Origin of the sequence: Streptomyces sp. NPDC003247 (assembly GCF_042888135.1) — a bacterium.
Classification (GTDB): Bacteria; Actinomycetota; Actinomycetes; order Streptomycetales; family Streptomycetaceae; genus Streptomyces.
In genome coordinates, this window is the sequence record NZ_JBIAPF010000010.1 from 170,436 (window position 1) to 227,958 (window position 57,523).

Annotated in this window: 46 protein-coding genes and 5 pseudogenes (2 of these 51 only partly in view); 19 read left to right on the top strand and 32 right to left on the bottom strand. The window is 69.4% G+C overall.

Features of this window, described 5'->3' with window-relative positions; genetic code table 11:
• Window positions 1-554 carry the 5' portion of a ketopantoate reductase family protein gene (locus tag ACFYWQ_RS30560; RefSeq protein WP_389520790.1) on the bottom strand. Its footprint begins 319 nt before the window's first position, so only the first 554 of its 873 coding nucleotides appear in the window; its start codon is at window positions 552-554; its stop codon lies off the left edge, out of view.
• Window positions 555-624: 70 nt separating this feature from the next.
• Here ACFYWQ_RS30560 and ACFYWQ_RS30565 point away from each other — a divergent pair, with 70 nt between their 5' ends.
• Entirely contained in the window at window positions 625-1,254 is a 630-nt protein-coding gene (locus ACFYWQ_RS30565; protein WP_389520791.1) for a TetR/AcrR family transcriptional regulator, read from the top strand.
• A gap of 134 nt (window positions 1,255-1,388) precedes the next feature.
• Here the strand turns inward: ACFYWQ_RS30565 and ACFYWQ_RS30570 are convergent.
• A pseudogene (locus ACFYWQ_RS30570) lies at window positions 1,389-1,721 on the bottom strand (site-specific integrase); the annotation flags it as partial.
• A 442-nt stretch (window positions 1,722-2,163) separates the two neighbouring features.
• Window positions 2,164-3,038, bottom strand: a protein-coding gene (locus ACFYWQ_RS30575; RefSeq protein WP_389520792.1) for an IS5 family transposase whose coding sequence is annotated in 2 segments (ribosomal slippage) — window positions 2,164-2,648 and window positions 2,648-3,038 — 876 coding nt in all. Because the reading frame shifts where the segments join, the coding sequence is not laid out codon by codon here.
• A gap of 65 nt (window positions 3,039-3,103) precedes the next feature.
• On the opposite strand from ACFYWQ_RS30575, the gene ACFYWQ_RS30580 reads away from it, so the two are divergent.
• Complete coding sequence (locus ACFYWQ_RS30580) at window positions 3,104-3,418, top strand: DUF6980 family protein (RefSeq protein ID WP_389520794.1); 315 nt, start codon at window positions 3,104-3,106, stop codon at window positions 3,416-3,418.
• 316 nt (window positions 3,419-3,734) lie between these two features.
• Here the strand turns inward: ACFYWQ_RS30580 and ACFYWQ_RS30585 are convergent, their stop codons facing one another.
• Window positions 3,735-3,992, bottom strand: a complete 258-nt coding sequence (locus tag ACFYWQ_RS30585) for a replication initiation protein, RepL2 (RefSeq protein WP_389521088.1) — start codon at window positions 3,990-3,992, stop codon at window positions 3,735-3,737.
• 53 nt (window positions 3,993-4,045) lie between these two features.
• Window positions 4,046-4,498, bottom strand: a complete 453-nt coding sequence (locus ACFYWQ_RS30590; protein ID WP_389520796.1) for a MarR family transcriptional regulator — start codon at window positions 4,496-4,498, stop codon at window positions 4,046-4,048.
• A 1,086-nt stretch (window positions 4,499-5,584) separates the two neighbouring features.
• Here ACFYWQ_RS30590 and ACFYWQ_RS30595 point away from each other — a divergent pair.
• Entirely contained in the window at window positions 5,585-6,046 is a 462-nt protein-coding gene (locus tag ACFYWQ_RS30595; protein WP_389520798.1) for a hypothetical protein, read from the top strand.
• Window positions 6,047-6,370: 324 nt separating this feature from the next.
• On the opposite strand, the gene ACFYWQ_RS30600 is transcribed toward ACFYWQ_RS30595, so the two are convergent.
• Complete coding sequence (locus ACFYWQ_RS30600; protein ID WP_389520799.1) at window positions 6,371-6,634, bottom strand: hypothetical protein; 264 nt, start codon at window positions 6,632-6,634, stop codon at window positions 6,371-6,373.
• 139 nt (window positions 6,635-6,773) lie between these two features.
• On the opposite strand from ACFYWQ_RS30600, the pseudogene ACFYWQ_RS30605 reads away from it, so the two are divergent.
• Window positions 6,774-7,591: pseudogene (locus ACFYWQ_RS30605) on the top strand (IS5 family transposase).
• Between the two features lie 259 nt (window positions 7,592-7,850).
• On the opposite strand, the pseudogene ACFYWQ_RS30610 reads toward ACFYWQ_RS30605, so the two are convergent.
• The 4 genes and pseudogenes from ACFYWQ_RS30610 to ACFYWQ_RS30625 all read right to left on the bottom strand — a co-directional run bounded on the left by ACFYWQ_RS30610 (window position 7,851) and on the right by ACFYWQ_RS30625 (window position 14,626).
• Window positions 7,851-8,310, bottom strand: a pseudogene (locus ACFYWQ_RS30610) (DUF2199 domain-containing protein).
• A gap of 195 nt (window positions 8,311-8,505) precedes the next feature.
• Entirely contained in the window at window positions 8,506-11,190 is a 2,685-nt protein-coding gene (locus ACFYWQ_RS30615) for a DUF4832 domain-containing protein (RefSeq protein WP_389520801.1), read from the bottom strand.
• 1,284 nt (window positions 11,191-12,474) lie between these two features.
• Window positions 12,475-13,521, bottom strand: coding sequence for an amidohydrolase family protein (locus ACFYWQ_RS30620; protein ID WP_389520802.1), 1,047 nt, complete (start codon window positions 13,519-13,521; stop codon window positions 12,475-12,477).
• A gap of 70 nt (window positions 13,522-13,591) precedes the next feature.
• Window positions 13,592-14,626, bottom strand: coding sequence for a LacI family DNA-binding transcriptional regulator (locus ACFYWQ_RS30625; protein ID WP_389520804.1), 1,035 nt, complete (start codon window positions 14,624-14,626; stop codon window positions 13,592-13,594).
• Between the two features lie 287 nt (window positions 14,627-14,913).
• Between ACFYWQ_RS30625 and ACFYWQ_RS30630 the strand changes: the two genes are divergently transcribed.
• Window positions 14,914-16,290, top strand: a complete 1,377-nt coding sequence (locus ACFYWQ_RS30630; RefSeq protein WP_389520806.1) for an MFS transporter — start codon at window positions 14,914-14,916, stop codon at window positions 16,288-16,290.
• A 420-nt stretch (window positions 16,291-16,710) separates the two neighbouring features.
• Here ACFYWQ_RS30630 and ACFYWQ_RS30635 read toward each other — a convergent pair whose 3' ends face one another.
• Window positions 16,711-17,730 (bottom strand): LacI family DNA-binding transcriptional regulator, encoded by a 1,020-nt coding sequence (locus tag ACFYWQ_RS30635; RefSeq protein WP_389520807.1) that lies wholly within the window; start codon window positions 17,728-17,730, stop codon window positions 16,711-16,713.
• Window positions 17,731-18,295: 565 nt separating this feature from the next.
• On the opposite strand from ACFYWQ_RS30635, the gene ACFYWQ_RS30640 reads away from it, so the two are divergent.
• From ACFYWQ_RS30640 to ACFYWQ_RS30665, 6 genes and pseudogenes are all read left to right on the top strand, one after another.
• On the top strand, window positions 18,296-21,205 hold the full coding sequence (locus ACFYWQ_RS30640) for a family 78 glycoside hydrolase catalytic domain (RefSeq protein WP_389520809.1): 2,910 nt from the start codon (window positions 18,296-18,298) through the stop codon (window positions 21,203-21,205).
• Complete coding sequence (locus ACFYWQ_RS30645; protein WP_389520810.1) at window positions 21,202-22,518, top strand: ABC transporter substrate-binding protein; 1,317 nt, start codon at window positions 21,202-21,204, stop codon at window positions 22,516-22,518. The genes ACFYWQ_RS30640 and ACFYWQ_RS30645 overlap by 4 nt, the downstream gene beginning before the upstream one ends.
• A gap of 61 nt (window positions 22,519-22,579) precedes the next feature.
• Entirely contained in the window at window positions 22,580-23,506 is a 927-nt protein-coding gene (locus tag ACFYWQ_RS30650; RefSeq protein WP_389520811.1) for a carbohydrate ABC transporter permease, read from the top strand.
• A complete protein-coding gene (locus ACFYWQ_RS30655; RefSeq protein WP_389520812.1) occupies window positions 23,503-24,330 on the top strand; it encodes a carbohydrate ABC transporter permease in 828 nt (275 codons plus the stop codon). The genes ACFYWQ_RS30650 and ACFYWQ_RS30655 overlap by 4 nt, the downstream gene beginning before the upstream one ends.
• A gap of 309 nt (window positions 24,331-24,639) precedes the next feature.
• A complete protein-coding gene (locus ACFYWQ_RS30660; protein WP_389520814.1) occupies window positions 24,640-27,048 on the top strand; it encodes a glycoside hydrolase family 28 protein in 2,409 nt (802 codons plus the stop codon).
• Between the two features lie 1,135 nt (window positions 27,049-28,183).
• A pseudogene (locus ACFYWQ_RS30665) lies at window positions 28,184-28,683 on the top strand (DUF5926 family protein); the annotation flags it as partial.
• Window positions 28,684-28,710: 27 nt separating this feature from the next.
• Here ACFYWQ_RS30665 and ACFYWQ_RS30670 read toward each other — a convergent pair.
• From ACFYWQ_RS30670 to ACFYWQ_RS30680, 3 genes are read right to left on the bottom strand one after another with little or no spacing between them, the layout of a single operon-like run.
• The gene (locus tag ACFYWQ_RS30670) at window positions 28,711-29,133 is read right to left on the bottom strand and encodes a DUF6924 domain-containing protein (protein ID WP_389520816.1); all 423 of its coding nucleotides are present in this window, start codon (window positions 29,131-29,133) and stop codon (window positions 28,711-28,713) included.
• Window positions 29,134-29,167: 34 nt separating this feature from the next.
• Entirely contained in the window at window positions 29,168-29,422 is a 255-nt protein-coding gene (locus ACFYWQ_RS30675) for a DUF6193 family natural product biosynthesis protein (protein ID WP_389521090.1), read from the bottom strand.
• Between the two features lie 29 nt (window positions 29,423-29,451).
• Entirely contained in the window at window positions 29,452-29,784 is a 333-nt protein-coding gene (locus tag ACFYWQ_RS30680; protein ID WP_389520818.1) for a hypothetical protein, read from the bottom strand.
• Between the two features lie 344 nt (window positions 29,785-30,128).
• Here ACFYWQ_RS30680 and ACFYWQ_RS30685 point away from each other — a divergent pair, with 344 nt between their 5' ends.
• Window positions 30,129-30,407, top strand: a complete 279-nt coding sequence (locus tag ACFYWQ_RS30685; protein WP_389520819.1) for a hypothetical protein — start codon at window positions 30,129-30,131, stop codon at window positions 30,405-30,407.
• 306 nt (window positions 30,408-30,713) lie between these two features.
• Here the strand turns inward: ACFYWQ_RS30685 and ACFYWQ_RS30690 are convergent, their stop codons facing one another.
• From ACFYWQ_RS30690 to ACFYWQ_RS30700, 3 genes are all read right to left on the bottom strand, one after another.
• Window positions 30,714-31,487: a polysaccharide deacetylase family protein gene (locus ACFYWQ_RS30690; RefSeq protein ID WP_389520821.1), complete on the bottom strand. Its 774-nt coding sequence runs from the start codon at window positions 31,485-31,487 to the stop codon at window positions 30,714-30,716.
• A 333-nt stretch (window positions 31,488-31,820) separates the two neighbouring features.
• Entirely contained in the window at window positions 31,821-32,063 is a 243-nt protein-coding gene (locus ACFYWQ_RS30695; protein WP_389520823.1) for a hypothetical protein, read from the bottom strand.
• Window positions 32,064-32,127: 64 nt separating this feature from the next.
• Window positions 32,128-32,463: a hypothetical protein gene (locus ACFYWQ_RS30700; RefSeq protein ID WP_389520825.1), complete on the bottom strand. Its 336-nt coding sequence runs from the start codon at window positions 32,461-32,463 to the stop codon at window positions 32,128-32,130.
• A gap of 273 nt (window positions 32,464-32,736) precedes the next feature.
• On the opposite strand from ACFYWQ_RS30700, the gene ACFYWQ_RS30705 reads away from it, so the two are divergent.
• Window positions 32,737-33,039: an NIPSNAP family protein gene (locus ACFYWQ_RS30705; RefSeq protein WP_389520826.1), complete on the top strand. Its 303-nt coding sequence runs from the start codon at window positions 32,737-32,739 to the stop codon at window positions 33,037-33,039.
• 115 nt (window positions 33,040-33,154) lie between these two features.
• On the opposite strand, the gene ACFYWQ_RS30710 is transcribed toward ACFYWQ_RS30705, so the two are convergent.
• From ACFYWQ_RS30710 to ACFYWQ_RS30730, 5 genes and pseudogenes are all read right to left on the bottom strand, one after another.
• Window positions 33,155-33,544, bottom strand: coding sequence for a hypothetical protein (locus tag ACFYWQ_RS30710; protein ID WP_389520827.1), 390 nt, complete (start codon window positions 33,542-33,544; stop codon window positions 33,155-33,157).
• Between the two features lie 1,148 nt (window positions 33,545-34,692).
• A complete protein-coding gene (locus tag ACFYWQ_RS30715) occupies window positions 34,693-35,067 on the bottom strand; it encodes a hypothetical protein (RefSeq protein WP_389520828.1) in 375 nt (124 codons plus the stop codon).
• A 773-nt stretch (window positions 35,068-35,840) separates the two neighbouring features.
• Window positions 35,841-36,740 carry a dihydrodipicolinate synthase family protein gene (locus ACFYWQ_RS30720; protein WP_389520829.1) on the bottom strand — a complete coding sequence of 300 codons (900 nt, stop codon included), beginning with the start codon at window positions 36,738-36,740 and terminating at the stop codon, window positions 35,841-35,843.
• A 103-nt stretch (window positions 36,741-36,843) separates the two neighbouring features.
• A complete protein-coding gene (locus ACFYWQ_RS30725) occupies window positions 36,844-37,551 on the bottom strand; it encodes a B3/4 domain-containing protein (RefSeq protein WP_389520831.1) in 708 nt (235 codons plus the stop codon).
• A gap of 12 nt (window positions 37,552-37,563) precedes the next feature.
• Window positions 37,564-38,189: pseudogene (locus ACFYWQ_RS30730) on the bottom strand (EamA family transporter).
• Between the two features lie 119 nt (window positions 38,190-38,308).
• Here ACFYWQ_RS30730 and ACFYWQ_RS30735 point away from each other — a divergent pair.
• Complete coding sequence (locus tag ACFYWQ_RS30735) at window positions 38,309-38,908, top strand: helix-turn-helix domain-containing protein (RefSeq protein ID WP_389520832.1); 600 nt, start codon at window positions 38,309-38,311, stop codon at window positions 38,906-38,908.
• A gap of 838 nt (window positions 38,909-39,746) precedes the next feature.
• Here ACFYWQ_RS30735 and ACFYWQ_RS30740 read toward each other — a convergent pair.
• Window positions 39,747-40,826: a protein phosphatase 2C domain-containing protein gene (locus tag ACFYWQ_RS30740; protein ID WP_389520834.1), complete on the bottom strand. Its 1,080-nt coding sequence runs from the start codon at window positions 40,824-40,826 to the stop codon at window positions 39,747-39,749.
• A 282-nt stretch (window positions 40,827-41,108) separates the two neighbouring features.
• On the opposite strand from ACFYWQ_RS30740, the gene tap reads away from it, so the two are divergent.
• A complete protein-coding gene (gene tap / locus ACFYWQ_RS30745; RefSeq protein ID WP_389520836.1) occupies window positions 41,109-43,214 on the top strand; it encodes a telomere-associated protein Tap in 2,106 nt (701 codons plus the stop codon).
• Window positions 43,215-43,217: 3 nt separating this feature from the next.
• Entirely contained in the window at window positions 43,218-43,775 is a 558-nt protein-coding gene (gene tpg, locus ACFYWQ_RS30750; protein WP_389520838.1) for a telomere-protecting terminal protein Tpg, read from the top strand.
• A gap of 194 nt (window positions 43,776-43,969) precedes the next feature.
• Here the strand turns inward: tpg and ACFYWQ_RS30755 are convergent, their stop codons facing one another.
• On the bottom strand, window positions 43,970-45,067 hold the full coding sequence (locus ACFYWQ_RS30755; protein ID WP_389520840.1) for a HEAT repeat domain-containing protein: 1,098 nt from the start codon (window positions 45,065-45,067) through the stop codon (window positions 43,970-43,972).
• A 404-nt stretch (window positions 45,068-45,471) separates the two neighbouring features.
• Between ACFYWQ_RS30755 and ACFYWQ_RS30760 the strand changes: the two genes are divergently transcribed.
• Complete coding sequence (locus tag ACFYWQ_RS30760; RefSeq protein WP_389520842.1) at window positions 45,472-45,975, top strand: NUDIX hydrolase; 504 nt, start codon at window positions 45,472-45,474, stop codon at window positions 45,973-45,975.
• Between the two features lie 21 nt (window positions 45,976-45,996).
• Here ACFYWQ_RS30760 and ACFYWQ_RS30765 read toward each other — a convergent pair whose 3' ends face one another.
• Both ACFYWQ_RS30765 and ACFYWQ_RS30770 read right to left on the bottom strand, forming a co-directional pair.
• A complete protein-coding gene (locus tag ACFYWQ_RS30765; protein ID WP_389520844.1) occupies window positions 45,997-46,785 on the bottom strand; it encodes a hypothetical protein in 789 nt (262 codons plus the stop codon).
• Window positions 46,786-46,929: 144 nt separating this feature from the next.
• Entirely contained in the window at window positions 46,930-47,856 is a 927-nt protein-coding gene (locus tag ACFYWQ_RS30770) for a LysR family transcriptional regulator (protein WP_389520846.1), read from the bottom strand.
• Window positions 47,857-48,012: 156 nt separating this feature from the next.
• Here ACFYWQ_RS30770 and ACFYWQ_RS30775 point away from each other — a divergent pair, with 156 nt between their 5' ends.
• Together ACFYWQ_RS30775 and ACFYWQ_RS30780 are read left to right on the top strand one after the other, a co-directional pair.
• Window positions 48,013-48,756, top strand: coding sequence for an SDR family oxidoreductase (locus tag ACFYWQ_RS30775; protein WP_389520847.1), 744 nt, complete (start codon window positions 48,013-48,015; stop codon window positions 48,754-48,756).
• A 30-nt stretch (window positions 48,757-48,786) separates the two neighbouring features.
• Window positions 48,787-49,740: an SDR family oxidoreductase gene (locus ACFYWQ_RS30780; RefSeq protein ID WP_389520849.1), complete on the top strand. Its 954-nt coding sequence runs from the start codon at window positions 48,787-48,789 to the stop codon at window positions 49,738-49,740.
• Between the two features lie 245 nt (window positions 49,741-49,985).
• On the opposite strand, the gene ACFYWQ_RS30785 is transcribed toward ACFYWQ_RS30780, so the two are convergent.
• The 6 genes from ACFYWQ_RS30785 to ACFYWQ_RS30810 all read right to left on the bottom strand — a co-directional run.
• Window positions 49,986-51,965 (bottom strand): DUF2264 domain-containing protein, encoded by a 1,980-nt coding sequence (locus ACFYWQ_RS30785; RefSeq protein WP_389520850.1) that lies wholly within the window; start codon window positions 51,963-51,965, stop codon window positions 49,986-49,988.
• A 71-nt stretch (window positions 51,966-52,036) separates the two neighbouring features.
• Window positions 52,037-53,746, bottom strand: coding sequence for a heparinase II/III family protein (locus ACFYWQ_RS30790; protein ID WP_389520852.1), 1,710 nt, complete (start codon window positions 53,744-53,746; stop codon window positions 52,037-52,039).
• Between the two features lie 156 nt (window positions 53,747-53,902).
• Window positions 53,903-55,018 carry a substrate-binding domain-containing protein gene (locus tag ACFYWQ_RS30795; RefSeq protein WP_389520853.1) on the bottom strand — a complete coding sequence of 372 codons (1,116 nt, stop codon included), beginning with the start codon at window positions 55,016-55,018 and terminating at the stop codon, window positions 53,903-53,905.
• A 199-nt stretch (window positions 55,019-55,217) separates the two neighbouring features.
• Window positions 55,218-55,916 carry a hypothetical protein gene (locus ACFYWQ_RS30800; protein WP_389520855.1) on the bottom strand — a complete coding sequence of 233 codons (699 nt, stop codon included), beginning with the start codon at window positions 55,914-55,916 and terminating at the stop codon, window positions 55,218-55,220.
• Between the two features lie 14 nt (window positions 55,917-55,930).
• Window positions 55,931-56,842 carry a carbohydrate ABC transporter permease gene (locus tag ACFYWQ_RS30805; RefSeq protein ID WP_389520857.1) on the bottom strand — a complete coding sequence of 304 codons (912 nt, stop codon included), beginning with the start codon at window positions 56,840-56,842 and terminating at the stop codon, window positions 55,931-55,933.
• Window positions 56,839-57,523: the 3' portion of a carbohydrate ABC transporter permease gene (locus tag ACFYWQ_RS30810; RefSeq protein WP_389520859.1), read on the bottom strand. It continues 245 nt past the right edge of the window; only the last 685 of its 930 coding nucleotides appear in the window; the start codon falls outside the window, past its right edge — the gene reads right to left on this strand; it ends in the stop codon at window positions 56,839-56,841. Before ACFYWQ_RS30810 ends, ACFYWQ_RS30805 begins: the two co-directional genes overlap by 4 nt.

Here is a 57,523-nt window from a genome sequence, read left to right on the forward strand (position 1 = left end):
GTCTTGAGCCAGGCATCCATCTTCGGCTCGGTCTTGGCGTTGATCCCGGTGGCGCGGAACGTCCGCACGATCCGTGCGAGTCGCGGGGTGGTCCGGCCGTCGGGTTCGCCGATCGGCATCGCAACCCGGCGGGTCATGAAGTTGGTCGCGCGGTAGCGGACCACGTCGCCGTCCATCGTGCCGCCGGCCATGCCGAAGCCGAGCAGCACCCGCTCGTGGCCGATCACCGCGCCCAGCGGCTCCGGGCCGGCCGCCCAGTTGTGCAGGAACAGCACGTCGCCTTCGAGACCGGCGAGTGACTCCAGCACAGCGTCCACCTGATGGGTGCGGACGAAGACCGCGATCAGGTCGTACCCGCCGGCCGGGTGCTCGACCACCGGCACCGGTACCCGCCTGATGGCCGGGCTGTCTGCCTCGGCGAGCTGCACGCCGTGTCGGCGCAGGGCGGCCAGGCGCTTGCCCCGAGCGAGGAGCGCAACGTCGTGCCCGGCCTCATGCAGGCGGGCGGCGAACAGGCTGCCGAGAACCCCGGCGCCGTACACGAGCAGTTTCATGACAACCTTTTTCGCACGTTCGTTTCAGTCATACGTTCGTTTGAATCAAACGTCTGTAGTGTATGCAGGCATGGCGCCACCTGACACCCGCACTCAGATCCTCGACGCGGCCGAACGCCTCTTCGCCGAGCGCGGTTACCGCGGCACCTCGGTCCGCGCGATCACCGACCTCGCCGGAGCGAACCTGGCCGCAGTCGGGTATCACTTCGGCTCGAAGGCGGAACTCCTGGCCGCGGTCGCCCGCCGCGTGATCGAGCCCATCAACGCCGCGCAGTGCGCAGGGCTCGACCGACTGCTCGCGAGGACTCCGGACCCTGCGGTCACCGAACTGGTGGAGGCATTCGCGGGGCCGCTGTTCGACGAGATGGCGGCCGGTGACGAGGGCGGTGCCCAGACATCCCGGCTGATCGTGACGATCCTCAGCGACCCGGCCGAGGAGGTGCGCAGCTGGACCGGTCCGGCCGAGGACACGGTCCGTGAGCGCTACCTGGCGGCCTTCAGGCGCGCACTGCCCGGCCTTTCCCCGGAGGAACTGCGGTTCCGGATGCGGGGGATCCTCGCCGTGGCGGCCGTGGACCGCGTCGAGGTCCACCAGCAGCGCTCCCCGGCCTGCCTGTCCCCGGTAGCGGGCGAGGCAGCCCGGCACTGGGCGATCACGTTCCTGACGGCAGCGATGAGCGCACCACCGACGGCGGCCTGACAACTCGGGACGGCCGCGGCCAATCGGCGATGTCGCCGGTCGGCCGGGAGGCGGGCCAGGCGGCCGGCGTCTGCTCGGCATCTTTGTCAGGCAGAGGCAGACGGAAGTTGATCGCACGGGCCTGCGTGTCGAGGTCAGCGCCTGCTGTCGTCGGGTGCGAGCAGGCTGGTGACCTCGGCGATCGCCTCCGCCGAGGGACGGAAGTACTTCCTCACGTTCTCAGGCTTCGTGTGCCGCGACTTGGCCATGAGCATCGGCAGGCTGGCCCCGGCTTCACCGAGGTATGTGAGGCCAGAATGACGGTACTCGTGCAGGTCCCAGCCTGTCCCCGGCACACCGCCGAGCGAGGTGTGGGCGTCGAGCAGAGCTCGGGCCTGGCCGTATGACAGCCGGACAAGCCCGGTGTCGGGGCAGACATCGCGCGGACCGACGGCCTTGGGGAAGACTTCAGACGGGTCCGGTCGCCGACGATCCGTCAGCCGCCCACCAGGGCCGATCGAGGCTTAGCACCGGGTTTCGCTCCGATGTTCCTCAACCCCCGATCCGCAACACGTCGAGCGACACACCACAGACAGCCATTCAACGAAGCGGTCGCAGCGTTCTACGTGCAGGCCTCGGGCGGGCTGGGAACGCTGCACGCGCCCGTGCTGTCGCTGGCGGCCGGCGACGCCGAGCGGCCCGGACTGCTCGGCTACATCAACGGGCCGCCGTCCATGCCATCCACGCCGCCAGGCCCTCGGCCGCCTTCCCGACGGGTCGTTTCCTGCTCGCTCTCACGCCCAGGGTCTACGCGGGAACCGGCGTCCAGGCCGTCCACCCCGATCGGTGACGAGCACGCGCACGCGGCCGTCAGTATGGCGCGGCCTTCGCTCCGGCCCGTGCCGCTAGGGCGTGTATCAAATGTGCTGGTCACAGCCACTCGTTGATGGCTGCGACGAGGACGGTCGCCTCGTAGCGGACCGCGAGCTTGTCGTAGCGCGTCGCCACGGCGCGGTGTCTTTTGAGGCGGTTGATCCCGCACTCGACCGCATGCCGAGCCTTGTAATCCTCGGCGTCGAACTTGGGCGGCCGGCCACCGCGAGAGCCGCGATTCTTGCGGTGGGCCGCCTGGTCAGCCTTGTCCGGGATGGTGCATCGGATTCCGCGTCGTCGCAGGTAGGCGCGGTTCTTGCGGGACGCGTACGCCTTGTCTGCACGGACCCGGTTGGGCCGGGTCCGCGGCCGTCCGGCGCCCGGGCGGGCGACACGGACCTTCTTCAGGACAGGTTCGAACTGCGGGGAGTCACCGCGCTGTCCAGCCGTGATCACGACGGCCATCGGCTTCTGGCCCTGCTCGACGGCCAGGTGGAGCTTGGTGGTCAGACCGCCGCGCGAGCGCCCGAGGCCGTGGTCGTCCGGCTCGACGGTGATCCCGCCGGGCGGCTCCTTCTGCAGGTCCCCCTTTTCCGCGCCCCGGCAGCGTGCTGGTGGGCCCGGCATACGGTGGAATCGATGTTGAGGTCCCAGGTGATGAGATCCTTGGCATCGGCCTGGGTCTGCAGCTCGCTGAAGATCCGCTGCCAAGTGCCGTCCCGCTGCCAACGGCGGAACAGGTCGTACGACCTGGCCCAGGGCCCGTATCGCTCTGGCACATCCCGCCACGGGACGCCGGTGCGTGTACGGAACCGTATGCCGTCGATCAGCTGCCGCCGACTCCACCTCGGTGGACGTCCGGGTTTCCTGCCCTTGGGCAACAACGACTCCAACCGGCCCCACTGCGTATCCGTCAGATCTCCACGTGCCACCCGGTGATCATTACAGACCGTGATCTACTTCTGGTCATCGAGTCGATCACCGGAAAGCCAAGGTCATGACCAACCACTGCTGCGAAGCGATGAGCCGCTGCGTGAACATGAACTGCGACCAGCACAGCGACCCCTTCGCCTGCCCGGACACACTGATCAACTTCAGCACCAAGTTCCAGGAGTACGGGCTGATCATCCACGACGGCGGCACGTCGAGCATCACCATCGACTTCTGTCCCTGGTGCGGACGGCGCCTCCCCGAGTCACAGCGGGATCGATGGTTCGACGAGCTGGAACGCCGCGGCATCGATCCGGGGGAGGACGAAGTCCCCGCCGAATTCCAGGACGACCGCTGGCTCGCCCTCCTGCCTCGGGACTGACGGACCAACAGCCTCCCAAGCCACTTCCGATACACGCCCTAGCCGCCGCGCGAGCATTCGCAGCACCACTGAGCCTCACCGGCAACACGAGCGAGGCTCGGCGGCTGCTCACCGTCACGGCCGCAGCCGGCGCTCGTCGGATGCCGTTCAACCTGGACGACGCGAGGTACTCGCACTGTCCTCCGCCTACGCCGTCACCCGCGTCACGGGGGTGCGGGAGCGCCGTGGCGACAGACCTTGCCTGGAGGTCATGAGAAACGGTCCTGCGGAGCGCTCCTCATGTACGTGACGTACATGAGGAGCGCTCCGCAGGACGTCACGTTGCGCGGCGGAGGGGGACGACGATGTTTTCACCCAGCCGCCTGGGGTCGAGCCGGTAGTACTTGATGTGGCCGATTCTCTCTGTCTCCTGGAGCCAGCCGGCCTCGATGACCTGCTTGCGGGTGCGGGAGAAGACGGTAGGTGCCATACCGACGAGCTGGGCCAGGTTGGCGGCCGTCTCGAGGACGGCGCCGGACCGGTCAGTCGGGTGCAGGGCGTACAGCATGACGACGAGGCGCTGGTTGGCGGTCATGCCTGCCGTCTTCTCGAGCAGTTCGAGGTTCTTGTGCTTCTCGTCGTTGCTGATCACTGGGCCTCCCACCGCGCAGGGGCGTTCTCGTTGAATCCGGGGATGTCCGGCGGGTTGCACGTCTTCACCGCTTCACGCTGCTCGATACCCGTTCCGTGGAAGGCGATGTACGGGCTGATCCGGTAGAAGTTGTAGTTGCCGATGCGTCCTCGAACGATGAGGATGCGGTGTTTGGCCAACTTCCTGTTGATCTTCCCGACAGCGTCGGTGGACATCCCGACCCGCTTGGCGATGTCCGCGCCGGTGGCCCTCAGCGGCTCCATGCCCTCGGGCGAGACCCCGATCCACCACAGGACGAGGAACTTCTGGCTGGGCGTGAACGCCTTGGACTCGGTGATCGCTTCGACGCGCGCCTTGTCGACCTGGGTATGTCTGCCCGAGAAGGCGTACGGCGCATAGGGGACCGGCTCGCCTGTGTCGGCGTCGACCAGCCTGCGTACTGCTCCCAACGGGCCCTCCGAGCAGGGGGTGTGGCGGATGGTTCATGAGGACGGCTTCAGGGCCGACCAGATGAACTTAACGTACATGAGCAAGAAGTCAATCAGCTCCGCCTGCCTGCCGTGTCGCTTGCTCCCCTGCTGCGGGCAGTCCGCGCCGCGCACCGATCGCTCCGACGGGCAGTCATGTACGTGAGGTCAATGTGGCGCTGCTGAGGGATCGTGGTACCCAGACCGAGGAATCGTGGTGGCGGATCGCTCAGCCGCTGTCCCAGTCCGGTGAGGCAGGGTGTGCGATCGGTGAGACCGTGCAGCACGACCCCAGGATCTGGGCACTCAGGTCCACGGATCGCTCTCCACGGTCGTAGGAACTGCCTGCCAGTTCCTACGATCTTGGCGGATCGGCATGTCTTCGCAGGTCAGATGCGCTTTGGCGGGTGCGCTCTCTTCCCTTACGCAGGAGGCCGCCACCCCAGCCGGGCAGGAACCCACAACCGCACCTGCCCGCCCACCTCAGCCGTCGGCACGCTCGCCCCTCCCTATCTCGGGGCAGCACTCAACGGGGGAACGAACGGACCTGAGCCCCCGGCAGCAACCTGTCCTGGCCGTCAGCCGACACCGAACCCTTCCTCACCGCTGCCATCCGGTTACCGGCCTCTGCACCCGCACACGACCCCGCCGCTTTCCGGCGCGCACGGTCCACGCCACGACGAAACGGATTCGCGCCGGGAAGTGGCGGGGCAGCGGGGTCCAGGGGCCGGCGAAGGCCCCTGGTACCACGCTGCCCCGCCACACCCCAGTACTCCCCCCGACCGGCGGTCCCGCGTCGAGGGAAGTTCCTGCGGCCTTGGGGGTATGTAAGGCGCGCCGGAACACCGACGTGTGCCACCTGGAGAGCTCTGGTCCACGCCCACTTCGTCGTCAGTGCCAGTGACAGCGTTGAATTACCGCAGACAGATTCTCGGTTGACGCGAGGGACAGATGGCAAGCTCACCCCGAGGTTGACTGGGAGCAGCTGCGCGCGGTGGAGAAAGGCCGGCGCTTCCCGCTCGCACGCGGCACTTGACAGCTGGCTACGCTCGTGCGGCCATGGGCTCCATGGGGGAAGTCGTAACTGTCAGCGTCGCTGTTGCTGGCACTCCGCTGGGCGCGCTCCTCACTCATCTCTTCCAGCGGCGAGCAGTGCTTGAGGCCGATCAGGCAGCGCGGGACCGGGACCTGCGCCTGGAACGGATCAACGCCTACAGCCAATACGCGGCCGCGGTCATCGTGGCAGCCAACGCTGAGTTGCGGCGCTGGCACTACAGGCAGAAACCGCCGGAAGAGTTCGAAGCGGCGCGCCTTCACCTGTTCGACCGGCGAAGCGAAGCGAGGCAGGCCATGGATCGCGTTCTCCTCCTCACCAGCGATCCACGCGTGCACCGTCTCACCGAAGAAGCTTTCGATGCGGCCCGCCGTATCTACAACGCTGCCACTCCCGAGGAATCGGAGGAGCTGACCCGCCTATGTCGGGTCGCGGTCACGGCGTTCGTCGACGCCACCCGCGATGAGATCCGGTAGGCCGCTGAGGTTCGTCCTTCCGTTTGTGGCGACCTCCGCCTCCGGATGTGGCGTGCCGAGGGGGAAGGCAGGGGCGCCAGAAGGGGTCCGACATTGATGGCAGTCGGTCCGACATCAGTGTCAGAGGACACCGGCGCAGAGCTCGGAGACGATCGCGAACGAGGTCGTCACCATCGGCACCGCAATGGTCGGCGGCATCGCCGCGTGCGTGGTCTGGCCGTGCGCCATGCCGTTGCGGATCTGCCGGCCGTAGTCGAGGTACTCCGCCTGCCGGGCCGTCAGGATCCCGTCGTCGGGGCCCTGCTTGATGAGGTGGTGCAGCGGCTACGTGCCCGCGTCGGGGATGCGGTCGCGCAGCACGATCTCCACCGCGATCAGGGAGTGCATGACCGCCACGGTGGAGAACTCATAGCAGTAGTACGACTGGCGCAGCAGCTCGCGGGCCGTACGCAGGACGGTCGCCGCGGCCTCGGGCACGTCGGCGGGCACGACCAGGTCCTCAACGAGGTCGTGCATGTCGGCGTAGCCGGCGGCGAAGAGGTGTGCGCGTTCGTCCGGAACCGGGAACGGCAGCCGCTGCGTGGTCATCCCCGCAGTCTCCCAGCGGCGCGGCCCGGGCGGCAGCGGCTTTTCCTCGGGGCGTCGCTTAGCGTGCCGGGACGGAGATTTCGCCTTGCCTAAGAGGATGTCTCACGTGGCGTAATGTCTGTGCGGCATGATGCCGGTCGTGGGTGCTGATCTGTCACGGCGGCTGGTTCCTGATGAACTCTGGGAGCTGGTCGCCCCGTTGCTGCCGTCGTTCGCTGCTCGTCCGCAGGGCGGCGGGACCGCTCCGTGCGACGAGCGGGCCGTGTTCACTGCGGTGGTGTACGTGCTGACCAGCGGTTGCGCCTGGCGGCATCTGCCGCCGGCGTTCGGAACGTCTCCCGCGACGGCGCATCGCCGGTTCACAGTGTGGACCGAGGCGGGCCTGTGGCGCCGACTCCACCGGGCGGTACTGGATGAACTCGGTGCCAGAGGCGAGGTGGACTGGACCTCGGCGATCGTCGACGCGGCCTCCGTCCGGGCGAAAAGGGGGGCACCCTGACCGGTCCGAATCCGGTTGATCGCGGCAAGAAGGGCAGCAAACTGCACGTCCTGTCCGATGCTCAGGGCATCCCGCTAGCCGTTGCGGTGTCCGGGGCGAACCTGCACGACAGCCAGGCGTTCAAGCCGCTAATCCTGGCGATACCCGCTGTCCGCTCCAGGCGCGGACCGCGCCGGCGGCGACCGGTCAAGGTCCGCGCCGACAAGGCGTATTTCTCCGCCGGCCACCTCGCCTGGCTCCGCAGTCGGGGCCTGATCCCGCGGATCGCCCGCCCGGGAATCGGGTCCGGCGAGCGGCTCGGGCGGCACCGCTAGAAGATCGAACGGTCGATCGCCTGGCTGTTCGGCTACCGCCGACTCGCCGTGCGATACGAACGAAAGGGTTCCCACTTCCTTGCTTTCCTCGGCCTCGCAGCCGCCCTGACCTGCTACAAGAAACTCGCAAAGCTCGCCACGTGAGACACCTTCTAAATGGGCGGAATGCGCCCCCTCGTAGAACGGAGCAGGCGGCAGGGCGAGGCTGCCCCAGCGGTCCTGGAAGGCCGCGGCCCGGTGATCTCCGCAGCGGGAATCTCGCACTCGATCCACGCGTCGCAGTGACGCCGGATGTCCTGCCGGGGGACATGGATGCCGTCCACCTCGATGAACCTCCGGGCCCGGCGGCTCAGGCCGACAGGTGCGACTGGAATCGGTGATACCGGATTGTCGGTCATCATCGCTACTCACCACCGCTGACATGAAGTACGGCCGCCGCGATCTCCCGCACGCGGTCCAGAGTGATCCCCGTACGCTGTTCAACGGCGAGGGGATGATCGGTGGGCTCAAGCTCGACGTAGGGGCGTTCACCGACCGGGCGGGTGTGGACGTGCGTTTTCAGGTTGAGGGTCGTGGGCGAGTAGACCGGCAGGTCGGTGGTGAGCCAGCCGAAGTACGGCTGCTCCGCCTCGCGGTCGGGCCTGTCCCACAGATCTGCAGCCCGGGAGAAGTTCTCACGGCTGAGCGAGACCCAGACCCCCCCAGGAAAACACCTCGTCGCTGTCGATGACCGGTATCTCGATCAGGCCCTTGACGAAGTAGTGCTGCCCGCGGACCACGCACTGGTCCGATGAGAGCAGGCAGTCGTCGGCGCCGACGAAGGCCGGATCCCACACGGCCGGGGCCTCGGCCGTGTAGTTCATCGGCAGTTCAAGGTGCTGGGCCCCGCAGCACGTGCAGGTGAAACCGAGTTCACTGGTCATGGCGGTGGAGCTTAGCGACAGGCGCCGGAACCACCTCGGACGGGGAGGCGGCGGCGGACGCGGTGCGTACCGCGTCCGCCGCATCTGTTCCGGTCGGCGGCCGGATCGGGGTGCCGGCTGCTCGGACCGTGAGAACTACGCTTCCGTCACCTGGACGTTGTCGAAGCCCCACTGGGCGCCGGATACGCCCACGCCCGCGTATCCGAACAGGGAGGTCGAGTCGTCCACGTCGATGACGGGGCTGGATTCGTCGTCGACGTAGACCTTGATGTTGCTTCCCTGGGTCACGACCCGCAGATGGTGTGCGGTGCTCCAGTCAGTGGTGCGCTGCGCGGTGGCGAGGACGACCACGGTGGAGCCGGCGCGGCCGAGTTCGATCTTGCCTCCGTACTGCCAGTCGACGAAGTATCCGCCGGTGTTGATGGTGTCGCTCTGGGCGGGCTTCCTGAACAGCAGGGCCGCCCAGTTCTGTCCGCTGCCGTCGTAGCTGATGTCCACGTCGTAGGTGGCGTCCTGCCAGACCTTGCCGGTGATGGTGGACGCGTAGCGCCAGGAGTTGCTGCCGCCGACGGTGGTCTGGTGATAGACGCCGTCGCTGATCGACCAGGCGCCGGTGCCGGCCGTCCAGTTGCCGGTGCCGCTGCTGAAGTCGTCGAAGAAGTCGCCGCCGGTGACGAGTTCGAGGACCAGATCGGCGGTGAAGGCCCTCGCCTTCTCCACGGTGACGTCTTCGGTGACCGTGTCCGTGTAGCCGGTCTTGCCGGCCGTCAGCGTGTAGGTGTCGGCGAAGACGTCGCTGAAGGCGAAGGCGCCGTCGGTGTCGGTGCTCGTGGTGTACGTCCGGGACGCGGAGGCGATGGTGACGGTGACACCTGCCAGGAGGCTGCCGTAGCCGGCGGTCACGGTGCCGGAGAGGGTGCCCAGCTCGTCGGACACCTCGAAGGCGAAGGGTTCGCTGGTCACGCCGTTCAGGACGGCTACGACGGTGCCCGTGCCGACGCTGCTCGGAATGAGCCTGCTGCCTGACAGCGAGGCGTGAGCGGATCCGGAGGCGAGGGACCACTTGACCGTCGCCGCGTCGAGGCCGTGTGGGTAGGTCCGGGTGTCGGTGCCGCTGAGCAGCAGGTTCTCCAGGTCGTACCCCTCGCCGTTCTGGGCCACCAGGATCTGAGGCCCGGAGATCCGGAGTGTGTCCAGCGTCGCGGGTGCCGTGGGGACTTCCTGGCCGGGCCGGTAGTAGCGCAGCCCCACGTCCACGGCCGGATCGTCGAAGAACGACGGGTCGATCACGGTGCGCGAGGGGGTCTTGCCGACGCCGACCTGCCCCATGGGGTGATAGCCGCCCTGCGTGTAGTTCTGCATGGCGAACCGCAGGCTCGGCACGTTGCCGCCGGGGTCGAGCACCGCCAGCTGGATGATGTAGGTCTTGGGCTTGGGCACCGTGCTCGGCACCGTGAACGTGCCGGTCTCCGTGTGTTCGGCCGGTGGGGTGGAGTAGCTCGCGACCGCTTCGCTCCAGGACCCGCTCTTCTTCTTGTCGAAGGCCGGGTAGCCGGATCCGGGCTGCCATGTGGTGATGTCGGTGTCCGCGAACGTGTCGCTCCACACGATCTGCCCCGTGGTCGGGTCCTTGAGGCTGACCTGGACCGGCCAGTTGTAGTACATCGGCGCCGAGCCGGTGTTCTTCACCGTGAACGACACGTCGAACGGCACACCCGGGTCGATCCTCTTCGGATAGCTGAACGATGAGATGACGTAGCGGTAGCCCAGTTCCTTCTGCAGCTTCTCGGCGCCGCTGTCGATGGTGGCTTTGTCGGCGAGATACGCCGCCCGCGCGCCCTCGGCGTCCCAGGAGGTCCACCGCGAGCCGTAGCTGTAGTCGCCCGCCCACGTCAGGTAGACGGCGTGGGCCGAACGGACCAGGTTCGCGGTGTTGTTGGTGTAGTCCTCGTCGAGGTAGGTCTCACGGGTGTTGTATCCGTGGACGGTGAATCCGTTGTAGTCGTAGGCGGGTTCGCCGCCGATGGGCTTGGAGGCCCAGTTCGGTGCGGTGGTCAGGTCGCCGATGCTGTCGTTGTAGTGGCCGAACTTCGTGTAGTCGGACCACTGGGACTTGTTGTAGTACCGGATCTGAACGTGCTTGTTGAGGAAGTACTGGTTGAAGTAGGTCTCCAGGTTCGGCGGCTGAGCCGTGCCGTGCTGTTCTCCCCAGGTGCCGAAGACCCCCATCTGTATGTAGGCGACGCGCGGATCGTCGTCCCAGAGGGTGCCGAGCCGTTGGATCATCCTGTTCAGCCGGGCGTCGAAGGCGGAGCTGGTGAAGTCGCCGGCGCTGAGGTCCGCGGGCCAGTGGTCGCCCCCCAAGCCGTAGAAACTCCCGGTGTTGCCGGAGGTCTCGGCGGGGAACCTCAGGTACAGGCGCGGGATCACCTTGATCCCGTACTCCTCGTAAGGGCGCCACACGCCGCTCGAGTCCTTGCCGCGCCACCGCTGGTCCAGATAGGCGGAGATCTTCTCGACGGAGTCGTCGGCGTCGTCCTCCAGGTGATCCCACGGGATGTAGGTCATCACCATGGTGGCCCACGGCATGTAGTCCAGGGGCTGGTCCTCCGCGCACGCGGGGTCGGTGGTGTTGACGAAGAAGTCCTTGGCCACCAACCCCATCAGAGGGTTCTTCAGGGCGCCGGAGTACTCCGCGGGGACCATCTGGACGCGCTTGCTGTCGGCGGCGTGGGCCCGGGTGGACGCACCGATGCCTGCGGAGACGAGGGAAGCGGCCGCGAGCCGTCCGAGGGTGCGTCTGCTGAGGGGAGAGGTCATGGTCATTCGCCTAACGGGTCGGATCACCGGCTGCGGCAGCTGCCGCGGGAGGGAAGCGGGGCCGCACCGGACGGATACGGCCGCAGGGCGGGCGAAGGGGCGAAGGGGCGGAGCGGCAGGGACGCTCTCTCTTCGACGGGAGTACCGACCGGCTGCTGCACAGGCCGTCAGAAGGCACGCCTGCGCGCGCCTGGCTCATCGGTGGCGGGACTGCATGCGAGGTAGGAGTCCCGCGCGCGGCGGCTCGCAGACCGGGACGGTGAGTTCACGGGCCGGGTCGGGGCGGTGTGTGCCTGCCAGGCCCATGAAGAGCTCCAGAACGTTCCGGCGGGATGAGCGGAGTGCGTCGTCTGGCGTTCCTGGTAGTCCGTCAAACAGGTAACTGCCCGATTAACGGCGTGTACTGTTCCACACCGAGACTGTAGGGATGCGTGTGTTTTAGTGTCAAGGTGCGTGCGCCGCTTCTGCGGCCTGGTCATCGAAGCACACGGGGCCGGGGCCCTGGCGTATGCACTCGACATGCCGCCGCCGGTCCTGGCGCGGGCTTTCGGGGGCTGGCTTCAGTTGCGCGGCCGACGGCTGCCGATCTGCACGTTAGGCGCGTTGCTTCGCTGCGCCGGGCAGTTCGCCGGCGCAGGAAGCATGTCGGGTCCTCCCTTCTTTGCACGGGGGGAGAAGTCGGTCCGGCGCCGTGTCGAGCCCGGAGGGCGGGAGGGGGCGCACCTGGCTCGCTCATCCAAGCTGTGCACGAGCCTTGTCCGCGCGTGTTCGGGTGTGCTGACATGGTCGCCACCTCTCGTGCACTGTTCCACAGAATTTGCCGGGCGCAGTGGGCCACGGTAGGCGTACGGCGCCACGGGCCCGGAGCCGGATGCCGTGCGGAGAACAGACATCCCGACAGCAGGGCGGCCAGGCCGGACAGCCGCATACCCCGGCCCGCCGCAGGGAGAACAGGCCGAGACCACCGCCCGGAGAGTCGGTGGCGGGCCCAGCCGGGCCCGCCACCGGCTGATGCTCCGCCGGCCGTCGCGGGGACCACCTGGCGTGCGTCGGATCCGCGCGTCGACCGTTCAGGTTGTGGCCGTGCCGGGAGCGGGCGTCGAGGGTGTGCTCCCGGCACGGCAGACCGCCACCGCACATGCGGCGGCCCCTTCCGGGCGTCTGGCGCGACAGGGGTTCGGCCCGGCAGGCAGGGAGGCAAGCGGAGCTCCGCGGGTCTCGGCATGCCGGTGTCCGGCCATGGCCGGATGCCGTGGGGCCATGCACGAAGGCGGAGCGGTGCGGTCAGGAGACGGGCGACGTCAGACGGGAGCCGATCAGGCGGCGGACATTGCCCCCGTAGATGGCGTCCCGCTCGCCGGGGGTGAGGTCCAGTTCCTCGACGTTGGCGATGGCCGAGCGGATGTAGCCCGGGCCCTTCTCCGGGTCGTACGGGGAGTCGCTGCCGAACAGGATCCGCTCCGGGCCGAAGAACTCGACGGCACAGCGCAGAGCGTGGGCGGCGCCGAAGAGCGCGGTGTCGGCGTAGAACATCCTGAAGTAGTCGATGGGACGCTTGGTCAGCGGGTAACCGGTGACGTCTTCCTGCTGGTGGGCGGGGGTGCGGGAGCCGAGCTGGTCCCAGCCCGGGCCGACCCGGCCGGAGAAGTGCGGGATCATGCTGCCGCCGTGGTGGATCAGGAACTTCAGGTGCGGATAGCGCTCGAGGACCCCGGAGAAGACGATGCGGGCCATGAAGGCGGACAGGTCGTACTCCCAGCCGAAGGTCCACCAGATCTCGTACTTCGAGCGTTCCTCGGTGGGGTAGTCCGCCCAGCTGGAATTGCGGCACGGGTGCACCTGGATGAGGAGGTCGAGCTCGGCGCAGCGCTTCCAGAAGGGCTCGAAGCGTTCCTCGTCCAGCGGATGGCCTTGGACGTGGGTGTAGATCTGTACGCCGGCGGCGCCCATCCGGACCGCGCGGTCGAGTTCGGCCAGGGCGGAGTCGACGTCGTCGAGGGCGACGGCGGCGCAGAAGCCGGCGAAGCGGTCGGGGTGCTCGGCGACGAGTTCGGCCAGGCCGTCGTTGCCGGTCCGGGCGTACTGGGCCGAGAGGGCGGGGGCACCGAGGTCCTCCACCGGCGGGGCCGCGAGGTTGATGATCTGCCGGTAGCCGGGGAACTCGTCGAGCTGGCGGAAGCGGACGTCCAGGTCGACCAGGGAGGGGATGGCCATGATGCGCTTGCGCAGGTTGGCTATGGCCGGGAGGCCGTCCAGGGCGAAGAGCCGGTCCGCGTAGGCGCGCGGGAGGATGTGGCAGAAGGCGTCGAGCTTCTCGCGTGTTTCAGGCATGGCTGATCCGTTCTCTGTGCCGGAGGCGTGGGGTGAAGGAGCAGGCGAGGGGGAGGGGTGTGGCGTGCCGTCAGGGGCGGCGGGCTGTGGAGCCGCGGGGGATGAGGGTGGGGGCGTAGGTGAGGGTCTGGGCGGGTTTGCCGTCGATGGCCTGCTGCACCAGGCTGACCGCGCCGCGGGCCAGCTCACGGAAGGCGACGCGGACGCTGGTCAGAGGCGCGGGGAAGCGGGTGGCGACCGGGGTGTCGTTGAAACCGACGACCGAGAGGTCTTCGGGCACCCGCAGTCCCGCGCGCCGGGCGGCTGCCATGACACCGATGGCAGTGTTGTCGTTGACCGCGCAGACGGCGGTGGGCGGGTGGGGCTGGGCGAGAAGCTCCGCACCGATCTGTTCACCGCTGTCCATCGAGAACCCGGAGCGCCGCACCAGTGTGTCGTCCACGGGAAGCCGGGCTTCGGCGAGCGCCTGGCGGAAGCCCTCCTCACGGCCCCGGGCGCTGGAGGCGTAGGCGGGCCCGGCGACCAGGCCCAGCCGGGTGTGTCCCAGATCGATCAGATGGCGGGCGGCCAGGTAGCCGCCCAGCCGGTCGTCGACGAGAGCGGCGGGGCCGCGGCCGTCGGTGCGCATCGCCAGCGCGTAGGGAAGTTCCTGCTCGGCGAGGAGCGGCAGCAGCATTCCCGGTCCGTCCAGGCGGGCGGTGGTCAAGATCATCGCGTCGACGCGGCGCTCCAGCAGCAGGCGGCCCCCGGCGAGTTCTGCGTCCAAGGAGTCCCCTGTGGTGGCGACCAGGGCGAAGAGCCCCTGCTCCTGGCAGGCGGCCGCGATCTCCTCGTACAGCATCGCCATCACCGTGTCGGTCAGCCGGGGGACGAGCACGCCGATGGTGCGGGTGCTCTGCCTGCGCAGGCTGGCGGCTGACGGGTCGGGCGTGTAGCCGACCTCCTCGGCGATGCGGCGGATGCGGTCCGCGCTCTCGCTGCGCGAGAAGGGATGGCGGCTGTCCAGGGCGCGGGACACGGTCGAGGCGTTGACGCCCGCCGCCCGTGCCACGTCCGCCATGGTCGGGCGGCGCCGTTTGCCGCCCGCTGTCCGTCGCTGCGTCATCGCGGTCCTTCCTCCCCGACTCGATCTTTCACATGGTCCAAGGGGTTGACGCACGCAGAAACCCGCACTCATGATGCAGTCGTTCGTGCAATCGAATGCACAGTACGCCATGGACCGACTGCCGCAACACCCCGGCCGCACCCGATGGCCGACATCCCCCGAGCATGTCCTCAGAGTGAACAAGGTGGTTCACGTATGATCACGCCTTCTTCCCGCCCAGCCCGGCCAGTGACGGGCTGGGCGGAGGTCCGCCGCCCCCGGCTGCACCACACCGACGGGAGCGCACGGTGACCCACTCCGCCTCCCCGCAGACGCACACCACCGACGCTGTGCTCCTGGCCCGCCTGGAACGCATTCCGGTAGCCCGTCGGCTGACCCTGATCCGGGTCGTCATCGGCAGCGCCACCTTCTTCGACGCCTACACCGTGCTCGTCATCGCCTTCGCCATGCCGCACCTGGTGACGGAGTGGAACCTCAGTACCGCACAGACCGGCATGATTCTCTCGGCCGGCTATCTGGGCCAGCTCGTCGGCGCGCTGTTCTTCGGCTCGATCGCCGAGCGCATCGGACGCAGGACCACGCTGCTCATCACGATCCTGCTGTTCGTCTCGATGGACGTCGCCTGCCTGTTCGCCTGGAGCGGCACCTCGATGATGGTGTTCCGCTTCGTCCAGGGCATCGGCACCGGCGGCGAAGTGCCGGTCGCCAGCGCGTACATCAACGAATTCGTCGGCGGACGCAAACGCGGCCGGTTCTTCCTGCTCTATGAAGTGATCTTCCCGGTGGGGCTGATGTTCGCCGGCGTCGCGGGCTACTTCCTGCTGCCCCACTTCGGCTGGCGGGCCCTGTTCGTCGTCGGCCTGATCCCGGCTCTGCTGACCGTCCCGCTGCGCCGCCTGATGCCGGAGTCCCCGCGCTGGCTCGCCGCCCGCGGGCGCTTCGACGACGCGGACGCCGTGGTCACCATGCTGGAGCACGACGCTGTGCGGCACGGCCACACCCTCGCCGAGCCTGTGGTGAAGCCGGTCAGCGCACAGGCCGGCAAACGTTCCGACTGGCGCGAGCTGTTCCAGGGCGTCTACCTCAGGCGCACCCTGATGCTCTGGGCCCTGTGGGTGTGCGTCTACACCGTCAACAACGGCCTGATCACCTGGCTGCCCACGCTGTACAAGCAATTCTTCGGCCTGCCCGTGCAGACGGCCGTCTACTACGGCTGGATCACCTCGGCCGTGGGTGTGGCCGCCTCTGTCTTCTGCGCCCTGGCGATCGACCGGGTGGGCCGCAGACGCTGGTACACGATCGCCTTCCTCGTCGCCGCCGTGCCCCTTCTCGCTCTCACCGCCCTCGGAGCCACCTCCGCCACGCAGGTCGTCCTGATCGCCCCGCTCGCCTATGCCGCCCTCCAGACCGTCGCCTTCTCGCTCTACCTCTACTCCGCCGAGCTCTACCCCACCCGCTTGCGTGCTCTGGGCACCGGCTTCGGCAGCGCCTGGCTGCGGGCCGGTTCCTCGCTCGGACCGCTCCTCGTCGCCTGGATGATCAGCGGCCTCGGCATCCGGTACGTCTTCACCGCCTTCGCCGTCATCTCCCTGCTCGGCGCCGCGGTCACCGCGTTCTTCGCGCTGGAGACCAAGAACAAGTCCCTCGAAGAACTTGCCCCCTGACCGCCGGGCTCCCTCCGGCCGAACCGCACCGCCGCCTGCACAAGGGCCTGCCCCACGTACGGCACACTGCCAGGCCTCATACACCTGCTGACCTGAGCGAGCGAGGCCAACGGCTCGCCGGCGCCCGGGGTGTGCCGCAGCAGCTGCGGCACACCCCGGACGCGCTGAACAGAAGCCCCGGTGCCGCGCGGGCGGCGCCGCGCCCGCGTCAAAGCCAGGTACGCGCTCGAACCGTCCCAGCGTCTGCGGCTCGCGGGCTCGGCGGCGGCGCTCCGGTCTGCACCCCGCCGGTGCACGGCCCGCTGACGCGGCACGTACAGCAGCCCCTGCCCGGCTCCTTGCCGGCCGGCCAAGCCCCCCTCTGAGCTGCCTCCTCCCACGCGCCCCTGACGAGCGGCGATGGTGAAGCACCACCGGGTGCTAAGCGTTCAGCGAGGTGGAACGGGGTACCAGGGTCGGCGTGATGGAGAACAGGACGGGGTTGGTCCGTCCCGAGATACGTTCGTGGAGCAGCCGGGCGCTGGTCGCCCCCGTCATCCGGCCGGACTGGTCGACCGAGGTCAGCCCGATCTGGGGGAGTGCGCCGAGCCGGGTGTTGTCATAGCCCACGAGCGCCAGATCCTCCGGTACCCGCAGCCCCAGCTCATGCGCCGCCCGCAGCACACCCAGGGCGGCGACGTCCGCACCGGCGAAGATGGCCGTCGGCCGCTCCGCCCGCCGCAGGGCCGTCTGCGCGCCCTGGTAGCCGCCGTCCTCGGTGAAGGACGTGTACACGACGTCCGGCTCCAGTCCCCGGCTGCGCATGGCTGCCACGTAGCCGTCGGTGCGTGCGGCGTGCGCGAGGATCTGAGGCCGTTTCAACGGTCCTGGAGGCGGGGCGATGTGGCAGATGGAGCGGTGTCCGAGCGCGGTGAGGTGTTCGACCACCAGGTCCGCGCCGACCATGTCGTCGTCGACGACGCTGTCGTAGTTGCGGCCGCCGCCGTGCCGGGCGATGACGACGGTCGGGATCTGCGTGGCGATCTTCTCCAGCCAGTCCTGGCCGACCGCGGGCGCGACCATGATGAGTCCGTCGACCTGGCGGTCGATGAGGGTCTCCACCGATCTGCGCTGCCGCTGGTCCTCGTTGGTGCTCGCGGCGAGGATGACCTCGAAGGGCGTCTGTTCCAGCTCTTCCTGGATCCCTTCGACGATCACGGGGGCGAAGGGGGAGCCGATGTCCACGAGCAGCACGCCGACGGTGTAGGTGCGCCCGCGCATGGCGCGGGCACCCGCCTTGGGGCGGTAGCCGAGATCTTCGATGGCCCGGTTGACCTTCTCCAGCATCTCGGGGCTGACACCGTAGGCGTTGTTGAGGACCTTCGAGACCGCGGACTTGGACACGCCTGCGCGGCGGGCCACGTCTTCGATGGTCGTTTGCCGCGGCCTCGTTGACGCCACTTCCGCCTCCCGGTCTCGAATCCACGACGCGCCCGACGACGCGTCCCTCAGTTTTCCAGAGTCGAGGGCGCGCAGTGTCGGCTGCTCGACAAGTCGATGTACGCACCCCACAGCGTAAACTATTCCACGCATTCGAGAGGCCTTCCGAGCCTGGCTGAATGTGGAGGTACGGCTTCGCTCGCCGCCCCCGGGCCGCGGAGCGGGTGCGGGCCGGAAGCGGTCCAGGGGGCCAGGTCGCCATGCGGACGGCCCCCGTGGGATCTTCCTGTACCAGTCCACTTGAACTGGTGGTTCGCTCCGCCGTGTCCAGCTGCTACGGGCGTTCGTCGGTGCACACTCCGGCCAGTGGCCTCTCGCGCGGCGGTCGGGGGTGCTGCTTGTCCGGAAGCCCTCGGGTCGCAGTCGCAGCGGTGGATCGTGAGGGGCTTCCCGGGTGACCGGCTCAAAGTTGCCGTTTCCGACCTCTTGACGCACGTTGTGCGACCCGTCTAGCGTCGCGCCGCGTAAACCATTCCACACAACGTGGAAACCCCCGGGCAACTTCCTGAAGCACAGAAGGATCGGCGTGCACACCTCCCAGGAGCCGGCCGAGCTGTCGGCCGCCCTCATCCCCGTACCCGAAGCTCCTCGCATCGAGCATGCGACGGGCCCGGGACGGGTCATCGTCACCAGTGCCACACCGCGGCTCTCCTGGACAGTGGGCGAGGCCCTTGCGTCCTACGTGCAGGAGGGCTACGAGATCGAGGTCGAGCGGCAGGGAGCCATCGAGAGTTTCCGTTTCGAGGGCGCCGGTCAGACGCTGGTCCGGTGGCCGGCCTCTGCACTGCGCTCACGTGAGCCTTTCGGCGTCCGCGTCCGCGTCCGCGGCGAGGCCGGATGGGGGCAGTGGGGACCGTCCGCCTACGGGGAACGCGGACTGGCCGACACCTCTGACTGGAGCGCCCGCCTCATCAGCCCCCGGGACATCGGGCGTTCCGGAGGGCCGGCACCGCTGCTCGGCGCTCGGATCGTTCTGCCGGAAAACCCGGCGAACGCCCGGCTCTACATCACCTCGCGCGGTGTGTTCGTCCCGTTCGTCAACGGCCGGCGCGCCGGGGACCTGGAGCTCGCGCCGGGCTGGACGTCCTACCACCACCGGCTTCGCTACCACGTCCTGGACGTCACCTCCCTGCTGAAGCGCGGAGAGAACACACTCTCCGTACTCCTGGGGGACGGCTGGTACCGCGGACGCCTCGGGGTGGACGGCCGTGCCCTGTACGGCGAGCGGCTGGCGCTGCTCGCGCAGCTTGAGGTCACGCTGGAGGACGGCACCCGGATCGTGCTGGCGAGCGACGACTCCTGGCGAGCGTGCGACAGCGAGATCCTCTCGGCCGACCTCTACGACGGCCAGGTCACCGACCTGCGCGGCCGTGCCGAAGACGGGACTGCCTTCGTGCATCCTGTCGACGTCCTGGATCTCGACCTCGGCACCCTCGTGCCTGAGGAGGGCGGGCCGGTGCGGGCCACCCAGGTGGTACCCGCGCGGCGGCTGTGGACGTCCGAGGCGGGCAGCACACTGGTCGACTTCGGCCAGAACCTCACCGGGCGACTGCGGATCCGCCATGGCGACAGGCGCGAGAACACGACGGTCACGGTCCGCCACGCCGAGGTCCTGGAGAACGGCGAACTGGCCGTCCGCCCGCTGCGCACCGCTCGCGCGACCGACGTCTTCCACCTTCCGCCCGGCCCGGCCGGCGAACTCGAACCGTCCCTGACGTTCCACGGCTTCCGGTACGCCCGGATCGACGGGCTCCCCGATGTGTCGGCGGCCGACGTGGACGCCGTGGTGCTGGGCTCAGACCTGCCCCGCACCGGCTGGTTCAGCTGCTCCCACCCGCTGCTGGAGCAGCTGCACGAGAACATCGTCTGGAGCACCCGGGGCAACTTCCTGTCGATCCCCACCGACTGTCCCCAGCGGGACGAGCGTCTCGGCTGGACCGGTGACATCCAGGTCTTCGCACCCGCCGCGCTCTTCCTGTTCGACTGCGCCGCCTTCCTGTCCTCCTGGCTGCGGGACCTGAGCGCGGAGCAGCTGTCCGACGGATCCGTCCCCCTGGTCGTGCCCGACATCTGGGGCGACACGACCCCGGCGGCCGGCTGGGGTGACGCGGCCGTGGTCGTGCCGTGGACGCTGTACCAGCGCACCGGCGACGCAGAGATCCTGCGGCGGCAGTTCCCCAGCATGCGCGGCTGGGTGGAGCGGGTGCTGGCTCTCGCCGGGCCCGGACGGCTGTGGGAGGGCGGGTTCCAGTTCGGTGACTGGCTCGACCCCTCCGCACCGGCGGACAACCCCTTGCGGGCCCAGACCCCTCCGGAGGTGGTGGCCACCGCCTACCTCGCGTACTCCGTGCGGCTGCTGGCCGAGAGCGCCGCCGTCATCGGCCTGTCGGAGGAGGCCGAGCGCTACGAACGGATCGCGGCCGAGGTCCGGCGTGCCTTCCGCCACGCCTACGTCACCCCGGACGGACGTGTCATCGGGGAGTCCCAGACCGCCTACGCGATGGCGATCATGTGGGACCTCTTCGACGACGCGCTCCTGGTCGAAGCCGCCGGGCGACGCCTCGCCGACCGCGTACGGGCCTCCGGCTTCCGGATCGCCACGGGCTTCCTGGGCACCCCTCTCGTCGCCGACGCCCTGACCCGCACCGGCAACGTCGACGTGGCGTACCGCCTGCTGCTGCAGACGGAGTGCCCGTCGTGGCTCTACCCCGTCACCCAGGGAGCCACCACGATCTGGGAACGCTGGGACAGCCTGCTCCCCGACGGCAGCGTGAACCCCGGTGAGATGACCTCGTTCAACCACTACGCCCTCGGAGCCATCGCCGACTGGCTGCACCGCACGGTCGCAGGTCTGGCACCCGCGGCTCCCGGATACCGGCGCATCCTGGTCGAACCCCGCCCCAGTGCAGAACTCACCCACGCCACCGCGTGCCACCGCACCCCCTACGGTGCGGCCTCCGTCGCCTGGCGACGGGCATCAGGGGTTCTCCACGTCGCCGTCACCGTCCCCGTGGGCACGGAGGCCGAGGTCCGGCTTCCCGGGAACGACCGCGCCGTCACCGTCGGCCACGGCAGCCACACCTGGCAGTTGCCCGACCCCGTGACGGCTCCCGCCGCGCTCCCCGCGCCCACCACCGTCCGCGACGTCCTGGACCGCCCCGGCCTCTGGGACGGCGTCGTGGACCTGGTCGCCGACCTCACCGGCGGCACCCCGGACGAACCCGGGGTCGCCGCACAACTGGCCCCCTGGTTCGACGCGCCGGCACATGAGCTCACCGACGCTCTCGGCGCGCGCGGCGCGATCGACATCCACCCACTGCGCGAGGGCGTCGACAGGCTCCTCGGCTCCAGCCACGAAGGCACCGCACAACCGTTCGCTGTCCCCCCTGTCTCCACGCGTTCGCGTGAAAGAGCCCTGCAAGGAGAATCGAAGTGAACCTTCCCTTCCGCCGGTCGGCCGCGTTGCTTGCCGCTTCCGCCCTCGGTGCCGGCGTGCTCGCCGGCTGCGCCTCGCCGTCCGGCAGCAGCGACGGCGACGGCAGTTCGCTGACCTTCCTGATCGGCAACGACGCCAGTGAAGTGGCCATGGCCAAGTCCGAGGTCGCCGCCTTCGAGGCCGCCAACCCGGACATCCACATCGACATCCAGACGCGCCCCGCCGGCACCGAGGGCGACAACGCGGTCAAGACGAAGCTGTCCACCGGTGACATGGCCGATGTCTTCACCTACAACACCGGCTCCCTGCTCCAGTCCCTCAAGCCCGAGCGGACGATGACCCCCCTCGACGACACGAGCGTCCAGTCGGCCCTGGCCGACGACTTCGCCACCGCGGCGACCAGCTCGGGCAAGGTCTACGGAGTGCCCTTCGGGCTCGCCTCCGGCGGTGGGATCCTCTACAACACCAAGGTCTACGAGCGCCTCGGACTGGAGATCCCCACGACCTGGGCCGAGTTCATGGCGAACAACGCCAAGATCAAGAAGGAGGGCCTGGCCGCGGTCATCCAAACCTACGGCGAGACCTGGACCTCGCAGGTGTTCGTCCTCGGCGACTACCACAACGTGGAGGCCGCCGAACCCCACTTCGCGACCGATTACACCGCCGGCAAGGTCAAGTACGCCACCGACAAGGCCGCACTGGCCGGGTTCCAGCACATCGAGGACCTGCGAAAGGGCGGCTACCTCAACTCCGACTACCGCTCCGCCAAGCTCAACGACGGCCTGAAGATGCTGGCGGAGGGCAAGGGCGTGCAGTACCCGATGGTGGGAGCCTCGGCCGCCGCGCTGTCCACGGTGGCCCCCGAGCAGGCGAACGACGTCGGCATCTTCCCGATCCCGGGCACGGACGCCTCGTCCTTCGGACTGACCACGTGGGCCCCCAGCGGTCTGTTCATCCCCAAGACGGTCAAGGGCACCAAGCTGGAGGCCGCGCGGAAGTTCCAGGCCTTCGTCGCCTCCGAGAAGGGCTGTGAGGCCCTCACCAAGGACGTCGCGCCGACCGGCCCCTACATGGTCAAGGCGTGTTCCCTCCCGGACGACGCGAGCCAGGTGGCCAAGGACACCCAGAGCTACATCACCGCCGACAAGGCGTCGCTCGCCCTGGAGTTCAGCTCGCCCGTCAAGGGTCCGAACCTGGAGCAGATCTGCATCCAGGTCGGCTCCGGCATCGAGTCCGCCGAGGAAGGCGCAGAGGACTACGACAAGGACGTCCGCAAGCAGGCCGACCAGCTGGGCCTGAACTGGGCCTCCTGAACCACCGCCCGTCGCTGCCGGCCCCCGGGCCGGCGGCGCGCCCCTGAAAGGCCCGACCGCCATGACCACCAAGACCCTGACGGCTCCAGCCCGCGCAGCGACCCCCTCACCGCCCACCCGACGGGTCAAGAGATCCCGAAGCCCCTACCCGCACTGGTTCTACCTCGTCCCCGCTGTCGTCTACCTCGCCCTCTTCCTGGTCCCGACGCTGCTGTCCTTCTACTTCGCCTTCACCAGGTGGGACCTCTTCACCTCCGAGTGGGTGGGCCTGGACAACTTCCGCACGTTCTTCGACCAGCAGGAATTCTCGATCGGTCTGAAGAACACCGTCGTCTACGCGTTGATCACCTGCACGCTGAAGGTCGTCCTCGGCCTCGCCGTCGCCATGATGCTCACCTCGACGATCCTCGCCCGCGGCTATCTGCGGTCGGTGATCTTCTTCCCGACGCTGGTCAGCACGATCGGTATCGGCCTCGCCTTCACCGTCCTGCTCAACCCTGAGAAGGGCCTGGTCAACAGGGTCCTGGGCCAGGTGGGCGTGGACGGGCCCGCCTGGCTCGTCGATCCGGGCTGGGCACTCGTCTCCGTCGCGCTCGTCGACGTGTGGAAGGGAGTGGGCCTGGCCACGGTCATCTACATCGCCGGTCTGGTGTCCATCCCCGCCGAGTACAAGGAGGCCGCCAGGGTCGACGGTGCGTCGGCCTGGCACACCTTCCGCCACGTCACCCTGCCCCTGCTGCGGCCTGCGACAAGCACCGTGATCCTGCTGTCGTTCATCGGCGGTCTGCGGTCGTTCGACCTCATCTGGGCGATGACCAAGGGCGGCCCCGGATTCACCTCGGACGTCATCTCCTCGGTGATCTACAAGCAGTACCAGGCGGGCTACTTCGGCCTGTCCGCAGCCGGCAACGTCGTGCTGTTCCTTGTCGTGACCGCGCTCGCGGTCCCGCTGTCGTGGTTCCTCAACCGCGGTGAGGTGGAGTCGTGAACCGGATCAAGTCACTCAGCGCCGGTCTGGCCGCCATCGTCGTGAGCGGGGCGTTCTTCCTCGTGCCGTTCGCATTCATCGCCGTGACCGCGAGCAAGACCACCCAGGACTCCGCCACGCTGGATTTCGGCTGGCCCACCGACTTCGTGCTGTGGCAGAACCTTCAGACGGTCATCGCCAGCCGCGATCACATGCTGATCCGGGCCTTCGTCAACAGCATCCTCCTCACCGCCGTGTCCGTGACGGTCATCGTCGTACTCGGCGCGATGGTCGCCTACGTCTGGCAGCGCAGGCGCAGCCGCTGGAACTGGATCATCAACCTCGTGGTGCTGTCCGGCCTCATCGTGCCGCCCTCGGTGGTCACCACCATCTGGGTGCTCCAGGAACTGCACCTGTTCAAGACGATCCAGGGCCTCATCCTCGTCGAGGTCGCCTACGGGCTGCCCTTCTCGATCCTGCTCTTCCGCGCCTTCATCGCGACGGTGCCCGTCGAACTGGACCAGGCGGCCATGCTCGACGGCGCCGGGCCCCTGCGCACCTTCTTCCAGGTCATCTTCCCCGTCCTGCGCTCGGTCATCGTCACAGTGACAGTGCTCCAGACCGTCACCGTCTACAACGACTTCGCCAACCCGCTCTACTTCCTGCCCGGAGACCAGTACCCCACGGTCCAGCTCACCCTCTTCAACTTCCAGAGCCAGTACCTGACCGAGTACAACCTCCTGTTCGCCGACATCCTGCTGGTCACGATCCCCCCGCTGATCATGTTCATCTTCTTCAACCGCAAGATCGTCGAAGGCATGGCCGCCGGGGCGGTGAAGGGATGAGCCGCCCCGCCGCCGACACCGTCCTCGCGGCGGAGTCCGGCGCCGGCCAGCGAGACCGACGTGCCGGTCACCGTGCGCAGCATCCCCCGGTTCCACCGGATCTGACGCCGCATCCCCTCGGCGCCACCCCTCAGCCGGAGGCCCCCCTCAGGGTACGGAGGGCCCGGTCTCCGGCCTGTCCCCAGGAGGCGAAACCCTGATCACCGCCTGAACCACGGCAGCGGGGGCGGGCCCGCGCCGGCCGGGACAGACCGGCCCGCCCGCCGCGTCGAACACCTCGACATCCACCACTCTTCTGGAGTCGCACCCATGTCCCCGCACAGACCTCCACGAAAACTGCTCGGGGCGGCCGTGGCCGCCTGCCTCTCCGCCACCTGTCTCGCGACCGCCACCTCCCTGCCCGCCGCGGCGGAAACGACGAGCGTGGTGCAGTCCACCGGCACCGTCGTGGTCGCCAAGGCCGTCACCCACCCCGTCGTCTACAACGTCGGCACGACCGTCCTCCAGGTCCGCACCGGCGCCACCGTGCCCGAGCTGCTGGCCGAACTCACCACCCCCGACGGATCACCCCAGACCCGCACCGTCGTCGGCGTGGACGGCCAGGCGAAGACCGACGGCCCGGTCACCACCGGGGACACCCTCGCCGTCGTGGCCGAGGACGGTGTCACCACCGGCAGCTACGACCTGACGATCCACGACTCGAAGGCCAGTAAGCGCGACGGCGTGTACTGGAACCAGAAGATTTACGACAAGACCGACAGCAAGGTCAACGCCCACACCCCCGTCTTCCCCAACCGCGTCTGCGATCCGACCGGTCCGGCCTACGCGGCGCTGGTCCGCGAGGCCACCGAGACGTACGCCACCGGCAACGAGGCCGGCGACGCCTCCGACACGAGCTCGCCGCTCGTCTACGCCTCCCAGCAGGTCTGGTATTACGGCGACGCCATCAACGCCGCCATCAAGGACTGCCACGATGCCGGCGGCGGCATCGTCGAGCTCCCCGCAGACGCCTCCCGCAACACGGGTGGCGCCTACTACTCCGGCGCGATCACCCTGCTCAGCAACGTCAACCTGCGCATCGACAGCGGCGCCGTCGTCAAGTTCATGCGCAACAAGACCAACGACTACTACCCGGTGGTGCGCACCAGCTACGAGGGCACCGACCTCTACAACTACTCACCGTTCGTCTACGCCTACAACCAGCACGACATCGCCCTGTCCGGCGGCGGCACCCTCGACGGGCAGGAGGACATGTGGAACTGGCGCCCCTGGAAGAAGGGGTACTGGGGTGAGCTCTCCGTGGAGAACACCAGCACCACGGCGACCTACGGCGAGACCGGCATCCTCAACAAGATGAACTTCGACGGCGTGCCCGTCGAGCAGCGCATCTTCACCGACGACGGCGAACTGCCCGACACCATCCCGGTCGCGGACGGCGACACCGTCAAGAACGTCGCCCCACCGGCCGGCGCGACCGCGCTGAAGTCCACCTTCCGACCCCAGTTCATCGAGACCAACGCTTCCACCGACGTCCTCATCGAAGACGTCGTCATCCGCAACACCCCGTTCTGGACCGTCCACCCGCTGAGCTCGGCCAACGTCCTCATCCGGGGCCTGGACATCTACAGCAACAAGACGCTCGGCTACGAGCGCACCGGCTGGAACAACGACGACGGCCTCGACCCCGAGTCCACCCAGTACGTGGTCATGGAGGACAACAAGGTCACGGTCAGCGACGACGGCGCCGCCATCAAGGCCGGACGCAACCGTGACGGACGTGAACTGCGCGCCCCCAGCCAGAACATCATCGTCCGCGACTCCGAGTACCGAAACGACGGCGGCGGTTCCGCGGCCGTCTCCATGGGCAGCGAGATGTCCGGCGGCATCCGTAACGTCTTCATCCACGACAACGTCTTCGGCGGCTCCGGGCTCGTGATGGCGCTGAAACTGAAGACGAACGCCGTACGCGGCGGCGTGATCGAGAACATCTACATGCGCCACTGCACGCTCCAACAGGCCTACTACGGGCTGGTCCAGTTCGACAGCAACTACTCCGAGACCGTGCCCTTCGCCAACGCCGACGTGTACAACCCGGCCATCCGCAACATCTACCTCGACGACGTCGACACGACGTCGACCATGACGGCCGGCAAGACCACTTTCGTCTTCAGCAGTGCCGCCTCCCGCTCCCCGGCGGAGAACGTCCACTACCGCAACTCCGTGTTTCACACGACCAGCACCCTCGCGGCCGGTTTCTCCAAGAACAAGTTCATCAAGAACTTCGTCGTCCAGAACGTCACCTACATCAACCCCACCACCGGCGCCACCACCAGCTACGACACCACCCCGCTCAACCTCCTGGACGCCACCACCGCCGAGACCTCGGCCGGCACGAGTGTGCCGCTGACCGCGGCCGCCGCGGGCACGCCGGACGTCGTCACCGCGCTGCCGTCCGGGTCGTTCCGCCTCTCCGGGAAGATCGACCTCGCCGCCTACCCGACGTTCCTCACCGGAGGGACGGTCAAGGCCTACGTCGACCGGTCCACGACCTCGACCCCGGTGACCGTCCAGTCCGACGGCACCTTCCTGACCGACCCGATCACCCTCGACGACACCCAGGCCTGGTACACCGACCGCCACTACGTGGCCGTCAACATCTACAACGGCATCGACATCAACACGATGGTCTATCAGGTGGCCACCGTGGCTACGGCCTGACCAACCACCCGCACGGGGCCCTCCGGCTGGATGCCGCGGTCACGGATGTCCCGCCTTTCGGAGTTGGCGCCGAGCCTGCCAGCGGGTGAGGCGCCCCTCGCCTCCGCTCCAGCTGTGGTGCCTACAGCGTCACGGGCCGGTGAGGATGTCGTGGGTGCCGATCCGGCGCCAGACGATGTGCTGCTCGCCCGGGACCCCTCGAGCCCGTGCCCGCCTTCGGTCGGGGAACTGGGCCAGGACACCTCCGCCGTTACGCCGTGCCTGCGCCGCAATATGAGACCGGAGCACCGGTGATCCGGGACAACGAGCGTCGTCCTGCGTACGGCGCCGTCCGTCGTGTGGCCGTACCTGGTAGGTGGCAGGCGGCGAGCCCTCCGGACACCTGCCGTACCGTACCCGGGCCGTACGAGGAGGCAGCCATGGGCTGGTTATGGGCGATCAACGTGGGATCCGTTGCTGGGTCTGATCACCAAGGCGGTCATCCCGGACCAGCCGCACAGCCCCTGGCTGACCACCATCTGCGGCATGTCACTCGTTGAACCGCAATCCCGGTCAGGCCGCTGAGCAGCAGTGTTGCCGGATCGACCTGGTAGAGGCACCACAGTCACGTCAGCAGCAGCCAGCGCTCGACGATCTCGTGGGGCTGTTCGTGTAAGCACTCAACGACCGGCCTGCTGAGTGGTGTTGAGGAGGGTGACGCCCTTGGAGAGCGCCTACCAGCGCTGCATGTCGATGGACCAGGACCGGTCACCGAAGACGGAGACCCCGGGGCCGACCCGCCGATCGGGCCCTCAGCTGTCAGAGCGCCATAAGCGGTCACTGTGGGTCCGGGGTCATTTCTAGATAGATCATGTGAGAACCAGACATAACCCAGGTGCCCTCGCGCCTCCTCCGGTTGAACGCTCTCCGCGCGCGGTCGCGACCATTCCGTGCTGGGTCATGCCGTACCCCCGAGGAGACGCTTCTGGTTCTCCAGCCAGCCCGACTCTATGGCGGGGCGATCGAACCGAAACCCCGACGTCCTCGGGCCCCCTACAACTCGACTGCGCTCACACCCGTACGAATGAGGGCGCCGATCACCGTGTCCACCACCGTCTCCGCACACGGAACCCACGGCGAGGTCGCGTGGGGCAAGAAGGACGAGCTCCCATCAGCCGACCCGAACGTCCCGTCGGTCACGCTAGCCGCGGGTCTGCCGATGGCGGGGCCGGCCCCGCGCCGCGACGACGGCTCGCTGCTGCTCGGCCTGCGCAACGACATGGCGTCGGGGCGACATCAGCCTCGATCTCCCCGACGCCCTCACCACAGCTCCGGGCACCCCGGATGGGGGCAGGGGACGCCCCGGCGGCGGTCCGCAGCCGCAGGACCTGCGCGATTCTGCAGGCGCGTTCGGGTCAGTTGTGTACGAGGCGTCGACTCTGGGTTCCGGACGCGGAGAACGCCACTGCGGAGGTGGCCGTCTCCTTGAAGCGGGCCAACGCCGCGGCCATCCCGACCATGAAGCTGGCTGGTGTGGACGGCGCCTGCTGGTGCCAGACGCCGGAGAAGAACCACCTGTGCCGGGTCGTGCCGCACCCCGAGGAGCGGCTTCTGGACACCGCTGCAAGGCGGCACGCGGCAGGGAGGCCGAGCCTATCCACGAGCGCACTCCACCTCATTGTGTCAGCCGTCCTCGAAGCCGTAGTACGTGTCCGATTCGTCGGTGGCGTCGGCGAACTCCGAGAAGTCCATGTTGGCGATGGTCAGGTTGTTGGAGACATCGGCGTACCAAAGGGGCGGAACCCGGAACGTCCGGCCGGGTTCGTCGTACAGGTCGACGGCCAGGAGTGGATGCTCCTCGCCGGTCATCGTGGTCGCGTCAGCGAGGAACACGTAACACAGCTTGTTGTCGTCATCAGCGGCAGCATCCGCGTCGACCAGCGCCTGAACACTGACATCGGTGAAGGAGGAGTCACTGACAAACGTCGCGTTGCGGTAGTCGCCCGAGCCGTTGATCGCTGCTTGCAGCGTCTCCCATGCCGCCTCGCTGCTGAAGTCGGTGCGCAGGACCAGCGAGGTCAGATCATCAGGTTGAGGCAAGTCCATGCACGTCATCCTTCCATCCGAGACCGGGCGCTTCTCAAGCGGCTCCAGAAGTAACAGGTCCAAGGCCGGAGGGCAGATGGCGCACGGCTGTCGACACGGCGTCCGCCACCGTGATCGTGTTGACAAGGACGTCACCCATGACGCTGGGACTGAGGGTGTAGCGGCTGTCCCGATGCGCGTCCGAGCAAAGCGGAATGACCGTGAGGCGAGGGCGGGCACTGGTGGAGAATCGCAGCGTCCAGTGGCTGGTGAACGGGGGCGCGAGGCCACCCCTTGGCCGACCTGCCATAACCAGCAAGACCCTCACCTGCGTCAACGTCAGCTCGGGTAGCCGATCGTGGCGTTGCCCTCGACCCACTCATAGTCATGCAGCTTGTTCAGGTAGAAGTAGTAGGTGCCGTCGTTCTGGGCCGTGAAGAACGCCCTCTTCCCCCTCTCGCACGTCAGCGTGTGCCCCTCCAACTTGATGTCCGACCCGATCACCGAGCGGCGCAGCTCGACGTAGAACGTCTCCCGCTCCCGGCACCAGGTGACCGTGAAGGACGTCGATCCACGTTTCTGCTTCCAGGTACTCGTCTCCATCTCCCGCTGGAAGTTGAAGGAGACCTTCTTGTCGGTCCGATCGGCGGCACCGGCCGATCCCGCCTGCACAGCGAGGAGGGACGCATTACAGAGAACAGCAGCCAACACACGGCCCGTGGTCCAACGCAGCATGTTGCTTTCCCTTCCGAAACACCAGGTGTGCGATCACCCTGACAACGACGGGAAGACACGGCTGGTGACGAGCAGCCGTCGGCAGATGCAACAAGCCCCTGACCTGCTCAAAAGATCACTCGACTTGTCATGCAAGGACCTGACACAGGCACTCGCGCTCACCGGCTGGAGCGACAATGTGATCGCCACCGAAGGAGGACTCCGCGCGGTGCCGAGCCGATGAGCGCCACCCCAAAGGCACACGCGTCGAAAGAGTGCCGTTCCGCGCTACAAGGAGATTGATGTCCACACCGCAGCACAAGCCCTCCGCCTACCACAACGTTCCCACGGCCATGGTCTTCGACGTCTTCGCCGAGACGGCGACGCGTCTGACCGGCCGCTACAACCACCTGTCCGAGACGGCCCGCACGAAGGAAGAGCAGGACGCCTGGTGGGAGAAGGTCATAAGCCTGCGCGACGCTAAGCGCGCCCTTCCGGCGCAGGACCGCGACCAGCTCATCGCCCGCATTCAGGAGTGGGCCGAAGAGCTTGAACTCCTGAAGTCGGCTGACCGTGACTGACGCGAGCCACTACGCCCTCTCGCCGTCGGCGCGTGTGGCGTCAGTCTTCGCAGGGGGGCGGTGGTGTCGTGCACGTTCATGTCCGGGTAGTGCGTGTCCCGGGTCCAGGGCGAGTCGCCCGGGTGCACGCACGGTCGGCCGGTTCCCGGCCTTCACTGCAAGCAGGGTGTTGTCGGCTGTGTCCTCATGGTGTCGTCGGTCGGACTGGCACCGCGGACGCTTTGCCGAGCAAGGGCAGCCGGGGCAAGGCCGCGTCCCACCGTGTTGCCGGGGCGACTGACGCCGTAACCGCGCCGGGGTGGGGGTTCAGCGCAGAGGGAAGCCGAAGGTGTAGCCCTGTTCCTTGAGCTGGGGGAGGAGTTGGCGGAGGGCCTCGACGGTCTGGGAGCGGTCGCCGCCGGCGTCGTGGAAGAGGAGCGTGGGCCCGTTGGGCAGTTCCCGTTCGACGGTGGCGACGATGGCGTCGGTGCCCGGCCGCTCGAAGTCCTTGGTGTCGACGTTCCAGCCGAGCGGGCGCATGCCGCGTGAGGCGGCCAGCTGGCGGCTGTAGGGGGTGAAGGCGCCGCCGGGTGCCCGGTAGTACATGGGCCGTACGCCTCCGGACGCCTCGGTGATCATGCGTTCGGCGTCGAGTATCTGCTGTGACTGGTAGGCCTGGGACTCCTTGTCCATGGCGGTGTCGTGCGACACCGAGTGGTCGCACAGCCGGTGCCCGGCCGCGACCACCTTCTTCACGAGGTCCGGGTGCGCCTGCGCCTGCGTCCCCACCATGCAGAACGTGGCCTTCACCCCGTACTCGCTCAGGACGTCGAGGACCTGGGGGGTCCACACGGGGTCGGGGCCGTCGTCGATGGTGATGTTGACGCCGCGCGCGCCCTGGTCGGAGGCGTGCACGATGGTCGCCGCCACCGGCGTGATGTCACTGCCCGGCGTGGCCGAGGCGGCCGCCTGAGGCGACGGGCTGCCCGTGGTGTCGGCCTGCGCGGTCCACAGCGAGGCGCCGGCGGCCAGGACCGTCACCCCGAGTGCTGCCCCGACCATCTTGCCGTACCAGCCCCGTCCGCCGCCGTGCCGTGCCATGTCCGCCCCGCTTCCACGTAGTTCCTCACCGGTCCTTGGTCGTCTTGCGACCACTTGGCAGGACGAGGGGTGGCGGCCAGGGGATGCGTCCGTTACCGACCACGGACGATTCCGGGGGAGTTCGCGGACAACTTCGCGGACGACTCGGCGAGCAGCGGCCGGACCGGGCCGGATGGCCCGATCCCCGCCGTCCGGGAGCCGGCGTTCTTCTGCGGCAGAGCGTGCCGTCCAGCAGCACAACCCCGCCACCCGTTCGGGCGATCTTCTTCAGGGCCCGGTCCGTGCGTGGGGCGCGGGCGGCCAGGAGGCCGACGACTTCCCTCACCCACCCGGTCACGGTGGTGCGGTGTATCTGGTTGCCGCCAGCCAGGTCGCCGGGCCGCTGGTCACAGCGCATACCGCCAACACGGTGCCCGCGATCTTTCCCGTGGGCAGCGCCCGCCACCGCGAGCCGATCTTCTTCAGGCAGTCGCGTATGAGGTTGGCGAGGTAGTCGAGGATGGCGCTCGACAGCGGCGGGCGGGCGGTGCAGACAAGGCTGCCAGGGCCCTCGACGGTGCTGTTGCTTTTCTTCACACCAGACTCAACTGCCGTTGGGGTACCCGCCAGTTACGCCCCGCCGACACGCATCGCGGCACCGCTAGGAGCGTGCGGTGAACCGCCCGTCGCCTCGCTTGTGCAGCCAGCCGCGATGGGCGAGCTTGGTCATCTTCGCGCGCAGCGGTTCCAGCTTGCCGCGCACCGCCACCTCAAAGCCCAGTTCCTCGCCCACTAGCGTCACCCGGGCGGGAGTCGGGGTGACGGCTGCGGCGTCCTCCGCCTCGGCCCGGTCCTGCTCGGTCAGCCGGTTCAGTACCCGCTCGGCGATCACCAGTTCCTCCCGCTCGGCCTGGACCTCCTGCAGCTGCTTGGTCAACTCCTCAGCGTGCGCGTCCAGTTCACCCCGGCGAGCCGTGATCCGCTCCAGCGCCTGCATGCCCACGCCCTCCCCGCGACATTCCGCCGTGCCGACCCGGTGACGGATCGGAAGAGCGGCACGGTCCTTGGCGCGGCAGCACCCGACAACGGCTCCGGCCGACATGCCGGACGATCTTCACCGTGGACACCCGCCGACGACCGGCATGAGCATTCCGCCCGTCCCTCACGCCAGACTGCTGACCTGCGAACTTCACAATGCGCGGACCGCATGTGTTTCGCGTCAAGCCTTGCTCTCTGCTGGGGAGCTGTAGCTCAGGCATCATGTCGTTGCATGATCAGTGTTCATTTGAGGTATGAGATCGATCCCGATCGAATCGAGGACTTCGAGGAGTACGGCCGTCGGTGGGTGTCTCTCGTCAACCGGCTCGGGGGCACGCATCACGGCTACTTCCTGCCCAGCGAGGGCGACAGCGACATCGCGTACGCACTCTTCTCGTTCCCGAGCCTTGCGGCATACGAGCAGTACCGGCAAGCCAGTGCGCGTGATCCTGAGTGTCAGGAAGCCTTCGATCTGGCCCGCCGGACCAAGTGCATCCGGCGGTACGAACGCCGCTTCCTCCGTCCGCTCGACTAGATGATCGATTCCGAGCGATGCCTGCGGAGGGTGTGGGGTGGGCGGCGGCCGAAGCCACCGCGAGACGGTCAGGCGGCGGGCTGCCGGCCCTGGTTGTCGAGGTGGCAGCGGGCGGTCAGGCGTCAGGGCCGACTTCGGGGTGCGTGAACCGCACGGGCTTGCCCAGCGACCGGGCGTAGGCGATCTCGGCTCGGGTGCTGTCTCCGATGTAGTCGCCGACTACGAGCACCTCATCAGCGAGCCGGATCTTCGCCTGGTGCAGATCGTCGAGTCGAACCTTCAGCGCCTCGGCCTCGACAGGATCGGACCAGAGTTCGTGCGGCGACTTCATGTCACAGCCCGGTTTGACGACAATCTTCCCGGCTTTGGTCTCCCGCAGATCGGCCTCGTTCATCTCGGTCATGAAGCGGGTGGAGCCGCAGATCACGACGATGCGCGGGAGGCTCAACAGCTTCTTCGCGTCGGCGAGCTTCTCCTCGGGGGTGCGCAGTCGCGAGTATGACACCGGTTCCTCCTGGTGGTGTGGTCCAAGGGGTGCCTGCGGAGACGAGAACGAGGGTGTCCAAGATCGTTTTGTGACGAACGACGTGGACACCCTCGCGACAGCACTCTAGGCGACGACCGACGACATGCTGAAGGAGCATCCCGAGCTGGCGCCGTGGCGCCCGCCGGTCGGCATTACGCTCCGCCTGAGCGATGCCGTGCGCCACCTCTTCCCCTGCCAGTGTGGGCCTGCGCTGCCGCCGGAGCCGTCTACTGGCATGACGCCCGCACTCCCCGGCGTATCTAGGTGTCGGCCGGGCTCCGGCCCTCCGGCCGGAGGCGATGGTGACCTCGAACGGAGTGCCGTGGCCACCGTGGATCGGCCGCTCCGGGACAGGCCCGAGCCTCCGCCGAGACCGGAGCGGTTAGAGCCGTACTGCTGGGGGTGGCGCCGTCGGGGTCGGCCAGGACGGTGTGGGTGGCCTTCCGCAAGACCTGCTGGGTGTGCGGATGCGGCTCGACGTGGAGGCGCTTCACCCAAGTCGGGAGGGCTGTCCCCAGGGCGGGAAGCGTCATCGCGAGCGGTGCCAGGGTGCTGCCACCGGGCGTCGAGGCGAACGCCTTCTCCAGGTCGGGGAGGACGGGCGCGGTCAGCAGCGAGCCCAGCACGGAGGCGCACGACCCGATCAGCAGGACCACGGCCTGCGGCGGGACCGGCACGCCCGGCCGGAGAGGGGGAGGGAAGGGCTACGGACACGTGCTGCTCCTCGTCGAGCGGCGGCGGATGGATGACGGGAGGCTAAGAGGCCCTGACCAGCGCCGCTATCCGAGGTGTGCGTCGGCCGTCCACATCCTGCGGGCCCTCCACGGGCCACAGGGTGCTCACGCAGCCGGTGGGCTTCCGGCCCAGGCCGCGCGCAGCAGCGCCAGCAGACCGGAGCGGTCCACCGGGCGTGGATTGGCGTACGGTGCGGCCAGCGCGGTCACTCGGTCCGGGCGCCGTGTCACGCTCTGTGAGCGCTACCCGGAGGCCAGGCGGGCAAGGGCCGCCCTTCTGGAGTCGGTCGAACAGACATTCGGTGGCGTGTCCACGGGCTTTACGGCCGCAGTCGCTTTCCCCGGTGCCACCGACCTGGAACAGGACCGCTCGGCGGGGAGGTTCACCCCGGTTCATGACGCCTGGTGGGCTGCCGCCCGCAAGCCCACGGCGAGAGGGACGGCACCTGAGCACTGATCGAAGTGCTGCTGCTGGGCCGGCATATCGCGCACGAACACCTGGTCGCCGGCGTAGGCGGTGACGGCGAGAGGGAAGGAGGGGGTGAGAGTGATCAGCAGGAGGGTGGCTGCGACGGCGGCGGCGAGGCGGGTGGTGGGCCGGTCCGCTTCGGCGCGGGATGGGCGGATCATGACGCCTGCGGATCCGGCGAGGTTGCCCAGGCCGTGGGCGGCGGTCAGGATGCCGGCCGCAGCGGTGCTGACGCCGAGGGTGTGGGTGCTGGTGACGGCGGTGACGGGCAGGGCGGCGACGCTGAAGGCGACGGTCACGGTCAGATACAGCGTGCGGCGCAGGGGCCCGGAAGTGAGGATGCCCGTGAGGGTGCGGAGGGGGCGTGTCCGCGGCCGCGCCGGGGGCCGGGCCGTAGGGGTGGAAGCGGATGACGGCGGCGGCGATGTAGCAGCCGGCGGCCAGGGCGAGGGCGGCGATGGCGGGTGAGACCCGGGCGGAGACGGCGACGACGAGGGTGGGGCCGATGGTGCCGCTGATGCCGTAGGTGGTCACGTCCCAGCCCGGGGCGCGGCGCTGGCGCCGTTGACCGGGGCCGGCGATGGCTGCTGATGCCTCCGGTGAGCAGGGGCCCGAACAGGCCGGAGACGATCAGCAGGGCAGCCGTGACGGCCGGATGGGCGTGGGGACAGAGCAGGACGGCCGCGGCCAGGGTGGTGCCGTGCGCGAGGGAGGTTCCGGCGATGACGGTGCGGCTGTCGCGGGCGGTGTCCAGGCTGCGGGCGACGACGGGCCCAGGAGGCGGCGGGGTGCGGTGATGCAGGTGTTGAGGGCGCCGGCCAGCCAGCCCGAGCCGCCGCTGGTGTGACCATCAGCACGATGGCCACGACCGCGCCGCCGTCGGAGGTACGGGCCAGGGTCGCCGAGATGACGTAGCGGGCCAGCGGGCCAGCGGGCCCTAGCCGGGCTCGTCGGCAAGGTGGTCGGTGCTTGGACGCATGGCCGTGCGCTCTCTTGTATGGGTGTCGGGCAGAAGGACGGCTGGAGCGCCGCCGCCCTCACGTGTATGGGCGAGGAAGGGCCGGCGGGATTGTCAGGTGTGGAGCTGGAGCTGTTCGATCACCGTGGCGAGGTGGGCGCGTTCCTCGGCGTTCAGGCCGCGCAGTGGCAGGGGGAGGTTGCGGTGGGCGGTCAGGCCCAGGTGTGCGGCGGCCGCGGCGACGACCCGCAGGGATCCTCCGTGCTGGGCGAACAGGTCCCACAGGGGTTGGAGGCGCTGGGACTCCTCAAGGGCCCGCTCGTGCCGGCCGGCCTGGGCTGCGCGGGTGAGGGCGAGGGCCGGCTCGGGGAAGGTGCCGCCGATCACCGAGTACCAGGCGTCGCATCCGGCGTTCAGGCTCCTGGCCGCGGCCGCGTCTCCGCTGACGCCCACCGTCACCGTGTCGGGCAGGAGTCGGCGCAGGTGCTCGACGCGGGCCCGGGCCTGCTCGGGGTCGGCGGGAAGCGCGGGGATCTTGATGGATGCCACCTGCGGCAGCCGGGCCAGGCGGGCGTACAGCTCGTCGGTGAAGGTGAAGTGCGTGGTGCGGGGGTTGTCGTAGATCACCAGGGGGACCGACAGGTTCGCGGTGACCTCCGCGAACAGGCCGAAGACGTCGTCGTCGGTCAGCGGCTGGTAGGACACCGGGGCCAGCAGAACGCCGGCGGCGCCGGCGTTCTGCGCGTCCTCGGCGGCCTCGAGCACCTGGCGGGTGCGCAGCGCCCCGATGCCGACGATGACCGGCACCCCGTCGGCGTGCTCGACCGCGATGCGGGCGACGCGGGCGCGTTCCTCGCGGGTCAGGTAGGCGTAGGAGCCGGTGGAGCCCAGCGCCCCGATCGAGTCGACGCCCGCGGCGGTGAGCCGGTCGACCAGCGCGGCGAACGCCGTCTCGTCGACGCTGCCGTTGCCGGGGACGGGAGTGAGCGGGAAGGCGCTCAGACCGGTGAACAAGACGAACCTCCAAGGGGTGCGGGTGGTCTTCAGCGGTGGTGGGCTGCCGCATCACCACCGTGGCCGGGGCTGCCGTGCGGCTGGGCAGGTCGGGGGGTGGTGGTCAGGCGGTGGTGTCGGAGTGTGCCGGGCTGAGGTAGTGCACGGTGCTCTGCTCGCAGTGCGGCTGGAGCAGGGTCCGCAGGTCGTCGGCCGCGGTCTTGAGCAGGTGCCCGTCGCGGGTGGCGGTGACGGTCTCCAGAACGAAGGCGACGCGGGCGGAGTCTTCGGTGACGCGGGTGCGGTGGGCGTCCCGGTGGTTCCAGTGCCGGGTGAGCACGTCGGTGGTGTCGGTGTAGATGACCTCGCCGGGCTTGGGGTTCTCGACGGTGTCGGGTTCGCCGAGCGGGGTGAAAGTCTCGGTGCCGTCGGCGTGGCGGATCTCGACGTTGCCGGTGACACGGTCGAGGTCGAAGGCGCCGGCGGGCAGGCCGTGGCGGACGGAGACGGCGTTGTATGGGTCGACGGCCGGGTTGATCCGGGGCAGGGTGCCCTTCTTCGCGAGGCGGCGGCCCAGGGCGTCGACGCTGGGACGGATGCGGCGGGGGTTGGTGCCGAAGGAGCGGTAGGCGGTGTGCCACGCCTCGATGCGCGGGTCGCTCTCGTCGGCCGGCTGCCAGGCGCCGTCGGCGAGCTGGGCCTCCAGGTCCTTGAGGGCGGCGGTGGTGGCGGGCCAGGGCTCGCCGCCGCGCAGGCCGGCGGCGGTGACGACGGCGATCAGGGTGTCGGGAAAGGCATCGGCGACGGCGGGGCCGATACGGAAGACGGTCATCAGTGGTCCGTTTCAACAGGGGGCGGATGCGCGCGGCGGCATCTGGGCGAGGGCGAGGAGGCTGACGGCGACGGCGGCGGTGCCCAGGCCGACGAACTGGCCGCGGTGGACCCGCTCGGCCGGCACGCCGCGGGCGAGCAGCACGGTCCCGGCCGGGTACAGGGCGGTGATCACGGCGACGACGGCCAGGTCGCCGCTGCGGGCGGCGAGCAGGAACAGCAGGTTGGCCACCGAGTCCAGCATCCCGGCCGTCGCCGAGATCGCGTACGCGGGCTTCTCCGGGCCCAGCCGCCGGAACATCACACCGGCGGCGGTCAGGGCGACCGCGGAGGACACGGCGCGTCCGACGATCAGCGGGCCGACGCCGCTGTCGGACGGCGCCTGGTGCAGGAAGACCATCTGCAGGGCGAACGCGGCGGCCGACGCCACACCGGAGGCCGCGCCGCGCCCCAGGCGAGGGTGGCGGGAGCGAAGGAGGCCCCGAGGAACGGCCAGAGCAGCAGCTCCACGGTGAGCGAGGCCGGGGCGGCGATCACCACGGTGCGCAGGACGTGGGCCCTGCGGGCGCCGAGACCGCCGAGGAAGTCGGCGCATCCGTAGGCTAGGGAGCTGCCCACGGCCAGCAGTGGAGCGATCACGGGTGGCACATCCCTTACTATCAATGGAACGACTCCACCGTACAACGCACCGACCGACAGTCGTCAACCGAACGACCATGCGGTGCAGTGCACTGGTCTACCCCCAGAGGGATGAAGCAATGGCCGAGACCGAAGCGGCGCTGCGGACGCTCGCGCACAACGTCCGTGCGGCCCGTACCCGCGCCGGACTGTCCCTGGACGAACTCGGCCGCCGCGCCAAGGTCAGCAAGGGCGCCCTGGTCGCCCTGGAGAGAGCGCAGGGCAACCCGAACTTCGCCACCCTCGTCCGCCTCGCCGACACCCTCGGCCTCTCCGTCTCCGCCTTGACGGAAGGGTCCCGTGAGGCACGCGTCCGGGTGGTGAGCGTCGAGGCCGTCATGCCGCTGTGGAAGGGCGAGCGCGGCGGCGAGGCCCGGCTCATGCTGACCACCGGCGGACCGGCGGCCACCGAGGTCTGGCGCTGGACACTGGAGCCCGGCGAGGAGTACCCCAGCCACCCCCACCAGGCCGGCGTGACCGAGACCGTCAGCGTCACGGCCGGACAGATGGTGCTCATCGTCGACGGCGCCGAGTACCCGGTCGCGGCAGGGCAGACAGCCACCTTCGACGGCGACACGGCCCACACCTACCGCGGCACGGGAACCGGGACCTGCCACTTGATCATGACCGTCCACCTGCCGCCCGCCACCCGCGCACCGGCGAACTGCTGTCCACCGTGAAGTTCATGGTGCAGACCCTCGCCGCCGCCGGCGAACTCCAACGCGACCCCGGCCTGCGTCGCCCGGCTGTGCCTGGTCACCGCGCGGATCGTGGCCACGGCCGACGAGTGGGTCGGCACCGGCGCGGTGCGCACCGTGCGGGGTTCTGTTCGTCGGCGCCGCACCCGCGCCCCGCACCGTGCCCGGAGACGGCCGCCGCGCTCCGGACGCTCCGCAGACGCCGTTGACGACCCGTGAGATGGGATCGCCCGGCTTCCGCCAGGCGCTGGCCGCGCACCGGGCCGTCGTGCCTTTGAGCCGGGTCGACCCGTGGGTCGCGGAGGTGGTGGAGAGGCAGAGAGGGAGGCGATGCGGGTGCTCGGTCTCCGGGCCTTCCCTGAGCCGGTGGCCGGTGGCCGACGACCAGTTGGCCCCGATGGCCCCGATCGAGCAGGCCCGCATCGAGCAGGCCCGCATCGAGCGCCGCCGCCAGGCCGGCGCATCCCGCGCTGCGGCTGTGCATCGGGACCGTGTGAAACGCGCGGCGGGGGGAGGCCGGGACGGTGGCCGCTGTCCTGTCCCGGATAAGTGTGGGTAAGTCGGGGCTCTGGCCTGTGGTGCCTGCGGTTGTGTGGGACAAGGTGGCGGTCGGTGTTCCGCTCAACCGTAGGCAGTGTGATGGTTCACCCGCGGAGCCGAGCCAGCAGGCGCCGTGGAGTTGGCCGCCATGTACCGGCCGGCATGGATCGGGGGGCCGATCTGGCTTTTCTCACTTGCTGGGCGAGTCGGTATTCGTCCGCCTCGAGGGTGAGTTCGTGAGAGCGGACCTGGTGCCACTCGACGTGCATGACGCTCGCTCCTACTGCTGGGGCTCCATGACGTCGGCGACCACGCAGCTGACGTTGTCGGGACCGCCGGAGCCGTTGGCGAGGGCGATGAGTTCGCGGACCGTCTGCTCGGGCTCGCTGGTGTCGGAGAGCACCCGGCGGATTGCTTCGGTCGGCACGACGGTGGACAGGCCGTCCGAGCAGAGCAGGTAGCGGTCTCCCTGCCGGGCGTCGTGCAGGCGCATGTCGGGTGTGGAGTCGGCTCCTTGGCCCAGGGCACGTATCAGCAGGGACCGCTGGGGGTGGGAGGCGGCTTCCTCCGGGCTGAGGCGCCCCTCGTCGACCATCGACTGCACCATGGTGTGGTCGTGGGTGATCTGGAACAGCTCTCCATCTCGCAGGAGGTAGACGCGGGAGTCGCCGATGTGGACGAGGGCCGGCTGCGAGCCGGTCCAGAGCATCGCGGTGAGTGTGGTCCCGGCGTCTTCGGAGGAAGAGTCGAGCCCGGAGATGCCGTGCACGGCCTGCTTGGCCTGGTCGATCGCGTCTTCGAGGACGTTGAGGAGATCGCCCGCCGGGATGCTGTCGGTTTCGAGGCTCTTGAGCGCGTCGACAGCGGCGGCGCTCGCGGGGGCACCTGCGCTGCCGTAGCCGTCGGCGACGGCGAGCAGGCGGGACCCTGCGTAGGCGGTGTCCTGGTTGCTCTCGCGGACGAGGCCGGTGTCGGAAAGGGCGGCGTAGCGGATGGCCAGGGGCTTGGTGGTCGGGGACATGCCAGGGTCCTTCCGGGAGAGGTGGTCGATGAGGAAGGTGGCCAGGTCCCGCCGTGCGGCGGTGTCAGCTTCGACCTGGGCCCAGAACGCGCGGATCTCGTCGGCCGCCGGACCTGCCTCCAGGGTGCAGACCTGCTGGATGCGGGCGAGAGGCATCCCGATCCGTCGGAGCCAGGCGACCAGCCGGGCCTGATCCAGTTGCTCCGGTGCGTAGAGGCGGTAGCCGGTCACGGGGTCGACGCGAGCGGGAGTCAGCAGGCCGAGCTCGTCGTAAAGACGCAGTGCCTTCGGCGACAGCCGGGACGCCTTCGCGAACGTCCCGATGGTCAGCAGCTCCATGCTCGTTCCTCCTCGTGCCAGGCACGTCGCCTGGCCCCACTGATGCTGTGGGCTCCCCCAAGGTGAAGGTCAACCGAGAGCTCCACCTGATGGTCTCCCACTCGGCCGGAGGCAGCGTGACCAGCCGAGGAGAGGCAGGACAGGAGCGGGGCCTGAGAGCTGTGATTCAGGGCCCGCTCCTGCCGCCACTCCCTCGGGAAACGCATGCTGCGAGGGTTAAAGAAACGGGCTAAAAAAGAGGGTAAACAATGCTAGGGTGGAGGTGCGAGAGGAGATCCACGCATGGCATCCGAGGAAGAGCTGTTCGCGAACATCGACGCACTGCTGGAGGAGGAGCCGCAACTCCCGCCCCCGGCGGAACGCGCCCGGCTGCGTGAGGCTGCCGGCATCACCCAGGCCCGTCTCGCGACCGCGCTGAAGACGTCGACGCAGACGGTGAAGAACTACGAGAACGGCCGTTCCGAGCCGAAGTCGCCGCGCCTGGAGGCGTACCAGCGGCTGCTGAAGGGGTGGGCGGCGAAGTACCCCGCGCATGGCACCCCCGCCGGTCCGGCTGCCGCGTCGCAGTCGGTGACGCCGGAATCCTTTGCGGGCCCGGCCACGCCCGAGGTGAAGGCCGCCGCGCCGGTGGAGGTTCCCGCCGCCGCGCCCGAGCGGCCCGCCGCGCGCCCGGCCACGTCGTCGCGACGCCCGGCGGCGAAGAAGGCCGCCGCGCCCCCGACCGACCCGCGCTTCCCGCACGGCCCGCTCGCCGTGCTGGACGGCGACGGCTCCGCGTACGGCGTCGACGGCATCGTGCTGGACTGCCCGGCGGCCACGGTGGTGGAGCTGGTGGAGTGGACGCTGCGCGAGTCCGGCCTCGGTGCGCCGAAGCTCAACCGCTACGGCAAGGACTCCGACCCGCTGGTCGTGCTCACCGCCGCGGCCGCCGTGAAGCTCGGGCTGCCGGAGCGCCTGGAGGGCCACGAGCAGCGCCGCTCCCTGCGGCTGCCGCAGGACCACCCGGTGGTCAAGCAGGTGGTGAAGGCCAAGTGGCAGCTCACGCAGCGCGGGTTCGGCCCCTGGGCGCGGATCTACCGCAAGGCCCAAGGGCGCGAGCGGCAGTGCGTGCAGCTGGCGATCCTGTCCTGGGACGCCCTCGACGAGCGGTCCTGGCCCGGCGTGAGCGAGATGGAGCCGGCCGACATCGCCCGCGTCCTCGGCGTGTACGCCCAGCGGGTCATCACCCCGCGCGGATCCACGGCCGTCTCGGGCCTGGAGCTGATGACGGCGCTGCGCCCGCCGACGAAGCCGGAGCGCGACACGGAGACCGGGAACTGGATCTCCGGCTGCAACCCGGGCTCGCTGGGGACGGAGCCGATGGACCCGGCGCCGCCGGAGGCCACCCCGGAGCACCCCGTCGTGGTGAACTCCGGCTGGAGGGGCGGGTTCCTGAACGAGGAGGCGTACCAGTGGGTGCGGCCGGTGGACCTGCTCACCGATGAGGAGTGCACCCTGCCCTTCGCGGTCGGCCTGGACCTGAACACGGCGTTCCTCGCCGCCGCGGCCCGCCTGGTCGTCGGCCTGTCCGCCCCCGACCACTTCCACGGCCCGAAGTTCAACCCCAAGATTCCCGGCTCGTGGCTGGTCGACCTGTCCCACATCGAGCTGGACCCGCGCCTGCCCAGCCCGTTCACGCCGGACGGCACCCGCCCGACGGGCCCGGCCTGGTACCAGACGCACACCGTTGCCTACGCCCAGCAGCTCGGCTACGACGTCCACCCGATCGAGGCGTACCTGCGCCGCGAGACCGGTGCCTACCTGGACCCCTGGCACGACCGCCTCAAGACGGCTTACGCCGACACCCTCGCCGACCTCGGCGTCACCCCCGACCTGGACGACCGCGCCTTCCTCGCCGCGATGGAGCGGCACAAGCAGGCCGACCCGGCTCTGGCCGCCGTTCTCTCGGCGATCAAGGCCACGGTCAAGGGCGGCATCGGCAAGCTCCGTGAGCGCCCCCAGGGCCGCCATTACAAGGAGGGCGACCGGTGGCCGGCCCTGGAGCGGCCGACGTGGCGCCCCGACATCCGGGCCGCCGTCATCAGCAAGGCGCGGGTCAACATGCACCGCAAGCTCAACAACATGGCGAAGATGACCGGGCTGTTCCCGCTGGCCGTGCTGTCCGACTGCGTCGTCTACCCGAGCCCCGGTGACAGCCCGCTGGACTTCCTGCCGTACGCCGCCTCCGGCAAGCCGCAGCCCGGCGCCTTCCGCCTCGGGCCCACGCCCGGCCTGGCGAAGCTGGAGGGCGTCCAGTCGATGCTGTGGACGGTCGACCTGATGGAGAAGGGCCTCAACCCGGCCCGCCACATCAAGGGCGGCGACGCCGTCCTGGACGAGGGGGAGTAACCGGTGAGCGAGATCCATGAGGCGATCGAGCGGGCCGACCGGGAATCGTTCACCCGCGAGCCGCCGAAGACCCTCAAGGGCCAGATCGGCTACCTGCTCAAGCAGCTCGGCAGCGCGAAGGCCGTCGCGCAGGAGATCGGCGTCACCGCCGACTCCGTGAACCGCTACCGGCGCGGCGCGCGCAAGCACCCCCGCGCCGACGTCGCCGCGAAGATCGACAACGCGGTGCGCGCCCGCTGGCAGCCACTGGTGCGCAAGCGCCGGCAGCGCCAGGCCGCCACCACGGGCGGGATCACGGTGGAGACCCGGGCCCGCTTCGGGTACACCGCGCCGGTCGGTACGACCGACGACGGCCGCTTCCGGCGACTCACCGTGCACCTCCCCCCGGACTACGCACAGCGCCTCTTCGACGCCCGCGACGCCGGGGCCAGCGACCAGCAGATGCGCGGAATCATCGCCGAAGGGTTCAAAGAGGTCTATTTCCAGGACAACGGCGGTCGTGCCATGGGACTTTCGGACGTGGCCATAAACGACATCGACTACCTGGATCTCGACTACTGACTCCGGAGCCCTTTATGGCGAGCCTGACAACCGCCACTGAGCCGAAGCACGGTAGTTGTCACATAGGCAGGCTGGTTGTCACCGATGGTGTTGTGGGCGGTTGAGCCTGAGTGCGACAGTGTCCTGTCACACCGAGCCTGTCGGACTCTCACTGCGCCGCGTACGTCTGGTTCGGTTCTCGCTGTACCTGTCACTCAGAGCAGGGCTCGGATGGCGTCGCGCTGCTCCGGCAGGCCGGCTTCCCTGAGCCAGCGGATTTTGTTGCCAATGTTTCCCCAGCAGTTGTCATTGGCGGTGACGGCTTGCAGAAGCTCCCGCTGTGCGGCCGACAGTGGCACGCCGGGGCGGTAGCCGGTGGGGAAGGCTTTGACGAGCAGCGGACCCCAGTCGCGGTCGACGGTGTAGTCGCTGGCGAGCGATATCAGGGCCATGGCCGCCGGGGCTAGGTCCTCAAAGGCGTCGACGCGGTCAAGGATGGCCTTCAGGAGGGTGAAGCGGAGCCAGCCGTCGATCTGAGGGAGGGGGTTGGGGAACCAGTTGTCTGCCTCAGCCGGGTTCTGTAGGGCTTCGAGCAGGACGGCGGTGGCGCGGGGCATGTGCGCGCATCCGGTGGCCAGAGCGGCGCATGTGCGCACGGCTGGATCAGGATCGTTGAGGAGGCCGGTGGTGTCCTGGCCCCAGGCGCCCATTGCCAGAGCTGCGGAGGAGCGTTCTCGGCGGCTGCCGTCTGCTTCGAGAACGCTACGCAGGCGGTGGGCGGCGCGGGGGACGAATCCGGCGAGGTCGGGTGCCTTCAGAAGCAGGGTGACCGTTCCGAGGGCTGCCTCTCGGGTGTCCGGATGCGGATCGTCGAGGAACGGTTCGACCGCGTCGTAGAGCTCGGGTCGGATACTTCGGCATGCGCGGACCGCTTCGATCTCGTCTTCGTCCTCGCCGTCGTACTCATCCCCGTACTCGCCCTCGCTGCCGGGGTCCTCGCCGTAGGAGGCCGAGTCGGCGATCTGGCCGAGCCAGTCGAGTAGTGCAGCCCGCAGGGGCCGGGTCCGGCCGTCCCAGAGGAAGAAGCTCTCGTGCTCGGCCAAAGTCTGGGGGTGGGCCAGGATCGCTGCAATGAACAGTGCGGCCGGCGGGGTGGAGCTGTACAGGGATCCTTGATGCAGCACGGACATATCGAGCATTCCCAGTGCCTCGGCCTGCACCTCGGGATCCTCGTTCAGGAGTTGGCACAGGTACGGCGGCGTGTCCTCGGCGCTCCCATATGCATGCTGCAGGGCATCCCATTCGGTTGCCATGAGCAGCTCTCTGGCCGTCGGGGGCAGTCCAGACCAGATGGGGGTGCCACGTTCCTCGTCTCGATTCGTCACATGCACACCCTGCCGAACAGCACTGACAACCGGTCGCACCGGGGTGTCGGGGGATTCCGCACGTACGCCTCACCTGCTGCCGCCTTGAGTGGTTCTGTGAACCACTCCTCCGTGAAAGCCAGGTCGTTTGAGAAACCCGAGCCTCCGTCTTCTCAATCGGCCTGGCATCCCAGCAGGTCAACGGCTCGCTATCTGACAGATGCACTTCGACAGGACAACAGGTCGACAACTGTGGTCATCCGTGTCCGGCTTCCTGGTTCCGGTTCTCCTGGATCGGCCTCTGCGGGCTCAGAGAAGCGGCGTTGTCAGTGGGCTCTGCCAGGGTGTGCGTCGTGGATGAACTGGTGGAGCGTGTCGACGATCAAGATCGTGTGCTGGGGGTGGTGGTCAGCCGCCAGCAGGCCATCCAGGAGGGTTGGCTGCACCGAGTCGCCGTGACGGTGTGTCGTGATGAGCGTGGACGGATCCTCGTCCACCGACGGTCGGAGCAGGTATCGCGCTTCCCCGGGCTCTATGAGGTCGAGGTCGGTGGCGCCGCAAATGTCGGCGAGTCCTATGAAAAGGCCGCCGCGAGGGAGCTGACCGAAGAGCTGGGCATTCGTGCGCTGCCGCGCCTGCTGTTCACGTTCATCAACCGCAGCGGCTTGAGCCCTCACTGGCTCGGCGTGCACGAAGCCGTGGTACCGACCGCCGTGGTCCCCGATCCCGATGAGGTCGCCTGGCATGGCTGGCTGACCGAGCCGGAGCTGCGGTCGGCCCTGCTGGAGTGGCGCTTCACCCCCGACAGCAACGAAGCCTTCAGCCGGTATCTGGCGTTCCGGACCGCGCGGTCCTGACCTTGCGCATCACGCTCAGGCTCAGCGTCTGTCGATCTCCTTGGCCAGATGCTCGGCGTGGTCTTCGAGCAGTGGCTTGAGGGCGCCGTAGTAGGGCTGGTGGTCAATTGTGCGGAGCCAGTGGAACACGTTGTGTCGCTCCCGGGTCCAGACGGCGCGTAGTGCGGGGTCGGCGGCCATGTGAGGCGGGCAGGGTGCAGAGTCGGGCTCGCCTTCGGTGACGCGCGTCCAGATGTAGGCGCCGACAGCCAGGCGCCTGCGGTCGTCGCTGAAGGGCTTTCGATGGCTGGTGAGGTCCGGAAGCCGGGTGAGCATGTGCTGCCAGTTCTCGGGTTCCAGCGTCCAGGTGGCAAGGGCCTCGCGTCGGTGTTGGTAGTCGATGGCGGGACCTGCGAGGAGTTCGGCGGTGATGGCGTCGAGGGCCTGCTCGAAGTCGCGGGCCGTGCCGCTGGTGCGGAGGTGGCGGTTCAGCAGCTGCGTGTAGCCGAGCCTCTTGTTCGCGGGGTTGATCCCGAGGAACTGGGCGGCTTCGTCCAGGCTCCCGCCGCGTGAGCGCCGGACGAGGAAGACCGCGCCGCGCGTCGGCGCATCTCGGGCGTGGTGTCCAAGAGGAAACTGAGGTGGCGTTCGGCGAGGGCTTGGGGGTAAGCACGCGGGAACGTGCTCGGGTCGCAGGCCGACACCGGTGGAGGGGAGGCGGAGTCCGCCTTTGCCGGTGCGCCGGAAGGTGGGAACGATCGTGTCGGCGGCGGGGCTTGGGCTTCGCGGGCGGGGTGGTGTTCTGCGGGATGTCGGGGACCTCGTCGGCACCGGGGTCGATCGTTGACCAGGAGGTGGACGGGGTTGCTGGTCAGGCTGTCGACGTGAGGGTGACGTCGTGGCTGAGGGCTTTGAGCCGGCGGACCAGGTCGCGTTCGGTGGGTGGGGTCGCCATACCCTTCTGGACCGGGAACGTCAGGCTTCGCGTACGAGGAGGTTCTTCGCGGATTCGCGGAAGCGGGCGACGAGCGGGTTGGCGTCCGCGAAGCGGGTGGCGACCACCACCTGGCAGGGTTCGACTCCCTCGACGGGGACGGTGACGAGGTCGTTGCGGAGTGTGCAGCGCCGGTCGTCGGCCGGCACGAGGGCGATGGCCCGGCCGTCGGCGACGACTTCGAGCTTGTCCTCGAAGGTGTCGACGAGCAGGGGACCGAGTGGAGCCCGGCTGCCGTCCGGACGGGGATCGAGCCGCCAGAAACCGGTCCACAGCGCGGCCATACCGGCACAGGCCACGAGGGGTTCGCCGGCGAAGTCGTCCGGGGTGACCGACTCCTTGCCGGCGAGACGGTGGAACGCGGGCACGAGGAGCGCCCGGGGTTCGTCGTAGAGGACGGTCACGTCCAGACCGTCGCTCGGGATCGGGAGCGGCGTGCGGACCACGAGCGCGTCGACCCGGCCCTCGGGCAGGGCGCGGACCTCGTCCCAGTCCAGGTGACGGGTGCGGACGTGGGCGTCGGGGTGACGGCGGCGCAGGTCCCGCACCGCGGGGGTGATGAGGAGGTCCTCGACATATCCGATGGTGACCGTACGCGGCGGCGCGGCGGCGCGTGCGGTGAGTACCGCCTGGTGAGCCGTGTGCAGGAGCGTCTGTGCCTGCGGGAGGAAGGCCGCGCCGGCCGCGGTGAGGCGACTGCCCTGGGAGGTGCGCTCCAGCAGGCGCACGCCGAGGGCGTCCTCCAGCCGCTGGATCTGGCGGCTCAGGGAGGGCTGGGCGACGTGCAGCGCCTCGGCCGCCCGGGCGAAGTTCAGGTGCTCGGCGACGACCGTGAAGTACCGCACCAGTCTCAGATCCAGGTCAGGGCCGGGGCGGGGCGCCGTGGGGGGCGGGGCTTCGTCGGGCATACCAGCAGCCTACCCGTGATGCAGATCCTGCATGGCGGGGCGCAGAACGGGTCTTGGACGCCCGGTTCGGACGGATGTTGACTCGATGTTGTCCAGCCGGGGTCGACCGCTCGGACGAAATCCAATAGCCGTTCTCACAGATGGAGTGTGTCCGAAATGGGCAAGTACGAGGGCAAGCATGTGGTGATCACCGGAGGCAGCAGCGGTTTCGGACTGGCCACCGCGCAGTTGCTCGTGGACGAAGGGGCACGGGTGTTGATCACCGGGCGTAACCAGGCCATCCTGGACGCCGCCCGCGACCGGCTCGGCGAGAGGGCGATCGCGGTCCGCAGCGACGCCGCGTCGCTGCCCGACATCGAGGCGCTGGCCGACCGGGTGAAGACCGAGTTCGGCACGGTCGACGCCCTGTTCGCCAACGCGGGCGTCAACGGCTTCGCGCCGTTCGAGGCAACCAGCGAAGAGCTCTTCGATCAGCTGCTGGCCATCAACGCCAAGGGCCCGTACTTCACGGTGCAGAAGCTCGCTCCGCTCCTGGCGGAAGGCAGCGGCGTCGTGCTCACCACCTCCGTGGCGAACGTGCTGGGAATTCCGATGCTCAGCGCGTACGCGGCCGGCAAGGCGGCGCTGCGCTCCATGACCCGCAGCCTGGCCCGGGAACTGCTCCCGCGCAAGATCCGGGTCAACGCGGTCAGCCCCGGCCCGATCGACTCCGGGATCCTGGAGAAGTCCATGCCCAAGGAGGCGGCCGAGCAGACGAAGGCGCAGATGGCCGCCGAGAACCCCATGCTGCGCACGGGGGACCCCGTCGAGGTCGCCAGGGCGGTGGTGTTCCTCGCCTTCGACGCCACCTACACCACCGGCGCCGAACTCGCCGTGGACGGCGGCGGCTCCCAGCTCTGACGCTCGGCGCCGGAAGAGAGGAATCAATCCATGCGTGTGTTCATCACCGGCGCGAGCGGCCACATCGGCTCCGCTCTCGTCCCGGAACTCCGCGCGGCGGGGCATGAGGTCGTCGGCCTGGCTCGCTCGGATGCCTCCGCCGAAGCGCTGCGAGAGGCCGGCGCCGAGATCCGACGCGGCACCCTGGACGACGTGGACGTGCTCCGGGACACCGCGGCGGAGGCGGATGGCGTGATTCATCTGGCCTATCTCCACCATGCACCGGCGCATGTGGACGCGGCCGCGGTCGATCTGGTCGCGATCAACGCGATCGGAGACGCGTTGGCCGGGTCGGGCAAGCCCTTCGTGGGGACTTCGGGCACGCTCGTGCTCCCGCCGGGACGGCCCGGCACCGAACGGGACGCGCCCGATCCGGCGGCGCCGGCGGCGCGCCGGGTCCCGGCGGAGGAGGCGGCCGTCGCGCTGGCCCGGCGCGGAGTCAGGTCCTCGGTCGTCCGCCTCGCGCCAACCGTGCACAGCTCGCTCGACCACCACGGCTTCGTCCCCACCCTCATCGGCATCGCTCGGCGTACCGGCGTATCCGCTTTCGTCGGGGACGGCACCAACCGATGGCCCGCGGTGCACACCAAGGACGCGGCCCGGCTGTACCGGCTGGCGCTGGAGACGGCGTCAACGGGTGCACGCTGGCACGGCGCCGCCGACGAGGGCGTGCCCTTCCGGGACATCGCCGAGGTCATCGGCCACCGCCTGAGCCTGCCGGTCGTCAGCGTTCCACCCGAGCAGGCGGCGGACCACTTCGGCTGGCTTTCCTTCGCGGTGACAGCGGACAATCCGACGTCCAGTTCGCTGACCCGCCGGCTCCTGAAATGGCGACCGGAGCACCCGGCCCTCCTCGCCGACCTCGACGAAGACCACTACTTCACATCGTTCGGCGGTCATCGGGTGCCGTCTCCGAACAGGGTGTCCGGGCTTTCCGGCCGGTAGCCCGGGGCCGGGGCCGGGACAGTGCGAGCGGCGGCCTGCCGGGTCTGCGGGTGCGGCGCTGCCGTGGGTGGACGCCTTCGGTGGGCCCTGAGGCAGTACACCGGCCGCACGCCGGCTCCAACTCCTCGGTGTCGAGCCGGACGTGCAGGTCGTCGCGGACAGCTTCCTGGGGGTGCCGTTCCCGATCGCCGGCGCCGATCGCGTTCCCCACCCGCGACCACTGGTCCTGGCCCCTCCTCTGCACGTCAGAGGCCAGGCAGGGTGGCTTCCGTGGTGATTCCGTCGTGCCACACGATCAGCGCGGTACGGGCACCGTGGCGGTCCGTCCGTACGTCCAGAGTGCACGGCGGGGTGTCACCGTCTCCCCGGCCGAGGGCGACGACCGCGGCGAGTACGGTGCCGGCGGGCGGGACGGGCGCTGTCAGCCAGGGGATGGCGGTCCAGCCGCCGAGCGGGCCGGTGTCCTGTTCCAGGAGCACTCCGGCGCCCCGATAACCGGTCAGGCTCCGCACGTGCGACGACAGACGGCCGGTCGAGGCAACCGCGAACGGGCCCTCACCGGTCCGCTCGCCGTCGCTCGTACGAGGGCGGGTGTCGGCCGCCAGCGGCCAGCCGCCGAGGCGCACGAGCCGTCCCGGTCCGGGCGGGCCGTCCACGCGGACCAGGCGTATCTCGACGCCCTCGCGTACCACCGAGGTGACGGTCACGACGGGGCCGGTCGTGGCGGCGCCCGTGCGGCCCGAGCCGTGGTCGGGCTCGCCCGCGCCGGGAGCCGCCACCCAGTGCACGGGTCCCGCGGAGGCTGCCGCCAGGACACCGTGGGGCAGTTCCCTGGTGTACAGCGTGCGGAAGCCGGTTCGGTGGGACGCCCTGCCGCGTTCGTCGAGGACGGCCACGGTGTTGTCGACCGGGTCGTCGACCGTGGCACCGGTCAGTGGGGGCACCGTCGCGGTGGAGTACCCCAGTCGCGCGTACAGCGGCGCGTCGGTCCGTACCTCGCCGGGCCGCGCGTGGTCGGTGCCGTGGTTGAGAACGGTGACGATACCGTCCGAGCGGCGTCCGCCGACCAGCCAGCCGGGCGCGGTGACGACCCTCGCCTGGTCGCCTTCCTCCAGCGGCAGCGGCTCCTCGGTGGCGGTCCACACGGGGTGATCGGCGGGCAACGCGAGACCCAGCATCCCCTTCGCCGCCCAGTAGGGGGAGCCCGGCCCCGAGTAGGACTGGCGCATGCCGGGCCAGGGGTGGTGCCAGCCCATGGTCAGCAGGCCGGTGTCGTCCGGCACGCCGTGGCGGACGAAGTGGTCCACGATGCCACTGGTGACTCGTCGGGTGAGGCCCGGGGAGAGGGGGCTCGCGCCGCTCAGGGCGCCTGTCCAGAAGGGTGCCGCGGCGGCGAAGCGGTAGATCAGGCTGCGTCCTTGCAGCAGCGGGGAGCCGTCGGCGCCGACCAGGCGGACGGCGTCGTCGAGATACCGGGCGAGGTCCGCTTCCCAGGTGGTGCGCAGGTCCGGGGGGCAGAGTGTGCCGGTGACGTCGAACAGGGACGTCCACAGCAGTGGGTACGTGTGCAGGGCCCAGCCCGTGTAGTGGTCGTACGCCCGTTCCTGCCCGTCGGACAGCCATCCGTCGGCGCGGCGGAGGGAGGCGTGAACCGCGAGGTCCTGCTCGATGTCGGTCGCGGACCATGGTCCGCCGGCCTCGCGCAGGAAGGACTCCACGACGATGCGGAACCAGACCCAGTTGATCGGCGGGTACGGCTGCGCGATCACTCCGGACAGCCAGTCGATCGTGGTCTCCCGGACCGTGTCGTCGAGGCGGTCCCAGAGCCACGGCTTGGTCATCTGGAGGATCAGCGCGATCGAAGCGGCCTCGACCTTGGCCTGGTCGAGTTCCTCCGGCCGCGGCCACGCCTCCGGATGGTGCCGGTCGGTGCCGGCGGCGAGGCCCGCCGCGTAGCGCTCCAGGAGTCCGGTGGGGTCGGCGCCCCGCTCGCCGGTGACGCGGAAGCCGGCGAGCAGGAAGGAGCGGGCATAGCCCTCCAGACCGTCGGAGTCGGGGCCGTAGGAGCTGTTGGGGCCGGGGAGCAGGACGCGGGCGCGACCCGGCGACCGGTGGGCGTCGAGCGCGGCGAGCAGCCGGTCGGCGAGCGAGGCCCAGTCGCGGCGTTCCCAGCCGGTGCGGGGGGAACTGCCGCAGGGGGGAGGGGCGGTGGGCTGGATACTCATGCCGGTACCTCCGGGCGGTGTCGGGTGACGAGGGTGAGCGCGGGCAGACCGGTCCCGGCAGCGGTTGTCGATCACGGTCGACGGCCGGTCTGGTCGGTCTCTGCCGCGTCCGCACGGCCCCCGTCCTCGCGGAGCGAGAAGCCGAAACTCAGACGCGTGGTGCCCGCTTCGAGGGCGAAGCGCAGCCGGAGACGGAAGACGGTCTCGGGTGTGCCGTGGTGATCGGTGGTCTCCAGGGTCTCCACCTCGTGGGCCACGCACCCGTCGGGGATCAGCAGCCGCGCCTGCGCGGTCCGGCCCCGCCAGACGGCGGTACGCCCGTCGCAGCGGGGTGGCACACGGCTGATGAACACCTCGTCCACCGGGAGCGCACGCGAGTTCTCCACCTCGTCGGTCAGGAGCAGGTCTCCGGAAACCCGTTGCCAGGAGAAGGCGCGCCGCAGGCGACGGAGACCGTCCACCTCGTAGGCCGCGGTGAGGTCGAGCGTGTAGTCGACGCCGTCCGGGCCCGGCACGTACGACGTGACACGAGCCGCGTGCTGCCGGCCGGCGCTCTGTGTCCGGGACGCGACGACCGGGACGGAGTGCCCCGCCGAGGAGTTGTGCAGGAAGTCGTAGCGGGTGCTGTCGTCGAAGGAGCCCCGGCGGTACTCGCCGGCTCCCAGGTCCGTCAGGAGTGTCTCACCGCCGGCGGCGAGCACGAAGTGGCCCAGGTCGTTGTGGTTGTGCGGTTCGGCGTTGTGACCGCCCTTGGCGGCGAAGGCCGTGCCACCGCTCCGGTCCACGACCCAGGCCAGCCCCGGCAGGTGGCTCGTACCGGGAGGCGCCGCCACCTGTTCCGTCGCGGTCCGATTCCCCCATCGCAGAGCCCTGGTGACATCTCCCCAGTCCCGGGGGAGCACGGAGGGCCGGACCACGCCGGGAATCTCGATTCCCAGCCGCGAGGACAGCAGGTGGGCGAGGCCGGCGGGCACCAGCGGCCTCTCCTCGCCGTCGGAGAAGGCCGGAAAGAGCCCACCGCCCATGTGGACCGCGACAGGGAAGGCGGCGATGGCGCGTACCTTGGCGTCGTCCAGCAGGTCCTCTCCGGTGACGCGCCGCGACTCCTCCGCGAAGTACGCGAAGTGGGAGAACCCGAACGCCCAGTAAGCGACCCCCTCGGCGCATCCCCCGTCCTCGCCGAATCCGGACAGGTAGACGTCCATGGCCCGCCGTACCCGGCTGAGGAGCCCGTCCAGGCGGGGCCCGGGTTCCCACAGCGCGATCGCTGCCATACCGGCCGCTCCGCCGCACACCGCGGCCCAGTTGTGCGGCCACGCCTCCCACGGCAGCGGCGGCTGTCCCTCGGCCAGCAGTGAGAGCACCCGCCGCTCCACCTCGGCGCGGACGCGGTCGGTGACCTTCCGGTCGAGACGCTCGCCGCACCGCTGCACGGTTTCGGCGAGCAGGTGAGCGGTGAGGGCCGCGAAGAGATCGAGGCACCGGTCCATTCCCCGGCCCATGACGGCTGCCTGCTCCTCGTGTGCCGGCAGCGCCCAGGTGTACTCGTCGCAGACCGACCACAGAGCGTCCTGGAGGAGCCCGGTGTCGGCCGTGGGGGCGACGAGGGCCTCCGCCGCCAGGGCCGTCAGATGGGCACGCCGGCGGAAGTAGAGCGTCTCGTACCCGAGGCGGTCGCCCTCGCCGGCGAAACGCCGGTACTGGGAGAACGCCAGGGCGGGCAGACCGGCTTCCGCTTCCGAGCGTGCCGCCGCGGCGGCGGCACGGATCAGGGAAGCCATGTGTTCGGCGTCGTTCACCGTGTCCCCGCCGGTCGGTTCATTGCGAGCATCTGGCTTCCTCGTGATCGTCGGGGATGTCGCGGGCCCGGGGTGCCGCGAGGGCGGAACGGCGAGCCGTACACAGGTGAACGGCGGCCGAGAGTGCCGCCGGGGTGGTCATGGCCCGTCGGGCAGGGGCACGGCACCGCAGGACTCCCGTACGACGACGTTGGGCCACAGCTCTATGCGGTGTACGGGCCACTCTCCGCTGACGTCCGCGAGGTGGGCCAGGGCGAGCTGGGCGGCGAGCATGCCGAGCCGGTGCTTCTGCGGTCGAACCGCGGTGAGGGCCGGGTCCGACGCCGCTCCGATCTCGTCGTCGTAGGTGACGATCGCCAGGTCGTCCGGAACCGTGAGAGCCAACTCCCGGGCCTGTTCGCTCAGACCGATGGCCTCGCGGTCCGAATGGACCAGCATGGCGCGGACCCCGGCGGCGCGAACGTGCTTCAGGACGTCGGTATAGGCCTCCGCCCACCCCGGGTCCCCGTAGGAGGGCACCTCCAGATCCAGGCCGTCGTGCGACGGCAGGCCCAGCGTCTCGATCGCGTCCTGCCATCCGGCGCGCAGCGCCTTGCTGGTCGGGCTCTGGCGGGTGGTGATCAGCGAGATCCTGCGGTGTCCCAGGGTGACCAGATGCCGCACCGCCAGGCCCGCACCCACCGCGTGTGCGGTCGTGGCGGAGTCCAGCGCGAGCGTGGCGAGCTCCGGAGGGGGCCGGCGCTCGACGAGGATCACCGGCAGGTGCAGGGACTTGAACCAGCGCAGCAGTTCCCTCCCGACGTCTCCTTCGGTGGCGGGGGCCACCAGCAGCGCCTGCACTCCGCGCTCCAGCAGGGAGCTGACCTGGCGTCGGTCTTCGACGGCATCGTCCCAGCGGGAGGCACGCATGATGAGACGGCCGTCGGCGGCGGCGACCGCGGTGTGCGCGCCTTGGATGACGGGAGGCCAGTAGTACTCCATGGAGGGCACCACCATGCCCACGAGGGCACGGGGTGTCATCGGGCCATAGGCGCCCGGCGTGGATTCCCGGGGCTGCTGGGCCTGCACCCGGTGGGGCAGGGCGATGCCTCCGTGCACGCGCTGCACGAGTCCGCGGTCGGCGAGGAGCGTCACGTCCCTGCGGACCGTCACGGCTGTGACACCCAGTTGATTCACCAGGTCCGCCAGGCGCACCATGCCGTGCCTGCGGACCGCGGCGAGGATTCTCTCCTGGCGCTCAGCAGCCAGAGCCATCGCTCGTCCTCCTTCCCACGACGCCTCCCATCGGCCTGCCTCCCATGACGCCTTCCGTCGGCCTGCCTCCCATGACGCCTTCCGTCGGCCTGCCTCCCACGACGCCTTCCGTCGGCACGCCGGTGGTGACCACCGCACCGTTCCTGGTCGATGTGTCGGTAGTGATCGAATCCCTCCTGGTGCTGGCTGGCAAGGGGTGTCAGGTCGGATCGGTGAGGAGGGCCATGGACCGGCAGTTGCGCCACACCACGAAGAGGACGCAGCCCGGCACGACGGCGAGCCCCAGCAGCGGGGCCTGGTTGACCAGCAGGAGTCCCACCGCGATCAGGACCAGGTTCATCGCGGAGACCAGCCGGTGCCGGACGACGGCCAACGGCGCCAGGAGGAAGATCCGCCGTCCGACCCGGCCGTGGGCGGCCACCTCAGTCAGCGCGACGACCCCTGACAGCGTCGCCAGTACAGCGATCACCACCGCCATGGGGATGAGCGCCAAGCCTGCCTCCGTCCCCCGGAGGGCCACGACGTCGGCGACGGCGGCGACCGCCGTCAGCAGGAGCGGACCGCCGACCCGGAGGGCCGGGAGGAAGAGCCTCGCACAGCTCCGCGCGAACGCGAGGAGGGACGCCTGCCCGTCCTCGCCCGCCTGGTCGAGGCAGGCGAAGGCGGCGGCGAGGGAGGGCAGGGTCAGCAGGAGGAGCGGGCCGAAGACCACCGGGTGGCGCCAGGGCTGGTGGCTCATCTGAAGAGCGGCCAGCAGCGGCAGGTTGGCCGCCGCCATCCCGAGGTTGACCACCAGCACGCGGTGGACGTGGGACCAGATGAGCTCCCAGGAGCCGTAGGCGACGTTGAGGCGTGCCCGTGAGGCGCCGGCGGGGGCGGTCGTGTCTCGGCCGGCCATGAACCCCACCCCTGTCATCCCTTGACTCCGGTGGTCGCGATGCCCTGCACGAAATAGCGCTGACCGAGCAGGAACAGCAGGAGGATCGGCAGCACGGACAGCACCGAGCCGGTCATGATCATCGCGTATTGGGCGTCGTACTGGCCGATGAAGGAACGCAGTCCGAGCTGCACCGTCCACAGGCTGTTGTCCGTCAGGTAGATGAACGGGCCCATGTAGTCGTTCCAGGTGTTGACGAAGGTCAGCAGAGCGAGGCTGGCCAGGGCCGGCTTGGACAGCGGGAGGATGATCCGCGCCCAGATCCCGTATTCGCTCAGTCCGTCGAGGCGGGCGGCCTCGCTGATCTCGTCGGGGATGGTCAGGTAGAACTGCCGCATCAGGAAGACGCCGAACGCCCCGAACGCCTGGAGAAGGATCAGGGAGAGGTGGGTGTTCACCAGGCCGAGCTTCTGCATGATGATGTACTGCGGGATCATGTAGGCCTGCCAGGGCACCGCGATGGTGGCGATGTAGCCGGCGAACAGCAGATCCCGGCCCGGGAAGCGCATCTTGGCGAAGCCGTAGGCGGCGAAGCTGCCCGTGAGCACCTGGAGGAAGGTGATCACGACGCTGAGGAAGAGCGAGTTGCCCAGGTAGGCGGCGAGCGGGATGGCTGTCCAGATGTTGCTGAAGTTGTCCCAGTGGAACTCGTGGGGGATCCACTGGATGGGTACGGTGAAGACGTCCTGGTCGGCCTTGACCGACGAGATCAGCATCCAGACGAACGGCAGCAGGACGACCGCCGCCACGGCTACCAGGGCCGCGTGGAGCGCTATGCGGCCGGCCAGCCGCAGCGCCCGCTGCGGGCGGCCGCCGGGAGGGGAGACCGGGTCCCCGGGGGACGTGTGGGAGCGGATGCTGTCCTTCCGGAGCAGGGCGGTGCTCATCGTTCGCTCCTTCGCTGGAACTGGAACTGTACGGCGGTGATCACCAGGCAGATCACGAAGAGCGCGAGCGAGATCGCGGAGGAGTATCCGAAGCGCCCCTGGGTGATGCCCTCACGGAAGATCAACTGGGAGAGGACCAGGGTGGAGCGCCCCGGGCCGCCCTCGGTCATGACCTGCACGAGGTCGAAGACCTTGAAGCTGGAGACCGTGAGCATGACCAGAACGAAGAAGGTCGTGGGACGCAGGCACGGCAGGGTGACGTGCCAGAACCGCCTCCACGGCCCGGCCCCGTCCATCCGCGCCGCCTCGTAGAGTTCGGCGGGGACGGTCTGCAGGCCGGCCAGGAACAGGACCATGTAGTAGCCCATGTCCCGCCACACGCTCGCGATGATCAGGGCCGGCATCGCCCACTGCGGGGAGGTCGTCCAGCCGGGCGGGTGGGCGACGCCGAGGGAGTGCAGGATCTGGTTGACCGGGCCGACGTCCGGGCTCAGCAGCATGTTCCACACCACCGCGACGGCCACGAGCGAGGTGACGTAGGGGAAGAAGAACGCCGTCCGGAGGATCTTGACGCCGCGCAGCTTCTGGTTGAGCAGGACCGCCAGCCCCAGGGACACCGCCAGGGTGAGCGGGATGTGGCCTCCCGCGTAGTAGAACGTGTTCTCCAGCGCCGTCCAGAAG

Coding starts and splice junctions, on each gene's coding strand:
- ACFYWQ_RS30565 (WP_389520791.1), top strand. CDS start 625: ATGGCGCCACCTGACACCCGCACTCAGATCCTCGACGCGGCCGAACGC.
- ACFYWQ_RS30580 (WP_389520794.1), top strand. CDS start 3,104: ATGACCAACCACTGCTGCGAAGCGATGAGCCGCTGCGTGAACATGAAC.
- ACFYWQ_RS30585 (WP_389521088.1), bottom strand. CDS start 3,992: ATGACCGCCAACCAGCGCCTCGTCGTCATGCTGTACGCCCTGCACCCG.
- ACFYWQ_RS30595 (WP_389520798.1), top strand. CDS start 5,585: ATGGGGGAAGTCGTAACTGTCAGCGTCGCTGTTGCTGGCACTCCGCTG.
- ACFYWQ_RS30600 (WP_389520799.1), bottom strand. CDS start 6,634: ATGACCACGCAGCGGCTGCCGTTCCCGGTTCCGGACGAACGCGCACAC.
- ACFYWQ_RS30615 (WP_389520801.1), bottom strand. CDS start 11,190: ATGACCTCTCCCCTCAGCAGACGCACCCTCGGACGGCTCGCGGCCGCT.
- ACFYWQ_RS30620 (WP_389520802.1), bottom strand. CDS start 13,521: ATGCCTGAAACACGCGAGAAGCTCGACGCCTTCTGCCACATCCTCCCG.
- ACFYWQ_RS30625 (WP_389520804.1), bottom strand. CDS start 14,626: ATGACGCAGCGACGGACAGCGGGCGGCAAACGGCGCCGCCCGACCATG.
- ACFYWQ_RS30650 (WP_389520811.1), top strand. CDS start 22,580: ATGACCACCAAGACCCTGACGGCTCCAGCCCGCGCAGCGACCCCCTCA.
- ACFYWQ_RS30660 (WP_389520814.1), top strand. CDS start 24,640: ATGTCCCCGCACAGACCTCCACGAAAACTGCTCGGGGCGGCCGTGGCC.
- ACFYWQ_RS30670 (WP_389520816.1), bottom strand. CDS start 29,133: ATGGACTTGCCTCAACCTGATGATCTGACCTCGCTGGTCCTGCGCACC.
- ACFYWQ_RS30675 (WP_389521090.1), bottom strand. CDS start 29,422: ATGGCAGGTCGGCCAAGGGGTGGCCTCGCGCCCCCGTTCACCAGCCAC.
- ACFYWQ_RS30685 (WP_389520819.1), top strand. CDS start 30,129: ATGTCCACACCGCAGCACAAGCCCTCCGCCTACCACAACGTTCCCACG.
- ACFYWQ_RS30690 (WP_389520821.1), bottom strand. CDS start 31,487: ATGGCACGGCACGGCGGCGGACGGGGCTGGTACGGCAAGATGGTCGGG.
- ACFYWQ_RS30700 (WP_389520825.1), bottom strand. CDS start 32,463: ATGCAGGCGCTGGAGCGGATCACGGCTCGCCGGGGTGAACTGGACGCG.
- ACFYWQ_RS30705 (WP_389520826.1), top strand. CDS start 32,737: ATGATCAGTGTTCATTTGAGGTATGAGATCGATCCCGATCGAATCGAG.
- ACFYWQ_RS30725 (WP_389520831.1), bottom strand. CDS start 37,551: ATGACCGTCTTCCGTATCGGCCCCGCCGTCGCCGATGCCTTTCCCGAC.
- ACFYWQ_RS30735 (WP_389520832.1), top strand. CDS start 38,309: ATGGCCGAGACCGAAGCGGCGCTGCGGACGCTCGCGCACAACGTCCGT.
- ACFYWQ_RS30740 (WP_389520834.1), bottom strand. CDS start 40,826: ATGGAGCTGCTGACCATCGGGACGTTCGCGAAGGCGTCCCGGCTGTCG.
- tap (WP_389520836.1), top strand. CDS start 41,109: ATGGCATCCGAGGAAGAGCTGTTCGCGAACATCGACGCACTGCTGGAG.
- ACFYWQ_RS30755 (WP_389520840.1), bottom strand. CDS start 45,067: ATGGCAACCGAATGGGATGCCCTGCAGCATGCATATGGGAGCGCCGAG.
- ACFYWQ_RS30770 (WP_389520846.1), bottom strand. CDS start 47,856: ATGCCCGACGAAGCCCCGCCCCCCACGGCGCCCCGCCCCGGCCCTGAC.
- ACFYWQ_RS30775 (WP_389520847.1), top strand. CDS start 48,013: ATGGGCAAGTACGAGGGCAAGCATGTGGTGATCACCGGAGGCAGCAGC.
- ACFYWQ_RS30780 (WP_389520849.1), top strand. CDS start 48,787: ATGCGTGTGTTCATCACCGGCGCGAGCGGCCACATCGGCTCCGCTCTC.
- ACFYWQ_RS30785 (WP_389520850.1), bottom strand. CDS start 51,965: ATGAGTATCCAGCCCACCGCCCCTCCCCCCTGCGGCAGTTCCCCCCGC.
- ACFYWQ_RS30790 (WP_389520852.1), bottom strand. CDS start 53,746: ATGGCTTCCCTGATCCGTGCCGCCGCCGCGGCGGCACGCTCGGAAGCG.
- ACFYWQ_RS30795 (WP_389520853.1), bottom strand. CDS start 55,018: ATGGCTCTGGCTGCTGAGCGCCAGGAGAGAATCCTCGCCGCGGTCCGC.
- ACFYWQ_RS30800 (WP_389520855.1), bottom strand. CDS start 55,916: ATGGCCGGCCGAGACACGACCGCCCCCGCCGGCGCCTCACGGGCACGC.
- ACFYWQ_RS30805 (WP_389520857.1), bottom strand. CDS start 56,842: ATGAGCACCGCCCTGCTCCGGAAGGACAGCATCCGCTCCCACACGTCC.